At 69.4% G+C, this 55,746-nt stretch carries 54 protein-coding genes, 2 tRNA genes and 1 pseudogene (2 of these 57 running past the window's edge); 26 read left to right on the forward strand and 31 right to left on the reverse strand.

What is annotated here, in order from left to right:
* From MKK75_RS16220 to MKK75_RS16255, 8 genes are all read right to left on the reverse strand, one after another.
* Positions 1–964, reverse strand: the 5' portion of a protein-coding gene (locus tag MKK75_RS16220) for an acyl-CoA dehydrogenase family protein (RefSeq protein WP_244043580.1). 242 nt of this gene lie to the left of the window's left edge; the window shows 964 of its 1,206 coding nt (coding positions 1–964); its start codon is at positions 962–964; its stop codon lies off the left edge, out of view.
* 166 nt (positions 965–1,130) lie between these two features.
* Positions 1,131–3,089, reverse strand: coding sequence for a DNA mismatch repair endonuclease MutL (gene mutL / locus MKK75_RS16225; RefSeq protein WP_244043581.1), 1,959 nt, complete (start codon positions 3,087–3,089; stop codon positions 1,131–1,133).
* A 61-nt stretch (positions 3,090–3,150) separates the two neighbouring features.
* Positions 3,151–3,504: a hypothetical protein gene (locus tag MKK75_RS16230; protein ID WP_244043582.1), complete on the reverse strand. Its 354-nt coding sequence runs from the start codon at positions 3,502–3,504 to the stop codon at positions 3,151–3,153.
* A 91-nt stretch (positions 3,505–3,595) separates the two neighbouring features.
* Positions 3,596–4,582, reverse strand: coding sequence for a branched-chain amino acid ABC transporter permease (locus MKK75_RS16235; RefSeq protein WP_244043583.1), 987 nt, complete (start codon positions 4,580–4,582; stop codon positions 3,596–3,598).
* A 21-nt stretch (positions 4,583–4,603) separates the two neighbouring features.
* The gene (locus MKK75_RS16240) at positions 4,604–5,491 is read right to left on the reverse strand and encodes a branched-chain amino acid ABC transporter permease (protein ID WP_244043584.1); all 888 of its coding nucleotides are present in this window, start codon (positions 5,489–5,491) and stop codon (positions 4,604–4,606) included.
* A gap of 28 nt (positions 5,492–5,519) precedes the next feature.
* A complete protein-coding gene (locus MKK75_RS16245; protein WP_244043585.1) occupies positions 5,520–6,737 on the reverse strand; it encodes an ABC transporter substrate-binding protein in 1,218 nt (405 codons plus the stop codon).
* A 92-nt stretch (positions 6,738–6,829) separates the two neighbouring features.
* The gene (locus MKK75_RS16250; RefSeq protein ID WP_244043586.1) at positions 6,830–7,573 is read right to left on the reverse strand and encodes an ABC transporter ATP-binding protein; all 744 of its coding nucleotides are present in this window, start codon (positions 7,571–7,573) and stop codon (positions 6,830–6,832) included.
* Positions 7,566–8,324 carry an ABC transporter ATP-binding protein gene (locus tag MKK75_RS16255; protein ID WP_244043587.1) on the reverse strand — a complete coding sequence of 253 codons (759 nt, stop codon included), beginning with the start codon at positions 8,322–8,324 and terminating at the stop codon, positions 7,566–7,568. The genes MKK75_RS16250 and MKK75_RS16255 overlap by 8 nt, the downstream gene beginning before the upstream one ends.
* A 202-nt stretch (positions 8,325–8,526) precedes the next feature.
* Here MKK75_RS16255 and MKK75_RS16260 point away from each other — a divergent pair, with 202 nt between their 5' ends.
* From MKK75_RS16260 to MKK75_RS16270, 3 genes are all read left to right on the forward strand, one after another.
* A complete protein-coding gene (locus MKK75_RS16260; RefSeq protein ID WP_244043588.1) occupies positions 8,527–9,405 on the forward strand; it encodes a 2-dehydro-3-deoxygalactonokinase in 879 nt (292 codons plus the stop codon).
* Entirely contained in the window at positions 9,402–10,037 is a 636-nt protein-coding gene (locus MKK75_RS16265) for a 2-dehydro-3-deoxy-6-phosphogalactonate aldolase (RefSeq protein ID WP_244043589.1), read from the forward strand. The genes MKK75_RS16260 and MKK75_RS16265 overlap by 4 nt, the downstream gene beginning before the upstream one ends.
* Before the next feature lie 100 nt (positions 10,038–10,137).
* Positions 10,138–11,304 (forward strand): alanine racemase, encoded by a 1,167-nt coding sequence (locus MKK75_RS16270; RefSeq protein ID WP_244043590.1) that lies wholly within the window; start codon positions 10,138–10,140, stop codon positions 11,302–11,304.
* Positions 11,305–11,345: 41 nt separating this feature from the next.
* On the opposite strand, the gene MKK75_RS16275 is transcribed toward MKK75_RS16270, so the two are convergent.
* The 4 genes from MKK75_RS16275 to MKK75_RS16290 all read right to left on the reverse strand — a co-directional run bounded on the left by MKK75_RS16275 (position 11,346) and on the right by MKK75_RS16290 (position 13,847).
* Positions 11,346–11,522 carry a hypothetical protein gene (locus MKK75_RS16275; RefSeq protein ID WP_244043591.1) on the reverse strand — a complete coding sequence of 59 codons (177 nt, stop codon included), beginning with the start codon at positions 11,520–11,522 and terminating at the stop codon, positions 11,346–11,348.
* A gap of 192 nt (positions 11,523–11,714) precedes the next feature.
* Positions 11,715–12,614, reverse strand: a complete 900-nt coding sequence (locus MKK75_RS16280) for a histone deacetylase (protein WP_244043592.1) — start codon at positions 12,612–12,614, stop codon at positions 11,715–11,717.
* The gene (locus MKK75_RS16285) at positions 12,611–13,552 is read right to left on the reverse strand and encodes an NAD(P)/FAD-dependent oxidoreductase (RefSeq protein WP_244043593.1); all 942 of its coding nucleotides are present in this window, start codon (positions 13,550–13,552) and stop codon (positions 12,611–12,613) included. Before MKK75_RS16285 ends, MKK75_RS16280 begins: the two co-directional genes overlap by 4 nt.
* A 210-nt stretch (positions 13,553–13,762) precedes the next feature.
* Positions 13,763–13,847: transfer RNA gene (locus tag MKK75_RS16290), tRNA-Leu, on the reverse strand.
* A 126-nt stretch (positions 13,848–13,973) separates the two neighbouring features.
* On the opposite strand from MKK75_RS16290, the gene MKK75_RS16295 reads away from it, so the two are divergent.
* Together MKK75_RS16295 and MKK75_RS16300 are read left to right on the forward strand one after the other, a co-directional pair.
* Positions 13,974–14,555, forward strand: a complete 582-nt coding sequence (locus MKK75_RS16295) for a YqaA family protein (protein ID WP_244043594.1) — start codon at positions 13,974–13,976, stop codon at positions 14,553–14,555.
* Between the two features lie 2 nt (positions 14,556–14,557).
* The gene (locus MKK75_RS16300) at positions 14,558–15,046 is read left to right on the forward strand and encodes a disulfide bond formation protein B (RefSeq protein WP_244043595.1); all 489 of its coding nucleotides are present in this window, start codon (positions 14,558–14,560) and stop codon (positions 15,044–15,046) included.
* A gap of 52 nt (positions 15,047–15,098) precedes the next feature.
* Here the strand turns inward: MKK75_RS16300 and MKK75_RS16305 are convergent, their stop codons facing one another.
* The 4 genes from MKK75_RS16305 to cpdR form a co-directional block, all read right to left on the reverse strand.
* Entirely contained in the window at positions 15,099–15,551 is a 453-nt protein-coding gene (locus MKK75_RS16305) for a DUF1178 family protein (protein ID WP_244043596.1), read from the reverse strand.
* A 17-nt stretch (positions 15,552–15,568) separates the two neighbouring features.
* A complete protein-coding gene (locus MKK75_RS16310) occupies positions 15,569–16,426 on the reverse strand; it encodes a carbon-nitrogen hydrolase family protein (RefSeq protein ID WP_244043597.1) in 858 nt (285 codons plus the stop codon).
* Positions 16,419–16,688, reverse strand: coding sequence for a glutaredoxin 3 (gene grxC / locus MKK75_RS16315; protein ID WP_244043598.1), 270 nt, complete (start codon positions 16,686–16,688; stop codon positions 16,419–16,421). Before grxC ends, MKK75_RS16310 begins: the two co-directional genes overlap by 8 nt.
* A gap of 121 nt (positions 16,689–16,809) precedes the next feature.
* Complete coding sequence (cpdR, locus tag MKK75_RS16320; protein ID WP_003603128.1) at positions 16,810–17,166, reverse strand: cell cycle two-component system response regulator CpdR; 357 nt, start codon at positions 17,164–17,166, stop codon at positions 16,810–16,812.
* Positions 17,167–17,372: 206 nt separating this feature from the next.
* On the opposite strand from cpdR, the gene MKK75_RS16325 reads away from it, so the two are divergent.
* On the forward strand, positions 17,373–18,275 hold the full coding sequence (locus MKK75_RS16325; RefSeq protein WP_244043599.1) for an N-formylglutamate amidohydrolase: 903 nt from the start codon (positions 17,373–17,375) through the stop codon (positions 18,273–18,275).
* A gap of 235 nt (positions 18,276–18,510) precedes the next feature.
* Here the strand turns inward: MKK75_RS16325 and MKK75_RS16330 are convergent, their stop codons facing one another.
* Positions 18,511–19,380: a UTP--glucose-1-phosphate uridylyltransferase gene (locus tag MKK75_RS16330; protein WP_244043600.1), complete on the reverse strand. Its 870-nt coding sequence runs from the start codon at positions 19,378–19,380 to the stop codon at positions 18,511–18,513.
* 330 nt (positions 19,381–19,710) lie between these two features.
* On the opposite strand from MKK75_RS16330, the gene galE reads away from it, so the two are divergent.
* From galE to MKK75_RS16345, 3 genes are all read left to right on the forward strand, one after another.
* The gene (gene galE, locus MKK75_RS16335; protein WP_244043601.1) at positions 19,711–20,703 is read left to right on the forward strand and encodes a UDP-glucose 4-epimerase GalE; all 993 of its coding nucleotides are present in this window, start codon (positions 19,711–19,713) and stop codon (positions 20,701–20,703) included.
* 4 nt (positions 20,704–20,707) lie between these two features.
* A complete protein-coding gene (locus tag MKK75_RS16340; protein WP_409567573.1) occupies positions 20,708–21,910 on the forward strand; it encodes a lytic murein transglycosylase in 1,203 nt (400 codons plus the stop codon).
* 85 nt (positions 21,911–21,995) lie between these two features.
* Positions 21,996–23,423 (forward strand): DUF459 domain-containing protein, encoded by a 1,428-nt coding sequence (locus tag MKK75_RS16345; RefSeq protein ID WP_244043602.1) that lies wholly within the window; start codon positions 21,996–21,998, stop codon positions 23,421–23,423.
* A 28-nt stretch (positions 23,424–23,451) separates the two neighbouring features.
* Here the strand turns inward: MKK75_RS16345 and MKK75_RS16350 are convergent, their stop codons facing one another.
* The 5 genes from MKK75_RS16350 to gltB all read right to left on the reverse strand — a co-directional run bounded on the left by MKK75_RS16350 (position 23,452) and on the right by gltB (position 30,317).
* Positions 23,452–24,885: a glutamate synthase subunit beta gene (locus tag MKK75_RS16350; RefSeq protein WP_244043603.1), complete on the reverse strand. Its 1,434-nt coding sequence runs from the start codon at positions 24,883–24,885 to the stop codon at positions 23,452–23,454.
* Positions 24,886–24,949: 64 nt separating this feature from the next.
* A complete protein-coding gene (locus MKK75_RS36105) occupies positions 24,950–25,168 on the reverse strand; it encodes a hypothetical protein (protein ID WP_313901866.1) in 219 nt (72 codons plus the stop codon).
* A 48-nt stretch (positions 25,169–25,216) separates the two neighbouring features.
* Positions 25,217–25,351 carry a PIN domain-containing protein gene (locus MKK75_RS36110; RefSeq protein ID WP_313901867.1) on the reverse strand — a complete coding sequence of 45 codons (135 nt, stop codon included), beginning with the start codon at positions 25,349–25,351 and terminating at the stop codon, positions 25,217–25,219.
* A complete protein-coding gene (locus tag MKK75_RS16360) occupies positions 25,352–25,594 on the reverse strand; it encodes an AbrB/MazE/SpoVT family DNA-binding domain-containing protein (protein ID WP_244043604.1) in 243 nt (80 codons plus the stop codon).
* A gap of 7 nt (positions 25,595–25,601) precedes the next feature.
* A complete protein-coding gene (gltB, locus tag MKK75_RS16365) occupies positions 25,602–30,317 on the reverse strand; it encodes a glutamate synthase large subunit (RefSeq protein WP_244043605.1) in 4,716 nt (1,571 codons plus the stop codon).
* Positions 30,318–30,863: 546 nt separating this feature from the next.
* On the opposite strand from gltB, the gene MKK75_RS16370 reads away from it, so the two are divergent.
* On the forward strand, positions 30,864–31,751 hold the full coding sequence (locus MKK75_RS16370; protein ID WP_244043606.1) for a hypothetical protein: 888 nt from the start codon (positions 30,864–30,866) through the stop codon (positions 31,749–31,751).
* A gap of 4 nt (positions 31,752–31,755) precedes the next feature.
* On the opposite strand, the gene fdhD is transcribed toward MKK75_RS16370, so the two are convergent.
* Positions 31,756–32,568, reverse strand: coding sequence for a formate dehydrogenase accessory sulfurtransferase FdhD (gene fdhD / locus MKK75_RS16375; protein WP_409567574.1), 813 nt, complete (start codon positions 32,566–32,568; stop codon positions 31,756–31,758).
* Between the two features lie 311 nt (positions 32,569–32,879).
* Between fdhD and coxB the strand changes: the two genes are divergently transcribed.
* The 10 genes and pseudogenes from coxB (at position 32,880) to MKK75_RS16425 (ending at position 42,270) form a co-directional block, all read left to right on the forward strand.
* Positions 32,880–33,719 carry a cytochrome c oxidase subunit II gene (gene coxB / locus MKK75_RS16380; protein WP_244043607.1) on the forward strand — a complete coding sequence of 280 codons (840 nt, stop codon included), beginning with the start codon at positions 32,880–32,882 and terminating at the stop codon, positions 33,717–33,719.
* 47 nt (positions 33,720–33,766) lie between these two features.
* On the forward strand, positions 33,767–35,395 hold the full coding sequence (gene ctaD, locus MKK75_RS16385) for a cytochrome c oxidase subunit I (protein WP_244043608.1): 1,629 nt from the start codon (positions 33,767–33,769) through the stop codon (positions 35,393–35,395).
* A gap of 228 nt (positions 35,396–35,623) precedes the next feature.
* The gene (locus MKK75_RS16390) at positions 35,624–36,574 is read left to right on the forward strand and encodes a heme o synthase (RefSeq protein WP_244043609.1); all 951 of its coding nucleotides are present in this window, start codon (positions 35,624–35,626) and stop codon (positions 36,572–36,574) included.
* A 5-nt stretch (positions 36,575–36,579) separates the two neighbouring features.
* The gene (locus MKK75_RS16395) at positions 36,580–36,744 is read left to right on the forward strand and encodes a hypothetical protein (protein WP_244043610.1); all 165 of its coding nucleotides are present in this window, start codon (positions 36,580–36,582) and stop codon (positions 36,742–36,744) included.
* Between the two features lie 10 nt (positions 36,745–36,754).
* Positions 36,755–37,366: a cytochrome c oxidase assembly protein gene (locus tag MKK75_RS16400; protein ID WP_244043611.1), complete on the forward strand. Its 612-nt coding sequence runs from the start codon at positions 36,755–36,757 to the stop codon at positions 37,364–37,366.
* A gap of 146 nt (positions 37,367–37,512) precedes the next feature.
* A complete protein-coding gene (locus MKK75_RS16405) occupies positions 37,513–38,373 on the forward strand; it encodes a cytochrome c oxidase subunit 3 (protein ID WP_244043612.1) in 861 nt (286 codons plus the stop codon).
* A 146-nt stretch (positions 38,374–38,519) separates the two neighbouring features.
* Positions 38,520–38,894 (forward strand): DUF983 domain-containing protein, encoded by a 375-nt coding sequence (locus MKK75_RS16410; protein ID WP_244043613.1) that lies wholly within the window; start codon positions 38,520–38,522, stop codon positions 38,892–38,894.
* Positions 38,891–39,652, forward strand: a complete 762-nt coding sequence (locus MKK75_RS16415) for an SURF1 family protein (RefSeq protein ID WP_244043614.1) — start codon at positions 38,891–38,893, stop codon at positions 39,650–39,652. The genes MKK75_RS16410 and MKK75_RS16415 overlap by 4 nt, the downstream gene beginning before the upstream one ends.
* A gap of 211 nt (positions 39,653–39,863) precedes the next feature.
* A complete protein-coding gene (gene sfnG / locus MKK75_RS16420; protein WP_244043615.1) occupies positions 39,864–40,979 on the forward strand; it encodes a dimethylsulfone monooxygenase SfnG in 1,116 nt (371 codons plus the stop codon).
* A 33-nt stretch (positions 40,980–41,012) separates the two neighbouring features.
* A pseudogene (locus MKK75_RS16425) lies at positions 41,013–42,270 on the forward strand (SfnB family sulfur acquisition oxidoreductase).
* Here the strand turns inward: MKK75_RS16425 and MKK75_RS16430 are convergent.
* The 3 genes from MKK75_RS16430 to MKK75_RS16440 form a co-directional block, all read right to left on the reverse strand.
* Complete coding sequence (locus MKK75_RS16430) at positions 42,271–43,158, reverse strand: cation diffusion facilitator family transporter (protein ID WP_244043616.1); 888 nt, start codon at positions 43,156–43,158, stop codon at positions 42,271–42,273.
* 97 nt (positions 43,159–43,255) lie between these two features.
* Entirely contained in the window at positions 43,256–43,450 is a 195-nt protein-coding gene (locus MKK75_RS16435; RefSeq protein ID WP_409567576.1) for a hypothetical protein, read from the reverse strand.
* A 32-nt stretch (positions 43,451–43,482) separates the two neighbouring features.
* On the reverse strand, positions 43,483–43,731 hold the full coding sequence (locus MKK75_RS16440) for a hypothetical protein (RefSeq protein ID WP_244043618.1): 249 nt from the start codon (positions 43,729–43,731) through the stop codon (positions 43,483–43,485).
* A 98-nt stretch (positions 43,732–43,829) separates the two neighbouring features.
* On the opposite strand from MKK75_RS16440, the gene queA reads away from it, so the two are divergent.
* The gene (queA, locus tag MKK75_RS16445; RefSeq protein WP_244043619.1) at positions 43,830–44,894 is read left to right on the forward strand and encodes a tRNA preQ1(34) S-adenosylmethionine ribosyltransferase-isomerase QueA; all 1,065 of its coding nucleotides are present in this window, start codon (positions 43,830–43,832) and stop codon (positions 44,892–44,894) included.
* A complete protein-coding gene (gene tgt / locus MKK75_RS16450) occupies positions 44,891–46,027 on the forward strand; it encodes a tRNA guanosine(34) transglycosylase Tgt (protein WP_244043620.1) in 1,137 nt (378 codons plus the stop codon). Before queA ends, tgt begins: the two co-directional genes overlap by 4 nt.
* 7 nt (positions 46,028–46,034) lie before the next feature.
* On the opposite strand, the gene MKK75_RS16455 is transcribed toward tgt, so the two are convergent.
* The 3 genes from MKK75_RS16455 to MKK75_RS16465 all read right to left on the reverse strand — a co-directional run bounded on the left by MKK75_RS16455 (position 46,035) and on the right by MKK75_RS16465 (position 48,058).
* Positions 46,035–47,090 carry a hypothetical protein gene (locus tag MKK75_RS16455; RefSeq protein WP_244043621.1) on the reverse strand — a complete coding sequence of 352 codons (1,056 nt, stop codon included), beginning with the start codon at positions 47,088–47,090 and terminating at the stop codon, positions 46,035–46,037.
* Positions 47,091–47,213: 123 nt separating this feature from the next.
* Positions 47,214–47,290, reverse strand: a tRNA-Pro gene (locus tag MKK75_RS16460).
* Positions 47,291–47,329: 39 nt separating this feature from the next.
* Complete coding sequence (locus MKK75_RS16465) at positions 47,330–48,058, reverse strand: 4'-phosphopantetheinyl transferase family protein (protein WP_244043692.1); 729 nt, start codon at positions 48,056–48,058, stop codon at positions 47,330–47,332.
* A gap of 136 nt (positions 48,059–48,194) precedes the next feature.
* Here MKK75_RS16465 and MKK75_RS16470 point away from each other — a divergent pair, with 136 nt between their 5' ends.
* From MKK75_RS16470 to MKK75_RS16480, 3 genes are all read left to right on the forward strand, one after another.
* Positions 48,195–49,490 carry an MFS transporter gene (locus MKK75_RS16470; RefSeq protein WP_244043622.1) on the forward strand — a complete coding sequence of 432 codons (1,296 nt, stop codon included), beginning with the start codon at positions 48,195–48,197 and terminating at the stop codon, positions 49,488–49,490.
* A 48-nt stretch (positions 49,491–49,538) separates the two neighbouring features.
* Positions 49,539–51,974 carry an NAD-dependent DNA ligase LigA gene (ligA, locus tag MKK75_RS16475; RefSeq protein WP_244043623.1) on the forward strand — a complete coding sequence of 812 codons (2,436 nt, stop codon included), beginning with the start codon at positions 49,539–49,541 and terminating at the stop codon, positions 51,972–51,974.
* A 71-nt stretch (positions 51,975–52,045) separates the two neighbouring features.
* On the forward strand, positions 52,046–52,915 hold the full coding sequence (locus MKK75_RS16480; protein WP_244043624.1) for a 3'-5' exonuclease: 870 nt from the start codon (positions 52,046–52,048) through the stop codon (positions 52,913–52,915).
* Positions 52,916–52,921: 6 nt separating this feature from the next.
* Here the strand turns inward: MKK75_RS16480 and MKK75_RS16485 are convergent, their stop codons facing one another.
* Both MKK75_RS16485 and MKK75_RS16490 read right to left on the reverse strand, forming a co-directional pair.
* Positions 52,922–53,971 carry a threonine aldolase family protein gene (locus MKK75_RS16485; RefSeq protein WP_244043625.1) on the reverse strand — a complete coding sequence of 350 codons (1,050 nt, stop codon included), beginning with the start codon at positions 53,969–53,971 and terminating at the stop codon, positions 52,922–52,924.
* 31 nt (positions 53,972–54,002) lie between these two features.
* The gene (locus MKK75_RS16490) at positions 54,003–54,911 is read right to left on the reverse strand and encodes an amino acid ABC transporter substrate-binding protein (protein WP_244043626.1); all 909 of its coding nucleotides are present in this window, start codon (positions 54,909–54,911) and stop codon (positions 54,003–54,005) included.
* Positions 54,912–55,026: 115 nt separating this feature from the next.
* On the opposite strand from MKK75_RS16490, the gene MKK75_RS16495 reads away from it, so the two are divergent.
* Positions 55,027–55,746 carry the 5' portion of a LysR substrate-binding domain-containing protein gene (locus MKK75_RS16495; RefSeq protein ID WP_244043627.1) on the forward strand. The gene runs 222 nt beyond the window's last position, so only the first 720 of its 942 coding nucleotides appear in the window; the start codon lies at positions 55,027–55,029; its stop codon lies beyond the right edge, outside the window.

Below are 55,746 nucleotides of genomic sequence, written 5' to 3' on the forward strand. Positions count from 1 at the left end.
CGAAGCTCCCCTGGTCGAGCGCCCAGGCCGCCTTCATCACCAGCAGGCGGCCGATCTCGATCTTCATGGCGAGATCGCCGAGCATGAGCTGGATGCTTTCGCGGTCGGCCAGGCGGATGCCGAAGCCGTGGCGCTCGGTCGCGTAGGCCCGGGCGATCTCGACACAGCGTTTCGACAGGCCGAGCCAGCGCATGCAGTGGGTGAGCCGCGCCGGGCCGAGGCGGATCTGCGTGAGCTTCAGGCCATCGCCCTCGTTCATCAGGACGTTCTCGGCCGGGATCTCCAGCCCGTCGAACAGCAATTCGCAATGGCCGCCATGCTCCTCCGGCCCCATGATCGGGATGCGCCGCAGGATCTCCCAGCCGGGCTGGTCCCGGTGGAACAGGAAGGCGGTCAGGCCCTTTCGCGCATCGTCGGAGGTGCGGGCCATCAGGATGAAGTGGGCGGCCTCCTCGGCGCCGGTGATGTACCATTTGCGGCCGGTCACCACGTAGGTGTCGCCCCGCCGCTCGGCCCGGGTCTGGATCATCCCGGGATCGGAGCCGCCGCCGGGATGCGGCTCGGTCATGGCGAAGGCCGAGCGGACCTGACCGGCCACGATCGGCGCCAGCCAGCGCGCCTTCTGGGCCGGGGTGGCGACCTTCTCCAGCACCATCATGTTGCCGTCGTCCGGGGCGGCGGAGTTGAACACGACCGGCCCGAAGATCGAGCGGTTCATCGCCTCGTAGCAGACCGCCATGCCGACCTTGTCGAGGCCGGCGCCCCCGGTCTCGGGCTTGAGCTGGAGGCACCAGAGCCCCTGCTCCCGCGCGAGACCGCGCAGCCGGGCGAGTTCCGGCAGGGCGATGTTGCCGTGGCCGTCATAGGCGGACGGATCGGATTCGAGCGGCACCACATGCGCCTCGACGAAGGCCGCGATCCCCGCCCGGTAATCCTCGACGCGGGGCGAGATGGTGAAATCCATGGGTCGCGGGCTCCGGCGAAGGCCTATGCGCGGTCTCGAGCAACGCCTGTCGATTGGGACTGGCGCCCCAACTGACTCTCTTCACGGTCTATGCGGTTGCAGGCAACCGCAAGGCGAAACGAAGTGCGGCAGCTGTTCGGTGCTGCCAACAGCGAAGGGTGGCAGGTCACCGCCGTCCGAACAGCCGCTCGATGTCGGAGAGCTTCAGCTCGATCGAGGTCGGGCGGCCGTGGTTGCATTGGCCGGAATTCGGCGTCGCCTCCATCTCGCGCAGGAGCGCGTTCATCTCCTCGGGCCGCAGGCGCCGGCCGGCGCGGACCGAGCCGTGGCAGCTCATGCGCGAGAGCACCGCGTCGAGGCGACGGCCCAGCGGACCACCCTCCGTGGCCGCATCCCCGCCCTCCTCGTCGCCGCTCGATTCGAGGGCGTCGACGATGTCGGTCACGAGGTCGCGCACCGAGGCGCCGAGCAGCGCGGCCGGCACCTCGCGGACCAGCACGGCTCCCGGCCCGAAGGCCTCGATGGTCAGGCCGAGCCGGTCGAGGTCCGGCGCTGCGGCGGCGAGGCGGTCGGCCTCCTCGGGGTTCATCTCGACCACGTCGGGGATCAGCAGCCCCTGCCGCGCGATGCCGCCGGCCGCGCGCTCCGCCTTCATCCGCTCGTAAACCAGACGCTCGTGCGCGGCGTGCTGATCGACGATCACGAGGCCGTCGCGGGTCTGGGCGAGGATGTAGGTCTCGTGGATCTGCGCCCGGGCCGCGCCGAGGGGATGATCCAACGCCTCCGGGGCCTCGGCGTGCGGCCGGACATCCGCCTGGGGCGGGGCCACGACCTCCCCGGCGAAGGCCGCCTGTGGTGCCTCCGCGAAGCCGGCCTCCCCGATCAGGGCGTAAGCCGGCTCCGCGGAGCGCGGCATCGGGGCGGGCCGCCATGCCTGTGGTGTCCGGTAGCCCGCAGGCGCCGCCACCGAGGGTGCGCCGGCCGGGAACGGGCTCGGCCGCGCAGGCTGAAACAGGCTCGGCGCGGCCGCTCCGGTATGGATCGCGAGCGCCGGCCCGGCCGGGCGCAGGGCGTCGAGGGTCCGGGCGGCGCCGGTGGTGGCCGAGCGGGCGCCGCCGCGCCGCAGGGCCTCGTGGATGGCGCTGACGATCAGGGCGCGCACCAGCCCCGGCTCGCGGAAGCGCACCTCGGTCTTGGCCGGGTGGACGTTCACGTCGACCCGTTCGGGATCGCAGGCGATCGTCAGCCCCAGCACCGGGTGGCGGTCCGCGGCCAGGGTGTCGGCATAGGCGCCGCGCACCGCCCCGAGGAGCAGCCGATCGCGCACCGGACGGCCGTTGACCGCGAGGTGGATGTGGGTCGCCGCACCCCGGTGATAGGTCGGCAGGCCGACATGGCCCGTCACCGCGAACCCCTCCCGGGCGAGGGAGACCGGCAGGGCATTGGCGGCAAAATCCGGCCCGAGCACTGCGGTGAGCCGGCGCAGATCGGCCTCCGGGCCTGTTTCCATCGGCAGGACCAGGGGCTGGCCGCTCTCGGTCCGGAGGGTGAAACGGATTCCGGGCTGAGTCATCGCGAGTCGGCGCAGCGTTTCGGCGATGGCGGCGTTCTCGGCCCGGTCGGATTTCAGAAACTTGAGCCGGGCCGGCGTCGCGGCAAATAGCTCGGTCACCTCGATCCGCGTGCCGCGCTGCGCTGGCGCCGGTCGGACCGGACCCTTGAGGCCCGCCTCGATGGTCAGGCTCGCCCCGGCCTCGGCCTCCGGCGTGCGGGTGACGATGGAAAGCCGCGACACCGCCCCGATCGAGGGCAGAGCCTCGCCGCGGAAGCCCAGCGTATCGATCGCCGTCAGATCGCCCCCGGGGAGCTTGGAGGTGGCGTGGCGCTCGACGGCGAGGTCGAGGTCCTCGGGCGTCATCCCGCGCCCGTCATCGACCACGCGGATCAGCCGACGGCCGCCCGCCTCGACGGTGACCTCGATGGACCGGGCCCCGGCATCGATCGCGTTCTCGACGAGTTCCTTCACGGCCGAGGCCGGGCGCTCCACGACCTCGCCCGCGGCGATGCGGTCGACGAGGATGGGATCGAGGCGGCGGACGGACGGCGCTGACGGGAGGGCGGGCATTCCCCGGACGATAGCCCCTCCCCGGCGACGTTCCAATCGCCGGCGTGGAAGGGCGCGACGCTCAGGCGCGCCGCTTCGACCCGCCAAGGGAGATCCGGTTCGCGCCGGCCCGTGTCCCGTGGCTCGGCGCCGCGTAGGGGCGGCGCGACAGGTCGTACAGCACGTTGCCGACGATCCCGGCGGCCCGGCGCAGGGTGGTGCCGTCGCAGGTCGCCGCCACGCGGACGCCGATCTCGTGCGTATGGCTGCGTCCGTAGAGCCAGACCGCAAGACGCGCCCGGGTCGCCTCCGGGATCCCGTCCAGGAGGTAGGCGGCGCCCTCCGGATCGGCCTTGATCAGGCGGCCGACGGTCTCCGGTGGGACCGGGCAGTCGACCGCGGGGTCGTCGATGCTGAGCGAACCGGCGTTCATCATGGCGGGCCTGAGGTCTGTGGAACTCCAGGTTGATGCCGTTTGGTTAATGGCGCCTTACCGTCAATTGTTCGCGATCAAATAGGGACGCGGTTCACAGCGGCCGGCGCACCACCCGGGCGATGAGCCCGACGATCCCCTCCCGGAACAGCAGCACGCACAGCACGAAGACGCAGCCCTGGATGATCGTCACCCAGGCGCCGAACTGGGCGAGGTAGGTCTCCATGGTGACGATGACCAGCGCGCCGACGATCGGCCCGAACACCGTGCCCATGCCGCCGACCAGCGTCATCAGCACGACCTCACCCGACATCGACCAATGGACGTCGGTGAGCGAGGCGAGCTGGAACACGATCGCCTTGGTCGAGCCGGCGAGACCGGCGAGCGTCGCCGAGAGCACGAACACCGCGAGCTTGTACTGGCTCGCCCGGTAGCCGAGCGAGATCGCCCTGGGCTCGTTGTCGCGGATCGCCTTCAACACTTGCCCGAAGGGCGAGTGGATGATGCGGTAGATCAGCAGCATCCCGGCCATGAAGATCACGCAGACGAGGCCGTACATCGCCCGGTCGTCGGCGAGGCTGATCGTGCCGAACAGGGCGCCGCGCGGCACCGCCTGGATGCCGTCCTCGCCGCCGGTGAACTTCGCCTGGAGCGAGAAGAAGAACGCCATCTGGGCGAGCGCCAGGGTGATCATCGAAAAGTAGATGCCCTGCCGGCGGATCGCCAGCGCGCCGAAGACCAGCCCGAGCAAAGCCGCCGTGGCGGTCCCGCTGAGGATTGCGAGTTCGGGCGTGAAGCCGAGCTGCTTGGCCGTGTAGGCGCAGAGATAGCTCGCCATGCCGAAATAGGCGGCGTGGCCGAAGGAGAGCAGGCCGCCGTAGCCGAGGAGCAGGTTGAAGGCGAGGGCGAACAGCGCGAAGCACAGCACCTTCATCAGGTAGACGGGATAGAGCACCAGCGGCGCCACGATCAGCAGCACGGCGATGCCGACGAAGATCAGGCGGTGGAGCGCCTTGTCGTCCCGGCTCGTCGCGGGCGCGGCGGCGATCGGGGCGGCGTCGATGGCGGCGGTGTCGGCCATGGGTGTCGAGCCTCTTCGCGGTCAGGCCGTGCGCCCGAACAGGCCGGCGGGTTTGACGAGCAGCACCAGTACCATGATCACGAAGATCACGGTCGCGGACGCCTCCGGATAGAACACCTTGGTCAGCCCCTCGACGAGGCCCAGGGCGAAGCCCGTGATCACCGAGCCGATGATCGAGCCCATGCCGCCGATCACCACCACGGCGAACACCACGATGATGATGTCGGCGCCCATGTTCGGGTTCACCGAGTAGATCGGCGCGGCGAGCACCCCGGCGAAGCCCGCGAGCGCGACGCCGAATCCGTAGGTCAGCGTCAGGAACAGGGGCACGTTCACGCCGAAGGCCTGGACGAGCGTCGGATTCTCGGTGGCGGCGCGGAGATACGCGCCGAGCTTGGTCTTCTCGATCACCAGCCAGGTGGCGATGCACACGACCAGCGAGGCGACCACCACCCAGGCCCGGTAGTTCGGCAGGAACATGAACGGCAGGCGCTGGCCGCCAGACAGCTCGGCCGGGATCGCGTAGGGGAGCCCCGAGACGCCGTACTGGTTGCGAAACAGGCCCTGGATGATCAGCGCCAGCCCGAAGGTCAGGAGCAGGCCGTAGAGGTGATCGAGCTTGTAGAGCCGGGCGATCAGCACCCGCTCCAGCACGATGCCGAAGGCGCCGACCACGAGGGGCGCCAGCCCCAGCGCCCACCAGTAGCCGAGGCCCACGTAGGTCAGCAGCATCCAGGCCACGAAGGCACCCATCATGTAGAGCGCGCCGTGGGCGAAGTTGATGATGTTCAGGAGCCCGAAGATGATCGCGAGCCCGAGCGACAGGATCGCGTAGAACGAGCCGTTGATCAGGCCGAGCAGCAACTGCCCGAACAGGGCCTGCATCGGCACTCCGAAGATCGTCGTCATGGCCGGTCTCCGTGCCCCCCTACCATGCTCAGCCCTTCACGAGGGGGCAATTGCCCGCGTTGAGCGGGCGGAAGACCTGATCGCCGGGAATGGTCTCGAGCTTCTTGTAGAGGTCCCACTCGCCCTTCGACTCGGAAGGCTTCTTGACCTCGAACAGGTACATGTCGTGGATCTTGCGCCCGTCCGCGCGGATCACGCCCTTGCCGAACAGCGGATCGTCGGTCGGCATCGCCTTCATCTTGGCGACGGTCGCGGCGCCGTCGGCGGTCGATTTCAGCTCGGCCACCGCCTTCAGGTAGTGCAGCACGTCGGAGTAGACGCCCGCGTGGTTGGCGGTGGGCTTGGAGCCGCCCTTCATCTGCTTGGCGAACCGGTCCGAGAAGGCGCGGGTCTGGTCGTTCAGGTCCCAGTAGAACGGCTCGGTCAGCACCAGCCCCTGGGCGACCTTTGTGCCGAGCGAGTGCACGTCGGAGGAGAAGACCAGGAGGCCGGCCAGCGCCTGCCCGCCCTCGGTGATGCCGAACTCGCCGGCCTGCTTGATCGAGTTGATCGTGTCGGTGCCGGCATTGGCGAGCCCGATCACCTTGGCGCCCGACCCTTGAGCCTGGAGCAGGAAGGACGAAAAGTCCGAGGTCGGGAACGGGGTCTTGACCGAGCCCACGACCGTGCCGCCGTTCTTGGTGATGACCGCGCTGGTATCGCGCTGCAGGGTCTGGCCGAAGACGTAATCGGCGGTGAGGAAGAACCATGTGGTGCCGCCGCGCTTCACCATCGCGCCGCCGGTGCCGTTGGCGAGCGCCACCGTGTCGTAGACCCAGTGGATCGTGTTGGGCGTGCATTGCGGGCCGGTGAGGTCGGCCGTGCCGGCGCCGGTGTCGATGAAGACCTTGTTCTTCTCCTTGGTGACCTGGCTGATCGCCAGCGCCACCGAGGAGGTCACCCCATCGGTGATCATGTCGACGGCGTCGCGGTCGTACCATTGCCGCGCGATGGCCGCGCCGACATCCGGCTTGTTCTGGTGGTCGGCCGAGACGATCTCGACCTTCAGCCCGTGCTGCTCCGGCTTGAAATCCTCGACCGCAAGCTTGGCGGCCACCACCGAGCCCTCGCCGCTGATGTCGGAATAGGCGCCTGAGCGGTCGCCGAGGATGCCGATCTTCACAGTGGTCTGCGCCGCCGCACTGCCCATCATCATGGCGCCCGCGAGGGCGGAGAGGGTCACGGGCCGGGCGATACGTCCGAACATTTCGTTTCCATCCACTATCGGCCAGACGGTCTTTCGCCGGCCAAGACTCGGGGCACCGATCCTGGCGCTTCAGCAGTATTTTTGGACCGACTTCAGACGCCGAGATAGGCGTGAAGCTTGTCGATATTGGCATCAAGCTCGGTGTTGGGGATCATGTCGACCACCCGGCCCTGCTCGATCACGAAATGCCGGTCCGCCAGGGTCTGGGCGAAGCGGAAGTTCTGTTCCACCAGGATGATGGTGTAGCCCTGTGACTTCAATTGCTGGATGGTCCGGCCGATCTGCTGGACGATCACCGGCGCGAGACCTTCGGTGGGCTCGTCGAGCAGGATCAGCTTGGCGCCGGTGCGCAGAATGCGGCCGATGGCCAGCATCTGCTGCTCGCCGCCCGAGAGCTTGGTACCCTGGCTGCCGGCGCGCTCCTTCAGGTTCGGGAACAGCGTGTGGATCTCGGCGACCGACATGCCGCCCGGCTTCACCCGCGGCGGCAGCATCAGGTTCTCGTGGACCGTGAGGCTCGCGAAGATGCCGCGCTCCTCCGGGACGTAGCCGATGCCGAGCCGGGCGATGTTGCGCGAGGCCATCCGCACCGTCTCGACGCCGTCATAGAAGATCGAGCCGGCGCGCTTGCCGAGGATGCCGATGATCGCCCGGAGCGTCGTGGTCTTGCCGGCGCCGTTGCGGCCGAGCAGCGTGATCACCTCACCGGTCCTGACGTCGATGTCGATGCCGTGCAGCACGTGGCTCTCGCCGTACCAGCCCTCCAGGCCGCGGACGGTGAGGAGCGCGCCGGTTGCCGCGGCGGGCGTGAAGGTCTTCCGCACGGCCTCAGGCATGTCCCGCCCCGATATAAGCCTCGACCACGCGGGGATCCTTGGACACCGTGGCGTAATCGCCCTCGGCGAGCACCTGTCCGCGGGCCAGCACGGTGATGCGGTCCGACAGGGAGGCCACGACGGAGAGGTTGTGCTCCACCATCAGGATCGTCCGGTCCTTCGAAACGCGCCGGATCAGGGCGGCGGTGCGGTCGACATCCTCGTGGCCCATGCCGGCCATCGGCTCATCGAGGAGCAGCATCTCGGGATCGAGGGCGAGGGTGGTGGCGATCTCCAGCGCGCGCTTGCGGCCGTAGGACAGCTCGACCGCCTGCACGTCGGCGAACTCGGAGAGGCCCACGGCCTCGACGAGTTCCAACGCCTCGCCGTTCAGCGCCCGCAGCACCCGCTCGGGGCGCCAGAAGTCGAAGGAATCGCCGCGCCGCCGCCGCTGCAGGGCGATGCGGACGTTCTCCATGACGGTGAGGTGCGGAAACACCGCCGAGATCTGGAACGAGCGCACGAGGCCGAGCCGGGCGACGTCGGCGGCCTTTAGGCCGGTGATGTCGCGGTCCTTGTAGCGGATCGTGCCCGCGGTCGGGATCAGGAACTTGGTCAGCAGGTTGAAGCAGGTGGTCTTGCCGGCCCCGTTCGGCCCGATCAGCGCGTGGATCGTCCCGCGCTCGACCTGCAGCGCCACGCCGTTCACGGCGCGGAATCCGCGAAATTCCATCGTCAGGCCGTCGGTCGCCAGGATCACGTCCCGTGCCAAGCACTGTCCTCCCGCATTTCGCTTCTTGCCGCCATATCGCCGAACCGCGCCGGATCCGTCCATCGCAAACGCGCGGTGCGGTGCGACAATCCCCGGCTGGTATATCTACATCGCGCATCCGGTGCAGATCGGCCGCAGCTTGACCACGTATCGGAGCCCTTATAACTCAGACAAGTTCGCGGCGGGCGCCGAAGGAGCAGGCATGGCCGGTCGCGCGGCTTACATCGCGGTCGACTGGGGCACGACCAATCGGCGCGCCTACGCGATGGCCTCCGACGGGACGGTGCTCGAATCGATGCGGGACGACCGCGGCGTGCTGAGCCTGGCTAAGGACGCGTATCCGGCCGAGATCTCCGCCCTGCGCGCGCGCTTCGGCACGGAGCCGGTCATCGCGGTCGGCATGGTGGGGTCGAGCCGGGGCTGGTGCGAGGCGCCGTACGTCGATGCGCCCGCGACCCTGAAGCAACTCGCCGAATCCTGCCGGGAGGCCGCGCGGAACGTGCGCATCGTCCCCGGGATCGCCCTACGGGACGGCCGGCGGCCCGACGTGATGCGCGGCGAGGAAATCCAGATCCTGGGCGCGATCCATGCCGGCTCGGCGCCCGCGACCGCCCTGTTCTGCCAGCCCGGCACGCACAACAAGTGGGTCGAGACGGTCGATGGGGCGATCACGAATTTCACCACCGTGATGACGGGCGAATTGTTTGCCCTGCTTCGCGCCCACGGGATTCTGGCGGGCATGCTCGACGGGCCGGTCGCGGACGGGGCGCCGTTCCGGCGCGGGCTTCGCCGGGGGATCGCGTCCGGCAACCTCGCCGCGACCCTGTTCGAGATCCGGGCCGGACTGCTGCTCGATCGGCTCGAACCGTCCGAGGCGGCGGCTTATGCCAGCGGCGTGCTGATCGGCGCCGATGCGGCGACCCGGGACGATCTGAGATGCCGACCGGTTCATCTGCTCGGCGGCGGGGCGCTGAGCGAGCTCTACGCCGCCGCGGTGACGGAACTCGGCGGGAGCCCCGTCATCGTGCCGGACGGCGCGACGACCACCGGCATCCATGCCCTCTGGAGCCTGAACGCATGACGATCCTCGATCGGTTCGAAGCCGCCTTCGCCGCCTGCCCGCTGGTGGCGATCCTGCGCGGCCTGACGCCCGAGGAGGCGCCCGCGGTGGGCGACGCCCTCGCGGATGCCGGGTTCACGCTGATCGAAGTGCCGCTCAATTCCCCCGATCCGCTGCACAGCATCGCGCTCCTCGGCGAGCGCCTGGCCGGTCGGGCGCTCGTCGGGGCCGGCACGGTTCTCGAACCCGCGCAGGTCGAGGCAATCAGGGCGGCGGGCGGCAGCCTGATCGTCTCGCCCAACGTGGATGCGGCGGTGATCCGTGCAACCCGTTCGCTCGGCCTCGTCTCCCTGCCGGGCTACCAGACGCCGACCGAGGCGTTCGCGGCGCTCGCGGCCGGCGCGACCGCGCTCAAGCTGTTCCCGGCGGATGTCGCCGGGCCGGCGGCCCTGCGCGCCCACCGGGCCGTTCTGCCGCCCGGCACGCGGGTACTGGCCGTGGGCGGCGTGACGCCGGAAGGCATCACCGCGTGGCGCGCGGCGAGCGCCGACGGGTTTGGTCTCGGCTCGAACCTCTATCGCCCCGGCAAGGCGGCGGCCGATGTCGCGCGCGACGCGGCGGCCTTCGTGGCGGCGGTGCGGCACGCGGTGTAGGCGCTCGCGGTCCGATCCCGGGTCCGCGGTCGGCGCGTCTTGGACCGGGACCGGCAAACGCCTATCAGAGGGCCGTCCCTCACGAGACGGGAGCGGCCTGATGGCGGATGAGATCACAGGGTCGGCCGAGGATGACGGGCTCGACCTCATCGAGACGCCTTGCCTCCTGCTCGACGCCGACCGGGTGACGGCCAACGTCGCCGCCATGCGGGCGCGGCTCGACGGGCTCGGTGTGGTCCTGCGTCCACATCTCAAGACCGCCAAGTCCCGCGACGTCGCCCGAATCGCCATGGCGGGCGAGGCCGGGCCTGCGACCGTCTCCACTCTGCGCGAGGCCGAGTACTTCGCCGAGGGCGGCGTCCGGGACATGGTCTACGCGGTCGGGATCGCGCCGCAGAAGCTCGAACGGGTCGGCTGGATCCGGCGGCACTGGCAGACCGATCTCGCGATCATCCTCGACTCGCCGGAGCAGGCCGAGGCCGTGGCCGCCTGGAGCCGCCGCCAGGGCGACCCTTTGCCGGTGCTGATCGAGATCGACGCGGACGGCCACCGCTCCGGCGTGCCTCCGCAGGATGCGGAACAACTGGTGGCGATCGGCCGCGTCCTCGACGGGGCAGCCAGCCTGCGCGGCGTCCTGCTGCATGCCGGCAACAGCTACGGGCTGAGTGAGCCGGACGCACTGCGCGCCGCCGCCGAGGCCGAGCGCGTCGCCGCGGTGGGCGCGGCCACGGCGCTCCGGGACGCCGGCCTGCCCTGCCCGGTGGTCAGCGTCGGCTCCACACCGACCGCGCGCTATGCGGAGACCCTCGACGGCATCACCGAGGTCCGGGCTGGCGTCTTCATGATCGGCGACCTGTTCCAGGCGGGCGTCGGCTCCTGCGCGGTGGGGGACATCGCGCTCACCGTCCTGGCCACCGTGATCGGCCACCAGCGGGCGAAGGGCTGGATCATCACCGATGCCGGCTGGATGGCGCTCTCGCGCGACCGGGGCACCGCCCGGCAGGCGGTCGACCAAGGCTACGGCCTCGCCTGCGACCGGGCCGGCCGGCCCTATCCGGACCTGATCGTCGCCGACGCCAATCAGGAGCACGGTATCCTGGCCTTGCGAAAAGGCTCCGCGGCTGCCCTGCCCGATCTTCCGGTCGGCGCACGCTTGCGCATCCTGCCGAACCACGCCTGCGCCACGGGGGCGCAGCACGACCGCTACCATGTGGTGGCGGACGGCCGTCTCAACGGCGCGGTGTGGCCGCGGATCAACGGCTGGTGAGATCAGGCGCCCGCACCGCCGTCAGGCGGACACGGCCCGCATCACTCGGGGCGCGCGGTCGGCGCGATGGCGCCCGTGATCACCGGCTCGCCGGCCACGACGCCGATCACCGGCTGCGCCCGCTGCCGGTCCAGCTTGTCGGCCGACACGAGCGCGGCGGCGATCAGGGCCGCCACCGCCAGGGTCGCCTTAAGCACGTCCCAGATCCGCGCGAGCATGGGCTCAACCTCACCAGCGACAGCGTGCGATATGCGAGGCCGCGCGACCGCGATCCGCAATCCTCGCAACCTGTGCCGTCAGGCTTGCTCAAACCTTACCAGGTGACAGGATCACCGCTCTCCATCCAACACTGATGCGGCAGTGCATCATCGTGTCCGCAGAATTCGGTTCGCGGTGGTTCCCGCCACCCCTCAAGCCTCGGCGGCCATCGCCTCGAAGACCAGGGCGTGGCGCCGCGCCAAGGCTTCCACATCCGCGGTGTAGCCGCCGCCGATCACTGCCACGAGGGGAATGCCCCGGGCGCGAGCCTGGGCCACGACGAAACGGTCCCGAGCCAGCAGCCCATCATCGGTGAGGCAGAGCCGGCCGAGGCGGTCGTCCCGGTGCGGGTCGACGCCGGCATTGTAGAACACCAGATCCGGCGCGAGCGCGTCGAGCAGTTGCGGCAGGCGGGCGCGCAGCACGGCGAGGTAATCCTCATCGCCGAGCCGGTCCGGCAGGCCGATATCCAAGTCGCCGGCGATCTTCTGGGACGGGTAGTTGTTCTCGCAGTGGATCGAGAGCGTGAACAGCTCAGGACACAGGGCGAGGCAATCGGCGGTCCCGTCGCCCTGGTGGACATCGAGGTCGACCACGAGGGCGCACCGTATCAGGCCCTCGGCCTGGAGGGTGCGCGCCGCCACCGCCACGTCGTTGAGCACGCAGAAGCCCGCCCCCTGTTGTCGGCGGGCGTGATGGCTGCCGCCGGCGGCGCTGCCCGCGAGGCCCTCGGCGAGCGCCAGCCGCGCTGCCAGCAGGGTCCCGCCGACGGAACTGCGCGAGCGTCGGACCACCGCGGCATCGACCGGCAGGCCGATCGCCCGCTCGACCTCCCGGGACACGGTGCAGGCAAGGACCGCCTCCACGTAGGCGGGATCGTGCGCACGGACGAGGATGTCGGCAGTTGCCAAGTCCGGCGTGACGAAGCCCAACGGCGCCAGGCCCTTCGCGATCAACGTCTCGGCGAGCAGCCCGTATTTCCGCATCGGGAAGCGGTGACCGGCGGGCAGGCTCGCTTCGTAGGCGGGGTGGAAGGCGATCGGCGGGATCATACCGGCCCGCCGAAATCGGCCAGGATGGCCGTGGCCAGCACCGAGCCGCTGTCGTAGGCGGCCTCGATCCGCGCGCCGAGGCACCAGTCACCGGCGGCACCGAGCCGGAGGGTCGGATCGTAGAGGTTGGCCCTGCCCAGGGGGTGTTCAACCTGGGCATAGCGCCAGCGATGGGCTTCCACGTAGGACGGGCGCAGGGCGAGACCGAGATGGTACTCTGCGGCGGGGAGAAGCGCGGCGGCGACCGCGTCTTGCGCGTCTTCGAGGTGGTTGCGCGACCAATCCGCCGTCGCGTGGATCGTCAGCCGGCTGCCCGGAGGGCGGCCAGGCTTCGACGCATCCGCGGCGATGAGCGCGATCGGATCCGCCCGCGGTTCGATCAGGGCCTGGGTCACGCCGTTCTCGGCCGCGACCATCAGGGACCAGCACGGCGCGTAGGCGGCGCGCTCGATGCCGGGGAGCGCGTATCCGGATCGATCGAGCAGCGCTCGGCCCTGCGGCGCGGGGAAGGTGATGGCCACGGCGTCGAACGGTCCGTGGACCGCATTCGAAGCAGTCTCGACATACCACGCTGATCCGGTCCGCGCGATCCGCGCGATCGTGATCCTGCTCGCGACGGAAAGCCCGGTGAGGAGATCGCGCACAGGCGCAGTCATGTCGGGTATCCCGATCCGACGCCCGGCCCCCGCCCAGGGGGCCGCGATGCCGCGCCCCGCCCAATCCTCCAGCCGTTTTTCGAAGGCGGGTCCGTGCGCCCGCATGAACTGGGCTCCGTGGTCGAACTGCAGGGTGCCATCCCGCCTGGTCGCCATCCGTCCACCGACGGTCCGGCCCTTATCGAACACCTGAACGGCCAGACCGGCATCGGCGAGCCTGCGGGCCACCGCAGCGCCCGCCATGCCGGCCCCCAGGATCGCCACGCTCCGACAGTCGCTCACCGACCCCACCCGATTCGAGGCGCGACCCGGCGAGCCGCGTATCGGCCAAGATAGGGCATGCCCTGCGGGGAACAGCGCGACGCTCTGCCATCCACCGACAGCCACTTTCCCGTCGCGTTCCGAGCGGCGGACGAAGCTGCACCGAACATTGTCGCGAAGCGCCCGCATAGCCGCGAGCCGCGCCCGTCGAGATCGTCGTGGGGGGACCATTGGTGCGGGTAGAGGGAATCGAACCCCCACGCCTTGCGGCTGGCGATTTTGAGTCGCCCGCGTCTACCAGTTCCGCCATACCCGCCCGCAGGGCGCTCTTCGCACAGGTCGCTGGCGCCGGCCAAGCGTAATTTTCGGCGGCCTGAGCGATCTGGCCAAGGCACGGCGCCTATGCTCAAAGGGCGGCCCGTCATCCAGTTCGGGAGATCGAATGCTCCGCCGGCTCTACGCGTGGATCCTGGCCCTCAGCGGCAGGCCCTCAGCGCCCTATGCGCTCGGCGCCTTGGCATTCGCCGAAAGTTCATTCTTCCCGGTTCCGCCGGACGCGATGCTGGTGCCGATGGCGGTCAGCCGTCCCGACCGGGTCTGGCTCTACGCCACCATCGCGACCGTCGCGTCGGTCCTCGGCGGCCTCGTCGGCTATGCCATCGGCGCCCTGCTGTTTGATTCCGTCGGCGAGTGGCTGATCCGTCTCTACGGCCTGCAGAACTCAGCCGCGACCTTCCAGGATTCCTATGCCCGGTACGGGCACTGGGTGATCCTGCTGAAGGGGCTGACGCCGATCCCCTACAAGCTCGTGACCATCACGTCGGGCTTCGCCCATTACAGCCTGTTCTGGTTCACAATCCTATCCATCGTCACCCGCGGCGCCCGGTTCTTCATCCTGGCCGGGCTGCTCGGGCGGTACGGGGTCCAGATCCGCGGCGTGCTCGACCGCCATCTCAATGCGGTTGTGGCGATCTCGGTGGCGGTGATCGTCCTCGGCTTCCTGCTGTTCAAGGTGATCCTGTAGTGATGAATACGGCGGCCACGCTTCGTCTCAAGACCGCCGGCCTCTGGCTGGCTATCTTTTCCGCCGTGGCCCTCGGGGCCGTGCTGGTGATGCAGTACGGATACGGCTACGCGCCCTGCAAGCTGTGCCTCACGGAGCGCCTGCCCTACTACGCAGCCCTGCCGCTGGGGCTGATCGCGCTGTTCGCCCCGGAGCGCCTCGCCCGGCTCGTCCTCGGTCTCGCGGCCCTCGGTCTGCTCTACGGGGCCGGCGTCGGCGTCTATCACGCGGGCGCGGAGTGGGGGTTCTGGCCCGGGCCGACCGATTGCGGCGGGGGAACCGGCGCAAACCCCGGCCAGATCGGCGACTTCCTCAATGCGTTGCAATCCACCACGGTGGTGGATTGCTCGGTGGCGGCGCTGCGGGTGTTCGGCGTCTCGCTGGCGGGCTGGAATGCCCTCCTTGCACTCGCGCTGGCCTCCTTCGCAGGCACCGCCGCAGTGCGGCGCTGAGCGCCGGAACCGCGCATCCGCTGGTCATCCGCTCACCGCGTGGACCGAGGTTCTAGTTGCGGTCGTCCGGCAGCACGGGGATCGCGGCGACGTCGATCCCCTCCTCGATCAGCGCCCGCGCCTCTGCGGGGCTAGCCTCACCGTAGATCGAGCGGCCCTCCGTCTCCCCATAGTGAATCTTGCGCGCTTCCTCGGGGAAACGAGGGCCGACATGCTCGGCGCTCGCCACGACGTGCTCCCGTACGGCCTTCAGCATGGCCCGGAGTTGCCGCTCGGGCTCGGCGATCAGGGTCATCGGCGCCTCGGCTTGCGGCGTCGGCGCGGGCGCTCGGTCGCGATCGGTGCGCGCGATGCTCGGCACCATCAGCGCTTTGCCGACCGCGGTGCTGTCGCAGATCGGGCACGCGACGAGCCCCCGGGCAGCCTGGGTGTCGAAGGAATCGGAGGACGGGAACCAGCTCTCGAAGCCGTGTCCGGCCTCGCAGACGAGACTGTACCGGATCATTGTTCTGCTTTGGGTGTCTACTGTGCCGGCTCGACCTGCTGGCCGACCCGCTCGACGGTGAAGGCGCGCCCGTGCTTCAGCGACGGGATCCGCGCCCGGGCATCGGCAACCTGCGCGAGATCGATCTCCGCCAGCACGACCCCCGGCTCGTCCCCGCCCGCATCCGCGAGGATCCGCCCCCAGGGATCGACGATTATCGAATGGCCGAACGTCTCGCGCCCGTCCTCGTGGACGCCGCCCTGCGCCGCCGAAATCACGAAGGCCCCGGTCTCGATCGCCCGCGCTCGCTGGAGAACGTGCCAGTGCGCCGCCCCGGTCTGGCGGGTGAAGCAGGCCGGCGCGGTCAGCACCTCGGCGCCCGCCTCCGCAAGGGCGCGGTACAGGCCGGGGAAGCGGATGTCGTAGCAGATCGTCAGCCCGATCGCGGCGAGGGGCGTCGCGGCGACGATCGCGCAGGCGCCGCCGGTATAGGTCGCCGATTCGCGCCAGCGTTCGCCGCTCGGTAGGTCGACGTCGAACAGATGCATCTTGTCGTAGGCCGCTACGACCGTACCGTCGGCGTCGATCAGGAAGGCCCGATTGGCGATCTTGTCGCCAGCGCGCACCGCGATCGAGCCAATCTGCACCACCGTGCCGGTTTCCCGCGCGGCCTCGCGCAGGGCCGCGAGGGTTGGATCCCGGTCTTCGGTGGTGACGTGCGCGAACAGGCGCTCCCGGTTGCGCTCGACCAGGGAGGTCATCTCCGGCGTCTGCACGTAGGCCGCGCCCCGGGACGCCGCCTCGCGCACCCCCGCCACGGCCGCATCGCTATTTGCGCTCGGGTCTCGGCCCGAGCGCATCTGCACGCAGGCGGCCGTGAAGCGGGCCTCAGGCATCAGCGGTATCTTTCAGGAGCGGATCGAACTTGCCGGCGCGGTCGAGGGCATAGAGGTCGTCGCAGCCGCCGACATGCCTGCCGCCCACGAAGATTTGCGGCACGCTTGTGCGGCCCCCAGCCTTCTCGATCATGGTGGCGCGGGCACCTTGGACCCGCTCGACGTCGATCTCCTGAAAGACGACGCCCTTCTCCTTCAGCAGGCTCTTGGCCGCCGAGCAGTAGGGGCACCACGCCGTGGTGTAGATGGTAACCGGCTGCATGGCGTTCGATGTCCCGCGCGTGACAACCCGTCATATAGGGGCGCACCGGGCGGGTTGCCTATGTCCGTGTGGTCACACGCTTAACACCTGTCGATCCACCAGTGGGCCGGCGCCGGTGCCGTCAGGCGGCCAGCAGCTTCTCGACCTCGTTGACGAGGTCGCGCAGGTGGAACGGCTTCGACAGAACCTTCGCGTCCTTAGGGGCCTTGGAATCGGGGTTCAGCGCCACGGCCGCGAAGCCGGTGATGAACATGACCTTGATGTCGGGATCCAGCTCGGTGGCGCGGCGCGCCAGCTCGATGCCGTCCATCTCGGGCATCACGATATCGGTCAGCAGCAGCTCGAACGGTTCCTCGCGCAGCCGGTTGTACGCCGAGAGACCGTTGTCGAAGGACAGGACGTCGTAGCCGGCGTTCTGCAGCGCCTTGGCCAGAAACCGGCGCATGTCGTTGTCGTCTTCCGCCAGCAGGATTTTCATCGGCCGGATCCGAGCCTTCGTATCGTGGTGTTGATCCCATAAAGGGAGGCGATGGTAAACAAGGTGTTAGGATCCCGGGCGCACCGCATGCCGCATGTGTCGCCGATAGCACGATCAGCCCGCGGCGCGGAGTGGACAGGCGGGCGTCCGCGCACCACAGTGCGAGCCTGCCGTGCTCCTTCCATCGCCGGATTGTCCACGCATCGATGAGCGCTCCCGAATTGGTCAAGCCAGACGTCTTCGGATTCGCCCCGCCCTATGCCGTGGATGAACCCGTAGCGCATACCCTGCCCTTCGTCTTCAATACCGGTCATTCCGGAGCCGTCTACCCCCCGCATTTCATCGCCGCGTCGCGGCTCGATGCCCTGGCCCTGCGCCGGTCGGAGGACGCCCATGTCGAGCGCCTGTTCGCGCCCGTGGTCGAGCTCGGCGCGCCCCTGCTGCGGGCGAATTTTCCCCGTGCCTTCCTGGATGTGAACCGCGAGCCCTTCGAGCTCGACCCGCGCATGTTCGACGGGAGGCTGCCGCCCTTTGCCAACACGCGCTCGATGCGGGTGGCCGGGGGGCTCGGGACGGTGCCGCGCGTCGTGGCCGACGGACAGGAGATCTACGCCCGGCGCCTGCCCGTCGAGGAGGCGACCGCGCGGATCGAGGGGCTCTACAAGCCGTATCACCGGATCCTGCGGAGCCTGATCCAGCGAACCGCCAAGCTCCACGGGCATTGCGTGCTGATCGACTGCCACTCGATGCCGTCCTCAAGCCTGGGGCGCGACGCGGAGGTCAAGGCCGATGTCGTGCTCGGCGACCGATTCGGGACAGCCTGCGCGCCGACGCTCATCGAGGCGTTCGAGGCGGCGTTCCGCGCCAGGGGCTTTCGCGTGGTGCGCAATAAGCCCTACGCGGGCGGCTTCATCACCGAGCATTACGGCGAGCCCAACCTCGGACGGCACGCGCTGCAGATTGAGGTCAACCGCGCGCTCTACATGAACGAGACGAGCCTCGCGACGCATGCCGGGTTTCCCGGGCTGGTGGATGTCCTGCGTGCCGTCATCGGCGAGGTCGCGTCCGACCTCGCCACTCTGTCGCCGCGCCGTATGGCCGCCGAATAGGGCGCGCGTCGTGTCCGACCAAGAAAAAAGGCCACTCCCGAAGGAGCGGCCCGAAGTCGAGGGAGGAAACGCCCAAGAAGGGCTGCGGGACCACGACGCCATCGCGATCTCGCAACGCACAAAATAAAGTGCGCCGCACAAGACGCAAGTGCCAATTCGCCGACGGCGCCGCATCTGGCGCATACCTGCCTCGCGTCGCGCTCGGTCGCGTTGCCGTCCATCGAACGGCGCGCGATCAGCCGTGTTCCTTGAGGAGCCGGGCGATTTCCGCCTTCAGGGGATCCGCAAGATCCTTGCGCTCCAGGGCATAGGCTAGGTTCGCCACGAGGAAGCCGAGCTTGGACCCGGTATCGTAGGTCCGGCCCTCGTAGTGCATGCCGAAGAAGTCCTGCGTCTCCATCAGGTCGATCATGGCGTCCGTGAGCTGGATCTCGCCGCCCGCGCCCTTCTTGCCGTGCTCGAGGATCCCGAAGATCTCCGGCTGCAGGATATAGCGCCCCGAGATGATGAAGTTCGACGGAGCGGTACCCTGCTTGGGCTTCTCCACCATGCCGGTGATCTGGAACGATTGCCCGAAAGTCTCACCGACGCTGACGATCCCATACTGATGGGTCTCCTGCGGCGGCACTTCCTCGACCGCGATGACGTTGCCGCCGTGGCGCTCGTAGGTCGCCAGCATCTGCTGCATGCAGCCACGGCTCAGCATGTCCGGGAGCAGCACCGCAAAGGGTTCGTCGCCGATGATCTCGCGGGCGCACCACACCGCGTGGCCGAGCCCGAGGGGTGCCTGCTGGCGCGTGAAGCTCGTCTGCCCGGCCTTCGGGAGGTCCCTCTGCAGGTCCTCGAAGGCAGCCGTCTTGCCGCGCTCCTGGAGCGTGCGATCGAGTTCGTAGGCGATGTCGAAATGGTCCTCGATGACCGCCTTGCCGCGTCCGGTCACGAAGACGAAGTGCTCGATACCGGCCTCCCGGGCCTCGTCGACGACGTGCTGAACCACCGGCCGGTCGACGACCGTGAGCATTTCCTTCGGAACCGCCTTGGTGGCAGGCAGGAAGCGCGTACCCAGGCCCGCGACGGGCAGGACGGCCTTGCGGATCGGTTTCATCGATCGGTAACCCCAAGGACTGAATGAAATGGTGTGAGCAACAAATGTACAGACTGGCCCGACGCGCTCCGTGCGGGAGCGGGACCCGCGCGATCGGCGGGCACAGCAGTCAGACAGGCTCAGGCGGCGCCTCGCAAGAGCCGGATGTGGATAGTATGGGGCAGTGTGCCGTAAATATAGCGTTTGCAACCGCGTAAGTAGGCTTGATGGGCTCTCTGCCGAAGTGGGCGCCGTTCGGCGCAGGAGAGCGCGTAACGATGGATCGGAGCCGGGCGCGCTGGCAACGCGATCGGGCACGGTTCTCATGATGGCGGCATCGAGGGGGATGACATGGCGGTGCTCGTTACAGGCGGTGCCGGATACATCGGCAGCCACATGGTCCTGGCGTTGCTGGATGCCGGCCATGAGGAGGTCGTCGTCCTGGACGATCTGTCCACCGGCTTCGACTGGGCCGTGCCGGAGGGCGTCAAGCTCGTGGTCGGCGACGTGGCGGACCAAGCGCTCGTCACCCAGACGATCCTGCAGCATCGGATCGATGCGCTGGCCCATTTCGCGGCCAAGATCGTGGTTCCCGAATCCGTCTCGGACCCGCTCGGCTACTACCTCGCCAACACGGTGAAGACGCGCGCGCTGGTCGAAGCCGCGGTGCGGGCCGGCGTGCGGCACGTGATTTTTTCCTCCACGGCGGCCGTCTACGGCGAGCCGGAGGTGGTGCCGGTCCCCGAGGATCTGCCGCTGAACCCGATCAATCCCTACGGCCGCTCGAAGCTCATGAGCGAGTGGATGATCGCCGACGCGGCGGCGGCCCACGCCTTTACCTACGTGATCCTGCGCTACTTCAACGTCGCGGGCGCGGATCCGGACGGCCGGTCCGGCCAGTCGACGCCGAATGCCACCCACTTGATCAAGGTCGCCACGCAGGCGGCCCTTGGCCAGCGCGAGCGCCTCGACGTCTACGGCACCGACTACCCGACGCCGGACGGATCGTGCCTGCGCGACTACATCCAGGTCTCGGACCTCGCCGAGGCGCACCGGGTCGCCCTCGACCACCTGCGGGCTGGGGGCGAGAGCCTGACGCTGAATTGCGGCTACGGGCGCGGCTACTCCGTGCTCGACGTCATCGAGGTGGTGAAGCGGATTTCCGGCCGCGACTTCCCTGTGCGGCTGTGTCCCCGGCGGGCCGGCGACCCGGCCCAGATCGTGGCTGAGGCGGGGCTCATCCGCGACCGGCTGGGCTGGAAGCCCCGGCACGACGATCTCGACGCGATCGTTGCCCAGGCGCTCGCGTGGGAGGATCGTCTCGCCAAGCGCAACCGGATCTGATCGGGTGCTGTCGCGCCGGGCATTGCTGGCGGCTGGCCTGTGCTTCCCAGGCGTGGTGCACGCGACGGAGCCGGCGCGTGCCGACGTCACCTTTCAGGCCTTCATCGAGGCCCTGCGCCCCGACGCGATCGCCCGGGGCGTGACACCCGAGACGTTCGACCGTGCCTTCCGCGGACTCGTGGCGCCAGATGCCGCCGTCCTAACGCGGACGCGCCGCCAGAGCGAGTTCGTCCGGCCGGTCTGGGACTATCTGGTCGGCGCGGTCTCCAGCGGGCGGATCGCCCGGGGGCGTGCGCGCGGTGCTGCGCTGGCCTCGACGCTCCGGGCGATCGAGGGCCGGTATGGCGTGCCCGGTCCGGTAACGCTGGCGATCTGGGGCGTCGAGTCCGATTTTGGTGCCAGCGCGGGCGACGTACCGACCATCCGCGCCCTGGCGACCCTGGCGGCCGCCGGCCATCGGGGCACCCTGTTCCGCGACGAGTTGCTCGCGGCGTTGACCATCCTGCAACGGGGCGATGTCACGCCGGAACGGATGAGCGGGAGCTGGGCGGGGGCCATGGGCCAGGTCCAGTTCCTGCCCTCCACCTATCTGGCGCATGCGGTCGATTTCGACGACGACGGCCATCGCGACATCTGGATCAGCGCGCCCGATTCCCTCGCCTCGATCGCCGCCTATCTGAAGGATCTCGGCTGGGATCAGGCCCTGTCCTGGGGATACGAGGTGCGTCTGCCGGGAGGCTTCGATCTGGCGCGCGACACGGGCGATCTCGCGCACTTCACTGAGCAAGGCGTTCGGCGGGTGGATGGCCGTCCCCTGCCATCGCGCGGGCGCGCCAGCCTGTTTCTTCCGGGCGGGCTCGGCGCACCGGCCTTTCTGATCACCGACAATTTCGAGGTGATCCGAGGCTACAACACGTCCGATTCCTACGCGCTGGCAGTCGGTCATCTTGCCGACCGGCTGGGCGGCGGTCCGCCTCTCGCGGCGTCGTGGCCCAAGACGGCCGGGCTCGGCGGTCCGGGCCTTCGGCAGCTCCAGATCGGGCTCGCCGCGGCTGGCTTCTACGACGGGCCGACGGATGGTCGCGCCGGCCCCAAGCTGCGCGAGGCGGTGCGACGCTACCAGATCGGCGCAGGCCTGCCGGCCGACGGCTATGCGACGGCCGCTCTTCTCGCCCGTTTGACGAGCCGACCCGCATCACGGCCCTGAGGGCGGGCGCAATTTAGACCCGAGAACGACTTGGCCCTATAACACTGTGGTCTGAGATGGCTCCGTTCGACGTGAAGAGTGCGGGATGAGCATGAAAGTCGCTGGTCGGCGCGGCTCGGGACGGCCCGTGCATCTGGGGACGGCCATCGTGCTGTGGCTCGTCGGGCTCCCCGCGTTCGCTGGCGCCCCCGCTCTGGCTCAGTGGGGCGATGGCTACCAGCAACCAGGCAACGGCAGCTACTACGAGGCGCCGCCGCGGCGGCGGCCCCGGGATGCCTACTATCGCGACGACGGGAGCTACGGGCGCCAGCCCCGCTATGCGCCGCCTCAGGAGGCACCGCGTCAGTTCTACTGGCCCTGGGAGGACCGGCCGCAGCCCGTCGCGCCCCCACCGGAGCGCGCCTATCGGGCGCCGCGTCCCCGCAGCTACGCGCCAACCGAGGCACAACGGCCCGCGCCTGCGATCAAGCGTCGGGTGCGGCCCGCCCGGGCTCCGGCGCCGCCGAAGCCCGCCATCGCCAAGACCGAGCCGCACGTGCAGATCGCGGTGTTCGGCGACTCCCTGGCGGATCACCTCGCCAAGGGCCTCGACGACGTGTTCGAGGACAATGCCGACGTCGCCGTGATCGATCGCGCCAGGGGCGACAGCGGCCTCGTGCGCAAGGACGTGGTCGACTGGCCGAAGGCAGCACAGGACTACCTTCAGGCGAACCCGAAGGTCCGCTACGCCCTGGTCATGCTCGGCGCCAACGACCGGCAGCCGATCCGCGACGGCGAGGAGACCGTCGATCCCCTGACCGATCGCTGGCGCACCCTGTACCGGGCGCGGGTCGATGCGCTCATCAAGGTCTTCACCGACCGAAAGCTGCCGCTGGTCTGGGTCGGGCTGCCGCCCATGCAGAGTGAATCGCTGAGCCGGGACCTCGCCGCGATCAACGACATCGTCCGCGACAGCGTGACCAAGGCCGGAGCGACCTACGTCGACATTTGGCCGGGCTTCGTCGATGACCGTGATCGCTATGCCGCCTCGGGGCCGGATCCGGAGGGGCAAATCGCCAAGCTGCGCACGGCGGACGGCGTCCATTTCACCAAGGCCGGAGACCGGAAGCTCGCGCATTTCGTCGATGTCGAACTCAAGCGCCTGATGGGCACGACACCGGCACCGACCGATCAGCCTTCTGCCGCCGTGACCCCGAACGGCGCGCCCGCCGCCGCGGCGCCGAGCCTCGACGGGACCGGCCAGCCGACCGATACCGCGGCCATCGACCGGCAAATCACCGCCATGCTGCCGAGCCTGCCCGAGCCCCCCGGCGTCCCGGCGCTGCCCGTCAAGCCCACAGCCGGACCCGTCGTGCCTCTGAGCCGAATGGAAGTCTCGCCCGGCGGCGCGCTGCTGAACGGTAGGCCGCGGGACGTGGACAATCTCGGCACCGTCGAGCGGACGCTGCTGCGCGGGAATGCGCCGATGCCGCAGCCCGGACGGGCGGACGATTTCCGCTGGCCCCCCGGCTGACGCCAAGGGGCCGCACGGTATCGCGCCCCTACCGCGGCAGGACACTCGACCCCATCAGCGTCTCGTCGATGGCGCGGGCGGCCTGCCGACCCTCGCGGATCGCCCAGACGACGAGCGACTGACCCCGACGCATGTCGCCAGCCGCCCAGATCTTCCCGTCGGAGGTGCGGTAATCCTCCTCGTTCGCCTCGACGTTGCCGCGCTTGCTCACGCCGATCTTGGATTGTTCCAGGAGGCCCCGCTGGACCGAACCCGCGAAGCCGATCGCCATGAACACGAGATCGGCCGGCAGCACGAACTCGGAACCGGGGATCGGCTGGCGCTTGGCGTCGACCCGGGCACAGACGACGCCCGTGAGCTGACCCTTCCTGTTGCCTTCCAGTCGGAGGGTGGCGGCCTGGAACTCGCGCTCTGCGCCCTCTGCCTGGCTGGACGAGGTGCGCATCTTGGTCGGCCAGTAGGGCCACACGGTGAGCTTGTCCTCGCGCTCCGGCGGCCGCGGGCGGATGTCGAGCTGCGTCACCGACAGGGCGCCCTGCCGGAACGCGGTGCCGACGCAATCGGAGGCCGTGTCGCCGCCGCCGATCACCACCACGTTCTTGCCCGAGGCCAGGATCGGCTGTTCGCCGTTGCCGCGCATCGGTTCGTTGTTCACCCGGCGGTTCGACTGGATGAGGTAGGGCATTGCGTAGTGGACACCCTCCAGATCCTGGCCCGGAAGCTGCGGGTTGCGCGGATCCTCGGCACCGCCGCAGAACATCACCGCGTCGAACTCGGCCTTCAGCTCGTCCACCGATTTCGTCACGCCGATGTTCTGGTTGTAGTGGAAGACGACGCCCTCGGCTTCCATCTGGCGCACACGCCGGTCGATGTGGCGCTTCTCCATCTTGAAGTCCGGGATACCGTAGCGGAGCAGGCCGCCGGCCTTCGGCTCGCGCTCGAACACGTGGACGGCATGCCCGACCCGGGCGAGCTGCTGCGCCGCCGCCATGCCGGCCGGCCCCGAGCCGACGATCGCAATGCGCTTGCCGGTGCGGGTCTCGGCCGGCTCGGGCTTGACCCAGCCCATATTCCAGGCCCGGTCGGCGATCGCCTGCTCGATCGTCTTGATGGCGACCGGCTGGTTCTCGAGGTTCAGCGTGCAGGCCTCCTCGCAGGGTGCGGGGCAGATCCGGCCGGTGAATTCCGGAAAATTGTTGGTGGAGTGGAGGTTGCGCGACGCCTCCTCCCAATCCGACTGGAACACGAGGTCGTTCCAGTCCGGGATCTGATTGTGGACCGGGCAGCCGGTCGGCCCGTGGCAGAACGGGATGCCGCAATCCATGCAGCGGGCCGCCTGTTTCGTCAGGTCGTGTTCGTCGAGCGGCAGCGTGAACTCGCGGAAATGCCGGACCCGGTCGGCGGCGAGCTGATACTTCTGCTCCTGCCGGTCGAATTCGAGGAAGCCTGTGATCTTGCCCATCGATCAGTCCAATCGCGCCACTTATCCCGCGCCGGAGGCTTGCCGCATGATCGAGAACGCCGGGTCAGGACCGGAGCCAGTTCTCGATCGACAGCGCGCTGATCCGCGCGAACTCCCTCGTGTTGTCCGTCATCAGAACGCTCCCGTCCGCGAGCGCCTGCGTAGCGATGAGCAGATCGTTGGAGCCGATCGGCGTTCCGGCCTGCTCAAGCCCGAAGCGCAGCTCCGCGTAGATCCTGTCGTGAGGCGACCGCCAAAGCGCGATCTCAAGGGCGCTTAACACCGTCTCGATCTGCAGCGAAAGTCGTGCCGATCCTCTCCGTACCGCACCCTAGCGAAGCTCGGCCGCGACGATGACGCTCGTATAAACATCCCCCTCCCCGACCTGCCGGATCCGCTCGGCCACCGATCCCCGCGGCGATCGGATCAGCGCCGAGAGGATGTTGGTGTCGAGCAGGTAGCGCACTCAAGTCCGCTCCGGCTCCGGGGCCGGATCCGCGATGTCGGGCCAAGCCTCGTCGAGATCATCCAACCGGTCCAGGACGGACAGGAGGGATGGGCCGGCGACCGGCTCGAGGATGAGCCGGGAACCATCCTGGCGCAGCATCGCCTCTTCGCCGCCGAGGATGAAGCCGGGCGGCAGATCGATGCGCTGACCGGCGTCCGTCTTGATCAGACGAATGCGCGCCGCCCGTTCGCCCATCTCCATCGGCTCCCTACTCCGCCGCCACCGGCATCCGCGCCATCTCCATCTCGCGCAGCGCCCGGCGGTACTCCACCGGCATCACCTTGACGAACTTGGTGCGGAAGCTCGCCCAATCGTCGAGGATGCGCTTGGCCCGCGGGCTGCCCGTGTACTTCAGATGGTTGGTGATGAGCTGGCTAAGACGTTCCTCGTCGTGACCGGACATGTCGGCCAGGATGTCGACCCGGCCCTTCGTTTCCAGGTCGCCGTCCTGGTGGAAGCGGCGCATCAGGTCGTCCTCCTCCTCGACGGGTTCCAGATCGACCATCGACAGGTTGCAGCGCGCCGAGAACGACCCGTCCTCGTCGAGCACGTAGGCGATGCCGCCTGACATGCCGGCCGCGAAGTTGCGCCCGGTCTCGCCGATCGACACGACCACGCCGCCGGTCATGTACTCGCAGCCATGATCGCCCATGCCCTCGACCACCGTGATGGCACCGGAATTCCGCACCGCGAAGCGCTCGCCTGCGGACCCACGGATGTAGCACTCGCCCGCGATCGCCCCGTACAGCACCGTGTTGCCGACCATGATGGTCCGGTCCGGAGGCGACTTCAGCGCGTCGCTCGGGCGGATGATCAGCTTGCCGCCCGACAGGCCCTTGCCGACGTAATCGTTGCCGTGGCCGGTGAGTTCGAGCGTAACGCCGGCCGCCACCCAGGCGCCGAAGCTCTGGCCGGCGGTGCCGGCGAGCTTCACCACGATCGTGTCGTCGGGCAGTCCCTCATGGCCGTGCGCTTTCGCCACCATGCCGGACAGCATCGCCCCGGCGGCGCGATCCGAGTTCCGGATCGTCTCGCTGATCACCACCGGCTCGCCGGTCTCGATCGCGTGCTGCGCCTTCTCGATCAGCCACCGGTCGAGGACCGTGTCGATCGGGTGATGCTGCACGTCCACGTGGCGGATCGCCGTGCCCTCGGCCACCTTCGGCCGGTGGAACAGCTTGGTGAAGTCGAGCCCGCGCGCCTTCCAGTGGGCGATGGCCTCGACCTTGTCGAGCACGTCGGAGCGGCCGACCGCCTCCTCCAGCTTCGTGAAGCCCAGCGAGGCCAGGATCTCCCGCACCTCCTCGGCCACGAAGAAGAAGTAGTTCACCACGTGCTCGGGCGTGCCCTTGAAGCGCTTGCGCAGCACCGGGTCCTGCGTGGCGACGCCGACCGGGCAGGTGTTCAGGTGGCACTTGCGCATCATGATGCAGCCGGCCGCGATCAGCGGGGCCGTCGAGAAGCCCATCTGATCGGCGCCGAGCAGCGCCGCGATGATCACGTCCCGCCCCGTGCGGATGCCGCCATCCGCCTGGAGGGCGACGCGGCCGCGCAGGTTGTTGAGCACCAGCGTCTGCTGGGTCTCGGCCAGACCCGTCTCCCAGGGCCCGCCCGCGTGCTTGAGCGAGGTCAGCGGCGCTGCCCCGGTGCCGCCGTCATACCCGGAGATGGTGATGTGGTCGGCCCGCGCCTTGGCGACGCCCGCCGCCACCGTGCCGACGCCGACCTCGGAGACGAGCTTCACCGAGACGTCCGCCGCCGGGTTCACGTTCTTCAGGTCGAAGATCAGCTGAGCCAGATCCTCGATCGAGTAGATGTCGTGGTGCGGCGGCGGCGAGATCAAGCCGACGCCCGGTGTGGCGTAGCGGACCTTGGCGATCTTGGCATCGACCTTGTGGCCGGGCAGCTGGCCGCCCTCGCCGGGCTTGGCACCCTGCGCGACCTTGATCTGCATCATGTCGGAATTGACGAGGTATTCCGTCGTGACGCCGAACCGGCCGGAGGCGACCTGCTTGATCGCGGACCGGCGCGAGCGCCCGTCCGGCAGGGGCTTGAACCGCTCGACCTCCTCGCCGCCCTCGCCCGAGTTCGAGCGGCCGCCGAAGGAATTGAGCGCGATGGCGAGCGTCTCATGCGCCTCCTTGGAGATGGAGCCGTACGACATGGCGCCGGTGGCGAAGCGCTTGACGATCTCTGAGGCCGGCTCGACCGCCTCCAGCGGCACGGGCTCACGCCCGATCTCGGACGCCGACTTGAGGCGGAACAGCCCGCGCAGGGTCTTGAGCTGGTTCTCCTGCCGGTTCACGAGCTGCGCGTATTCCCGGTAGCGCTCGGGCACGTTGAGACGCACCGCGTGCTGGAGCGTCGCCACCGTGTCGGGCGTCCAGGTGTGGGTCTCGCCGCGCAACCGGTAGGCGTATTCGCCGCCGACATCGAGGGCGTTCCGGTAGACCGGGGCGTCGCCGAAGGCGTCGCGATGACGGCGCACCGTTTCCTCGGCGACCTCGGCCATGCCGACGCCCTCGATGGTGGTGGCCGTGCCGAAGAAGTCGCGGCCCACGAAGGTCGAGTTCAGGCCGACCGCGTCGAAGATCTGCGCGCCGCAATAGGACTGGTAGGTCGAGATGCCCATCTTGGACATCACCTTCAGCAGGCCCTTATCGATCGCCTTGATGTAGCGGAAGATGATCTCGTCGTCGGTGAGATCCGGCGGGAACTCGTCCTTCATCTCCAGAAGAGTTTCGAAGGCGAGGTACGGGTTGATCGCCTCGGCGCCGTAGCCCGCCAGGCACGCGAAGTGGTGTACCTCGCGCGGCTCGCCCGATTCGACCACGAGGCCGACCGAGGTCCGCAAGCCCTTGCGGATCAGGTAGTTGTGCACCGAGGCCGTCGCGAGCAAAGCCGGGATCGGAATCCGGTCCGGCCCGACAGCCCGGTCGGTCAGCACGATGATGTTGTAGCCGCCACGCACCGCCGCCTCGGCCCGGTCGCAGAGCCGGTCGAGCGCCCCGTCCATGGCCTGCGCGCCCATCTCGGCCGGGTAGGTCATGTCGAGGGTCTTGGTATCGAACCGGTCCTCGAAATGGCCGATCGAGCGGATCTTCTCCAGGTCGCCGTTGGTCAGGATCGGCTGGCGGACCTCCAGGCGCTTGCGCCGGGACGCGCCCTCCATGTCGAGCAGGTTCGGCCGCGGCCCGATGAACGAGACGAGGCTCATCACGGCCTCCTCGCGGATCGGGTCGATCGGCGGGTTCGTCACCTGCGCGAAGTTCTGCTTGAAGTAGGTGTAGAGCAGCTTCGACTTCTCGGAGAGGGCCGAGAGCGGGGTGTCCGTGCCCATGGAGCCGACGGCCTCCTGGCCGGTCACCGCCATGGGCGCCATCAGGAGCTTCAGATCCTCCTGGGTGTAGCCGAAGGCCTGCTGGCGATCGAGCAGGCCGACATCGCCGCGGGATTCGCGCGGCTGCACTGGGCGCAAATCCTCCAGCACGATTTGGGTGTTCTTGACCCAGTCGGCGTAGGGATGCGCGGCGGCGAGCTCGCCCTTGATCTCCTCGTCCGAGACGATGCGGCCCTTTTGCAGATCGATCAGCAGCATCCGGCCCGGCTGGAGGCGCCAGGATTGGACGATCTTCTCGTCCGGGATCGGCAGGGTGCCCATCTCGGAGGCGAGCACCACGAGGCCGTCATCGGTGACGATGTAGCGGGCCGGACGCAGGCCGTTGCGATCCAGGGTCGCGCCGATCTGGCGGCCGTCGGTGAAGGCTACGGCGGCGGGCCCGTCCCACGGCTCCATCAGGGCGGCGTGGTACTCATAGAAGGCGCGCCGCTCCTCGCTCATGAGCGGGTTGCCGGCCCAGGCCTCCGGGATGAGCATCATCATCGCGTGGGCGAGCGGGTAGCCGCCCTGCACGAGGAATTCGAGCGCGTTGTCGAAGCAGGCGGTGTCGGACTGCCCCTCGTACGAGATCGGCCAGAGCTTTGAGATGTCGTTGCCGAACAGATCCGAATCGACGCTCGCCTGACGCGCCGCCATCCAGTTCACGTTGCCGCGCAGCGTGTTGATCTCGCCGTTATGGGCGACCATCCGGTACGGGTGCGACAGGCGCCAGGTCGGGAAGGTATTGGTGGCGAAGCGCTGGTGCACGAGGGCGATCGCCGAGACGAAGCGCTCGTCCTTCAGGTCGAGGAAGTAGTTTCCGAGCTGGGTGACCAGCACCATGCCCTTGTAGACGATGGTCCGGCTCGACACCGAGACGGGATAGAACGCCTTCACCCGCGGGTCGTCGAGGGCGTAGACCTTGTTCGAGATTCCCTTGCGGGCGACGTAGACGCGGCGCTCGAAGGTGTCCTGATCGGTCACCGAGGCGGGGCGGCCGATGAAGACCTGCCGATGGTGCGGCTCGGTCGCCTTCACGGCCAGCCCGAGATCCTCCGGATCGACCGGCACGTCGCGCCAGCCGAGCAGGGGCAAGCCCTCGGCGGCGAGGACCGATTCGACGATCTCCTGGATGATCGCCCGGGGCTCCTCAGCCTTGGGCATGAACAGCTGGGCGATCGCGTAGGCGCCGGCCGGCGGCAGTTCGAAGCCCAGCCGCGAGCATTCCTCGGCGAAGAAGCCGTGCGGGATCTGCGTGAGGATGCCGCAGCCGTCGCCCATCTTGGGATCGGCCCCGACGGCGCCCCGGTGGTCGAGATTCTCGAGGATCTTCAGACCCTGCTGGACGATGGCATGGGTGCGGCGATCGTGCATGTCGGCGATGAAGCCGACACCGCAGGCATCCCGTTCACGGGCCGGATCATAGGCACCCTGCTGGTTCGGCAGAGCCGGATCACGGACGACGAGCGGCATAGCGCCACCGCGGGGCGCGGCAGCCTGGAGCGTGGAAGCGGCAAACGCGTCGGCGGGTCTGCGCTGTGACATGCTTCGATTCGTCCTTCCCTCGACACCGTCCGCTCATGAGCGCCCCGCTCATGAGCTTCGCGAGCATGTTTCGTGCCCGCAGACCGTCGGCGCCAGTGACTCCGACCTCATGTCGCAGGCCATCCGGCCGGTCCTGAGGGACACGTCCACCGGCTTGCGTTCATCGAGGACCCGGACCGCTCGGGGAGCGGCGCACTGGCGCGCCCGTATCCGTCTGCCGAATGCCGCGCCCGCGCGCGAGACGGCGACGGCCGGTGCACGGCCGATGGGACAGTTGTGCTGTCCTATGTCGCGAAATTGCCAGATTGAAATGCTTTCAGCAAGTGACGGGTGCCGAGCGCCGAAGCGTGCCTTCGGTCGCCCGTCGATTTATCGCGGTGAGCCTCCGCAATCTTGCCAGATTCGGGCGGTCTACCCCAGGGGCCGAGCACAAGCGGCATGCGGGGCAACGACCCTGCCGGCATGGTCGAGGTCCGGGTTTCACCGGCCCGGACCATGCTGGAACCGGATACTCTGCCGGGTCTCCAATGGGAACGGACAAGAGTGATGATCACCATCAGGACGGCTGCGCGCCTTCGGACGACGACGACCCGGACCCTCTGCGCCGCGCTCCTGTCCGGCGGCGCCCTGATGGGGCTTTGCCGGGGCGCAAGCGCGCAATTCGCCTTCGAGGAAGAGGTCGTGCCACCGCGCGTCGTGGCATGGCGCCTCGCCGACCAGGGCTTCACCGGCCTGAGCCGTCCGCGCTTCAACGGGCGTGTCTACGTGGTCGAGGCCGTGAGCCCGGCGGGCATGCCGATGCGGCTTTTCGTCGATCCGGGATCCGGTGGGATCGTGGGTCGCCAGCGGCTCGGCGGACCCGATACCTATGCCCGGCTGGAGCGGCCCGCCCCCGGCTTCGGCTGGACCGAGGAGGATGCCGGACCGCGGCGCATCGTTCGGCCCGTCCCCACCGAGGAGGCTCCGGCCTTGCGGCTCGATCGGCGTCCGGCCAGCACGTCCGCGCGGCCTGAGACCAATCCTGACGCCGTCAATCCCGATCATGTCGGCAGGAGCACCCCGCCGCGGAAGGTTGCGCGCACCGCTCCGGTGCGAAACCCGGACTTGCGCGCGTCGCATCGGACCTCTCCTGAGGCACCCGCCCCGAAGATCGTTCCGGCCGAGACCGCCACGACCGAGTCGAAGACCGGTCCGGCGCCTGAAACCAAGTCGGCTGCGATCGACAAGTCCGCGGCGATCGAGAAGGCTCCCTCCGCCAGCCCTGCCCAGCGTCCGGACGAGGCGGCCAAGCCGTCAGTCCCCGCCGTCGCCGATGCGGCCAAGTCCACGGCCAAGGAGTGGAAGGATCCGCCGGCCGACAGGAAGCCCGTTCGGGTGATCGGCGGCGCGACCATCGTTCCCGGCCCCTCGGAGAAGGAGCCGGCGGCGCAGTAATACGCTACGCCGCCACGAGCCGTTCCGCGCCGGTGAACACCGTGACCGAATCGGCGCGGGCGATGGCGCAGAGCGTGATCCCGTGCACCCGGGCGCGGTCGAGCGCCAGGGAAGTCGGCGCCGAGATCGCCACGATCACGGCGGCGCCGAGTCGTGCGGCCTTCTCCACCATCTCGAACGAGCAGCGGCTGGTGATCACCAGAAAACCCTGATCGGCCGCAGTTCCGGCGCGCATCAAACCACCGATCAGCTTGTCGAGGGCGTTGTGGCGGCCGACATCCTCTCGCACGGCCACGAGCGCACCGTCGAGCGCAGCCCAGGCCGCGGCATGGACCGCTCGGGTCTCGGCCCCGAGGCGCTGCGCGGCGTCGAGACCGGCGAGCGAACGGGCGATCGCCGGCAGCGACACCCGCAGATCCGAAACCGCGCCCATCTCGGCCCGCGGCAGTTCCGCCAGATCCTCGATACCGCAGACGCCGCATCCGGTGCGCCCGCTGATTGCGCGCTTGCGGGCCAGATGCTCGCGCAGCCGCCCCGGGGCGAGCTCGACATGGAGCCGCACGCCGTCCGGCCCAGCCTCGACCCGCGTCTCGCGGATCTCTTCGGCCCCCTCGACGATCCCCTCGGTGAGGCTGAAGCCGTACGCGAAATCTTCCAAATCGGCCGGCGTCGCCATCATCACCGCGTGCGGCACGCTGCCGTAGACGAGATTGATCGGAGTCTCGACCGCGAGCGCGCGTTCACCGAACCGCGCCGCGTCGCCCGTATAGGTCACGATCCGCATCGGCGCGCTCACCGAGCAGGGTGGCAGCGCCATGATATGAGGCCTGGCCTCCGTCGACATGCAGCCCTCCGATCGCGAGGCCCCTACGTATCGATTGCCGCGCGCGAGGCAAAGCTGCGGCGGCAAACCAGCGAAAGACCACGTTTGGGCAACGCACAAACTGCCGGAAAGCGCGCGATGCGACGCTTGTGCGGTTGCACCCTGGCGGTCCTTGTGGTCTGAAGCCCCGGTCGGATAATGCCGGGTGACACAACCGGTACTCCGTCAAGTCGGTATAATCTCGCCCTTCGCGTGAGTGAGGCGGTCCGGCGGGAGCCACAGATCAGGGGAGCCACGAGAGGCAGATGCGGACGGTGCGGACGATCAACCGGTCACTCTGGAGCCTCGCCACCTTCGGCGCCCTGCTCTTCCCGACAGTGAACGCCCAGGCAGCCGGCTTCGGCCAGCCTGTGCCGTGGGAGATGAGCCGCCAGATCCCGGTCACCGAGAACGCCCGGGACATCCTGAGCTTCGAGATCGGCCTGCACTGGTTGTCGGTGGCCATCTCGGTCTTCGTGCTCGGCCTGATCCTGTGGTGCATTTTCCGCTTCGGCGAGAAGCGAAACCCCACGCCGTCGCGCACCACCCACAACACCGCCATCGAGATCGCCTGGACGATCGTACCGGTTCTGATCCTGGTCGCGGTGGCGATCCCGTCGTTCCGCCTGCTGCGCACGCAGCTCTCGGATCCGAAGGCCGACATGATCGTGAAGGTCATCGGCCACGCGTGGTACTGGTCCTACGAGTACCCGCAGACCGAGGCCGGCGGCGGCTTCACGTTCGATGCCAATATCGACGAAGATAAGCAGCCCCGCCTGCTCCAGACCGACAACGAGATGGTCGTTCCGGTCGGCAAGATCGTGAAGATCCAGGTCACCGCCGCGGACGTGCTGCATTCCTGGGCGATGCCGTCCTTCGGCTTCAAGATCGACGCCGTGCCGGGCCGCCTGAACCAGATGTGGTTCAAGGCCGACAAGGAGGGCACCTTCCACGGCCAGTGTTCCGAGCTGTGCGGCCAGCGGCACGCCTACATGCCGATCGTGGTCCGCGTGGTCAGCGAGCAGGCCTACGCCGACTGGCTGAAGGAGGCGAAGACCAAGTACGCCCGCATCGATAACGGCACGAGCTTCGCCGAGGCGCGCTGAGCCCCGGTCGACCCCGAACCCATCCGATTCACAAGGCACCCGTATCCATGGCTACAGCCGCAGCCCATGCCGACGCCCACGAGGTCCACGACCACAAGCCCTCGTTCTTCGCCCGGTGGTTCCTCTCGACGAACCACAAGGACATCGGCACCCTCTATCTGCTCTTCGCGTTCTGCGCCGGCATGATCGGCGCGTTCCTCTCCTTCGGCATCCGGATGGAGATGGAGCAGCCTGGCCTGCAGTACTTCTCGAACCCCGCGACCTACAACGTGTTCGTCACGGGCCACGGCCTCATCATGGTGTTCTTCATGGTGATGCCGGCGCTGATCGGCGGCTTCGGCAACTGGTTCGTGCCCCTCATGATCGGCGCGCCCGACATGGCGTTCCCGCGCATGAACAACATCTCGTTCTGGCTGACGGTGGCGGGCTTCTGCTCCCTCCTGTGCTCGCTGTTCGTCGAGGGCGCGCCCGGCGCGTCCGGCGCCGGCACCGGCTGGACCGTCTACCCGCCGCTCTCGACCGCCGGCCATCCCGGCCCCGCCGTCGATTTCGCGATCTTCGCCCTGCACCTCTCGGGCGCCGGCTCGATCCTCGGCGCGATCAACTTCATCACCACCATCCTGAACATGCGCGCCCCGGGCATGACGCTGCACAAGATGCCGCTGTTCGCCTGGGCCGAGCTGGTGACCGCGTTCCTGCTGCTGCTCTCGCTGCCGGTTCTGGCGGGCGCCATCACGATGCTGCTGACCGACCGCAACTTCGGCACGACCTTCTTCGATCCGGCCGGCGGCGGTGATCCGATCCTGTACCAGCACCTGTTCTGGTTCTTCGGTCACCCCGAAGTCTACATCATGATCCTGCCGGCCTTCGGCATCGTGTCGCACATCATCTCGACGTTCTCGCGCAAGCCCGTGTTCGGCTACCTTGCGATGGCCTACGCCATGGTGGCGATCGGCGTGGTCGGCTTCGTCGTGTGGGCGCACCACATGTACACGGTCGGCCTGTCGCTCCAGACGCAGTCCTACTTCGTGTTCGCCACGATGGTGATCGCGGTCCCGACCGGCGTGAAGATCTTCTCGTGGATCGCCACAATGTGGGGCGGCTCCATCCGCTTCACCGCGGCGATGCACTGGGCGGTGGGCTTCATCTTCCTGTTCACCGTCGGCGGCGTGACCGGCGTCGTGCTGGCGAACTCCGCGGTCGATAAGTATCTGCACGATACCTACTACGTCGTCGCGCACTTCCACTACGTGCTGTCGCTCGGCGCAGTGTTCGTCATCTTCGCCGGCGTCTACTACTGGTTCCCGAAGATGACCGGTCACGTCATCCCGGAATGGGCCGGCAAGCTGCACTTCTGGCTGGCCTTCATCGGCGCGAACGTCCTGTTCTTCCCGATGCACTTCCTCGGGCTCGCCGGGATGCCGCGACGCTACGCCGACTATCCGGACGCCTTCGCGGGCTGGCACAAGGTCTCGACTTATGGCGGCCACATCTTCGGCCTGGGGATGTTCGTGTTCGTGATCGGCGTGGTCCTGGCCTTCCGCTCGAAGGAGCGGGCTGCCGACAACCCGTGGGGCGAAGGCGCCACCACCCTCGAGTGGACGCTCCCCTCCCCGCCGCCGTTCCACCAGTTCGAGACGCTGCCCCACATCGTCGACGAGCCGGGCGCGCACTGATAGACACCCGGCGAGGGCCGCATCAGCGGCCCTCGCCCTTCCCCGGAGGCCGGTTTTCCGACCTCCCGGCAAGGGCGAGGCTCGAGGTCGAGCGTCGAGGGCGATCCGCACGGGCCGAGGGATGCATCCTGGGCCCCGCTCACGCCGTCCCTTTGAACACGTCGAATTCGAGACACGACTCGGCCGTGACGTGCGCGGCCGGGCGCCGGCACAGCAGCGGCAGACGCGATGACGAGCCTGACGACCAGCATCGGACACAACGCCCCGGCCCCCGCCCTCTCGGCGGCCGGTGGGGACGTCCCGGACTATTTCGCGCTCCTCAAGCCGCGGGTGATGGTCCTCGTGATCTTCACCGCTCTTGTTGGGATGGTGGTCTCGCAGGGCCACGTTCAGCCCATGATCGGCGCCATCTCGCTGCTCGCCATCGCGGTGGGTGCCGGGGCCTCCGGCTGCCTCAACATGTGGTGGGATGCCGACATCGACGCCGTGATGAGCCGCACGGCGACGCGGCCGATCCCGTCCGGCCGGATCACCTCCGAGGAAGCGCTGGGCTTCGGCCTGTTCCTCTCGGTGGCCTCCGTGGTCGTGTTGGGCCTCGCCGCCAACCTGCTGGCCGCGGCGCTGCTCGCCTTCACCATCGTGTTCTACGCGGTGGTCTACTCGATGTGGCTGAAGCGGGCGACCGCCCAGAACATCGTGATCGGCGGCGCCGCCGGCGCCCTGCCACCGGTGATCGGCCAGGCCGTGGTCACCGGCTCGGTCGGGATCGAGTCGCTGATCCTGTTCGCCATCATCTTCATCTGGACCCCGCCGCATTTCTGGGCGCTGGCCCTGATCAAGGCCGACGAATATGCCCGCGCCGGCATCCCGATGATGCCGAACGTCGCCGGCCCCGCGTCCACCCGCCGCCAGATCGTCTGGTACTCCCTGCTGCTCGCGCCCCTCGGGCTCGCGCCCGTCGCGCTGGGCTTCGGCGGCCTGGTCTACGCGGTGATCGGCCTGGTCGGTGGCGTCGGGATGGTGGCCTTCAGCATCCGCGTCCTGCGCAACCGCGAGGGCGAGGCCGAGCGGCGCGCCGCGCTCGGCATGTTCGGCTTCTCGATCCTCTACCTGTTCGCTCTGTTCTCCGCGCTGCTGGCCGAGCAGAGTTTTGGCCTGTTCAGGCCGGTCCTGGGCTGAGCGCCATGCAGGATCCCGAGATCCAGTACCGTCCGCTGACGCCCGAGGAGGAGAGGCGTCGCCGGAAGCGCTCGATCGCCATTGCCCTGGCGCTCGGGGCCTGGGTCCTGCTGTTCTTCGTGCTGACGATCGTCAAGCTCGGACCGCAGATCCTCAGCCGGCCGTTGTAAGGAGACCCTCATGGCCGCACCGCAACCGAATCCGGGCCGCGGCGCCAACCGCACGGCGCTGGCCTGCGCCGGCCTTGCGGTCGGCATGGTGGGCCTCGCCTTCGCCTCGGTCCCGCTCTACGACGCCTTCTGCAAGGCGACGGGCTACGACGGCACGCCGCGCCAGGGCCCGGCGCTCGCCGCCTCCGCGGCCCGGGCCGACGACAGCATGGTGGTCCATTTCGACACCAACGTCGCGCCGGGCCTGTCCTGGAAGTTCGCTCCCGAGACGAACAGCGTCGAGGCCAAGCTCGGCGAGACCAAGACCGTCTTTTTCCGGATACAGAACACCGGGACGAAGCCGTCCTCGGCTGTCGCGACGTTTAACGTCCAGCCCGGCCTGATGGGCGGCTACTTCGTGAAGATCGCCTGCTTCTGCTTCAACGAGCAGACGCTCCAGCCCGGCGAGACCCTCGACGTGCCGGTGGTGTTCTACGTCGATCCGGCCGTGCGCGACGATTCGAACACGGCGCATTTCACCGAGATGACGCTGTCCTACACCTACTTCGCGGCCAAGAACGGCCAGCCGGTTACCGCCGCGGTAGCCAATTCGGCCGCCACCGGGGCGAAGCGGGATTTCTGATCGCGGGCGCGTGACAACACGGGGCCGCAGCGACTAAACGTGCAGACAAGCTTGGGCGTGGTTCGTGCCGCGCCCGGCCAAGAGCGAGCAGCGTCAGGCCGGATGCCGGGAACGGCACAGGGCGGCGGGTGAGGAGCGACGGGACGATGGCCGAGGCGCACGCCAAGAATCACGACTTTCACATCCTGAACCCGAGTCCGTGGCCGCTGATCGGCGCCTTCTCGGGCTTCCTGATGGCGTTCGGCGCCGTCTTCTGGATGAAGAGCTTGCAGATCGGCACCCTGACGCCGGGCCCCTACATCTTCGGCACCGGGGCGATCGGCGTCCTCTACACCATGTTCTCGTGGTGGAAGGACGTGGCGCACGAGGCCAATTCCGGCGATCACACCCGGGTCGTCCAGCTCCATCACCGCTACGGCATGATGATGTTCATCGCCTCCGAGGTGATGTTCTTCGTCGCGTGGTTCTGGGCTTATTTCGAGGCTGCGCTCTACACCGCCGACCCGATCCAGGTGTCGCGCGTGGAGTTCACCGGCGGCGTCTGGCCGCCGAAGGGGATCGAGGCCTTCGACCCCTGGCACCTGCCGCTCCTCAACACCCTGATCCTGCTGACCTCGGGCACCACCGTCACCTGGGCGCATCACGCGCTGCTGGAGGGTGACCGCAAGGGCCTGAAGTACGGGCTGTGGCTGACCATCGTCCTCGGCGTTCTGTTCACCGCCTGCCAAGCCTACGAGTACAGCCACGCCGAGTTCGGCTTCGCGGGCAGCATCTACTCGTCGACCTTCTTCATGGCGACGGGCTTCCACGGCGCCCACGTGATCATCGGCACGATCTTCCTGGCCGTGTGCCTGTTCCGCGCCTATGCCGGTCAGTTCACCGTGAAACAACACCTCGGCTTCGAGTTCGCCGCCTGGTACTGGCACTTCGTCGACGTCGTGTGGCTGTTCCTGTTCGCCGCCATCTACGTGTGGGGCTCGGGCGTCTTCCACAGCGCCGCGCACTGAGGCTCATCCCGCCGTTGCATGGCGGACCTGCGAAGGGCGGCTCTGGCCGCCCTTTTTCGTCTCGGGACCTGGCGAATCCCCATATCGCGGTGGACGATCCAGGCGCGGCACCGTCGCCGTCCTCCGGATCGGACTGGAGTCTGCCCGTGGATCAACGCACCTACTCGCCGCCGCCGCCGATCCCCACGGGGCTGCGCGGTCGCTGCCCGCGCTGCGGCGAGGGCCACCTGTTCAAGGGGTATCTGGCCCTGCGCCCGTCCTGCGAGGCCTGCCAGCTCGATTACACACATTTCGATGCGGCCGATGGGCCGGCCTTCTTCGTCATGTCGATTGTCGGCCTGATCGTCGTCGGCATCGCCCTGTGGCTCGAGGTCACCTACGAGCCGCCGATCTGGGTCCACGCCCTCGTGGCCATCTCGCTCTCGGTCGGCCTGAGCCTGATCCTCGTCCGGCCGCTGAAGGGCCTGCTGATCGCCTTGCAGTACAGCAACAAGGCCGAGGAAGGGCGCCTCAAGCTGTGAGCACGGCGGCGGCCAGGGGCGCATGGCGCGATCTCGTCGCGCCGGGACTCGCCGCGCTGATCGCGTTGGCGATCCTGCTCGGTCTCGGAACCTGGCAGATCGAGCGCCGGGCCTGGAAGGAGGATCTGATCGCCCGCCTCCTCCGCCAGACCAAGGCGGAGCCGGTAGCGCCGCCGAAGGCCGCGGATTGGGTTCCCGACCGGGACGAGTTCCGGCACGTGCGCGTCTCCGGCCGCTTCCTCAATGACAAGGAAACCCTCGTGCACGGGCTCGCCCCGGGCGAGACGCCGGGCCGGGCGCTGCAGGGCTACTACGTGCTGACGCCCCTGGTGCGCGACGACGGCGGGATCGTTCTGATCAACCGCGGCTTCGTTCCCACCGAACTCAAGGCCCAGGCCGACAGGCGCGACGGTCTGATCGAGGGGCCCACCACGGTCACCGGCATCCTGCGCGCCAGCGAGGCCCGCGGCCTGTTCGTGCCGGAGCCGGATCCGGCGCGCGGCGAGTGGTTCAACCGGGACATCGCCGGCATCGCCAGCGCCCGTGGCGTCTCGGACGTCGCGCCTTATCTCATCGAGGCCGACGCGGTCCCCGGCCAGACCTCGTGGCCCCGGGGCGGTCAATTGCGGATCGACCTGCCCAACAACCACCTGCAATACGCATTCACGTGGTTTGGCCTCGCCGGCTGCCTCATCGCGGTCTTCTCCGTGTTCGCGTGGCGCCGCCTGCACGAAACGGACACGGCCCACGCGGCATAGCACAAATCCGCTCCGATGAGGCCTGCGCGAAGAATGTCCTCGCCGGAGCGTCGTTAAAAAAAGTAACGCGTTCCTTTGACCCGCGACGTGTCCCTGAGAATACTTTCGGACGTCTTAAGCGATCGGCCGCTATCTGAATCACGTATTCAGTTTGCGGCGATCGACCGAAGAGGATGCGGCGCAGGGCGCCGCACGGTCCGGGGAACGCCATATGTCTAGCCATCACGTCGCACAAATCGAGCAAGAGCCGATCCGCTTCGCCTACTGGGTCCCTAACGTCTCGGGCGGCCTGGTGATCAGCAAGATCCCGCAGAGGACGAGTTGGGATGCCGCGTACAATCGCACGCTGGCGCAGATCGCCGAGGCGGCGGGTTTCGACTACGCGCTGACGCAAATTCGTTTCACGGCCGGCTACGGCGCCGAATATCAGCACGAATCGGTGGCGTTCAGCCATGCCCTGCTGGCCGCCACCACCAGGCTCAAGGTCATCGCCGCGATCCTGCCCGGCCCCTGGAACCCGACACTCGCCGCGAAGCAGATCGCCACGATCGCGCAGCTCACGGAGAACCGCGTTGCGGTCAATATCGTGTCGGGCTGGTTCTCGGGCGAGTTCCGGGCCATCGGCGAGCCGTGGCTCGACCACGACGAGCGCTACCGCCGCTCGGAGGAATTCATCCGCAGCCTGCGGGGAATCTGGACCCAGGACAATTTCACCTTCCGCGGCGATTTCTATCGCTACACCGATTACACGTTGAAGCCGAAGCCGGGTCAGCCGCTGCCGGAGATCTTCCAGGGCGGCTCGTCCCGAGCGGCGCGCGACATGGCGGCCCGGGTGTCCGACTGGTACTTCACCAACGGCAACACGCCCGACAACATCCGCGCCCAGGTCAACGATATCCGTGCCAAGGCGGCGCAGAGCGGCAACGCTCCGCGGATCGGCGTGAACGCCTTCGTCATCGCCCGCGATACCGAGGCGGAGGCCCGCGCCGTCCTTCAGGAGATCGTCGATCACGCCGACGCGGAGGCCGTGAAGGCCTTCGGCCACGAGGTGAAAAACGCCGGCAAGGCCTCACCGGAGGGCGAAGGCAACTGGGCGAAATCCACCTTCGAGGATCTCGTCCAGTACAATGACGGCTTCAGAAGCAACCTGATCGGCACGCCCGATCAGATCGCTGAGCGGATCCTGGATCTGAAAGATGCCGGCGCGGATCTGGCGCTGCTCGGCTTCCTGCACTTTCAGGAGGAGGTCGCGTATTTCGGCGCGCACGTGATCCCGCGGGTGCGTGCCCTGGAGGCCGCCCGCGCCCGCCGCGCCGAGGCAGCCTGACCGTCCCGTTCCCCTGTCCATCCGGAGTGCGCCATGAACATCGCCGTCAATGCACGGACTCTCGAACCGCAGGGCGACCGGGGCGTGCCCGGTCCGGAACGCCCACCGACCCAGGCCCATGTCATCGGAAGCGATACGGAGGCGCTCGACATCGCCCTCAGGCTCGCGGCGGAGTTCCGCGTCGGCGCCTCGGAGCGTGACCGCGACGCCGTGCGGCCGCTGGCCGAACTCGACACCTTTTCGCAGAGCGGCCTGTGGTCGATCAACGTCCCGCGGGCCTTCGGCGGGCCCGAAGTGTCCTACCGGACCCTGGCGCAAGTCGTCGCCATCATTGCGGCGGCCGACCCAGCCATCGCGCAGATCGCGCTAGAATCACCTCGGGATCGTCGCGGCGATCCGGACCGTGTCGGATGACGCGCAGAAGCGGCTGCTGTTCGGGGAGATCCTGCGCGGCACCCGATTCGGCAACGCCTTCTCGGAGCGCGGCACCAAGCAGGCCGCCGATTTCGAAACCCGCTTCACCGATGAGGGCGACCATGTCGTGGTGCGCGGGCAAAAATTCTACGCGACCGGTGCGCTCCTCGCCCACCTCGTACCGATCGTCGCCCTCGATGCCGAGGGGCGGCCTTGGTACGCCATCGCCGAGCGGGACGCGCCGGGCCTGACCGTCATCGACGACTGGTCGAGCTTCGGCCAGCGCGGCACCGCGAGCGGCACCGTGCTGATCGCGGATGTTCGGGTGCCCAGGTCGCATCTGGTCCCGGCCTGGAAGGGCTACGACGCGCCGACCGCCAATGGCGCCGTGTTCCAGATCATTCAGGCGGCTGTTGATGCCGGGATCGGCCGGGAGGCCCTGGACGATACGATCCGGTTCGTCCGCGAGAAGGCCCGGCCCTGGATCGACAGCGGGCTGGAGCGCGCCGCCGACGATCCCTACACGATCCAGGCGATCGGCGACCTGACCATCCGCCAGCACGCCGCGGAGGCGTTGCTCGACCGGGCGGGCCTTCTCGTCGACGAAGCCGTGGCTCGGCCGGACCCGGGGCGTGTCGCGGCTGCGCAACTCGCCGTGGCCGAGGCGAAGGTGCTGACCACCGAGGCCGCCCTGGCGGCGTCCAACAAGCTGTTCGAGCTGTCGGGGACGCGCTCCACCCTGGCGGCCGAGAATCTCGACCGGCACTGGCGCAACGCCCGAACCCACACGCTCCACGACCCGGTCCGTTGGAAATACGCCGTCATCGGCAACCACGCGCTGAACGGCGTCGACCCGCCGCTCCACGCCTGGAGCTGATCAGAGCACCGGTACGCCGCGGCCCTTGGCCAGTTCGCCGGGCTCGACATGGATCGTCACCACCGCCCCGGGAATGGTCGTCTCTAGGGCGCTTTCCAGCCGGTCGCAGATCGCGTGCGAATCCTCGACGCTCATGGCGCCGGGGACCACGAGGTGGAAATCGATGAAGGTGGCCTGCCCGGCCGCCCGGGTGCGCACGTCGTGGGCCTCCAGCGCCCCCTCGCCGTGCTCCGAGATCAGCAGCCGGATCTGGGCGACCATCTCGTGCGGCGCGGCACGGTCCATCAGTCCGTCGACGGATTCGCGCACCATCCGGAATCCGGACCAGAGGATGTTGAGCGCCACCAGCCCGGCCACGATCGGGTCGAGGACGGGATAGCCTGTCGCCAGCACGGCCCCGACCCCGACGAGGACGCCGCAGGACGTGACCACATCGGCGAAGACGTGCCGCGCATCGGCGATCAGGGCGGGCGAACGCCAACGCTGCCCCCAGCGCATCAGGGCCGCGGCCCAGGCCGCGTTGATGATGCCGGCCCCGGCGTTGATCGCTACGCCGATGGCCGGAGCGTCGAGGGACTTGGGCGCGAGCACCCCGTAAAACGATTCGCGCAGGATCATCAGCGCCGCCACGACGATCAGCGCGCCCTCGATCACCGCGGAGAAGAACTCGGCCTTGTGGTGTCCGTAGGGGTGGTCCTCGTCCGCGGGGCGCGCCGCCACGCGCAGGGCGACGAAGGCGCCGATGGCCGCCACCACGTTGATGATGCTCTCCAGGGCATCCGAATAGAGCGCAAGGCTGCCGGTGAGCCAAGCGGCGTAGAACTTCAGGGCCGTGACGGCGAGGCCGATGCCCGCGCTGAAAAGGGCGGCTTTCTGGGTGCGGTCCATGGTCGGCGCCGAAGGAGGGTCGGCGCGGCCATACGGCATGACCCTCGGCCCAGGCCACGGCAAAGGTTCGACGCTTCCGAAAAGGTCTTAGCCTCGGCTAAGTCTCGACCGATCCGGACTCGGTCCCGCGGGCTGCCTCACGCTGGCGGCTCGTGGCAGCCCTGGCGCGGGCCGCCTCGGCCTTGCGAAGAAGCCGCCGCCGCTGCCACGCGAAGGATGTCGCCGAAGCTAGGGCTTCCAGGCGCGCGGCCTCGCGCTCCCAGTAGCCGAGCAGTTGACCGTCCAGGGTCACGCGACGGGGGCGGCCGGGCGTCGCCACGGTGCCTACGCCCGGGGGGCGGACGGCTCGCCCGTCTCGCTGACGACCAACGCGTCCGGATCCCCGCGAAAGCTGCCCGGGCCCGCATTCGGCACCGGCACGGCCGGGCTGCCGAAGGGCTGGCTCGGATAGGCGTCCTCGAACTTCGCGCGCGCCTCGGTGGGATCCTCGGCCTTCAGGACGATCTCGGGCTTCCCCGGCAGAGGCCACCGCGGATCGGCTTCATCGCGGGGGCGGACGGCGTACCAGGGCATCGTTGCGGGATCTCGCGTCTCGGTGACGCGGAAAACGGCCGCGATCGGCATGGGTTCCGCGGTTGAAACCGCCTGCGGTTCGGTGCACGCAGCCCGCGATGCGCGTGGACCTCTTCGATTTCGACCTGCCCGAGACCAGCATCGCCCTGCGCCCGGCCGAGCCGCGGGATGCCGGACGGCTGCTCGTGGTGCAGCCGGGCGCGGCGCTGTCCGACAGGACCGTGCGCGACCTGCCCGGCGCCCTGCGGGCCGGCGACGCCCTGGTGCTCAACGACACACGGGTGATCCCGGCGCGGCTTCACGGCGTTCGGACGCGGCCCGGCGCAGCCGGACAGCGCACCGAGGCGATGCTGCACCTGCGCGAGGGGCCGGCGCGCTGGCGTGCCTTCGGCCGGCCGGCCAAGCGGCTCGCCCCCGGCGACACGCTGCGCTTCGGCGACCTGACCGCCACGGTGATCGAGAGGGCCGAGGCCGGCGAGATCGTACTCGACTTCGACCGGGCCGGGCCCGCGCTCGACGCCGCCATCGCGGCCGAAGGTGTCCTGCCTCTGCCCCCGTACATCGCCGGCAAGCGCGCCGCCGACGCGCGGGACGCCACGGACTATCAGACGATCTATGCCCGCACCCCCGGCGCCGTCGCGGCCCCCACCGCGGGCCTGCATTTTTCCGAGGCGCTGCTCGCGGACCTCGATGCCGCCGGGCTGCGGCGCCACCACGTCACGCTGCATGTCGGGGCCGGTACCTTCCTCCCGGTGAAGGCCGAGGATACCGAGGGCCACCGGATGCATGCGGAGATCGGCATCCTGGATGCGGCGACGGCCGACGCGCTCAACGCGACGCGCGCCGCGGGCGGCCGGATCGTCGCGGTGGGCACGACCGCCCTGCGCCTGCTGGAGAGCGCCGCGAGCCCGGACGGGATGCTCTCGGCCTTCTCGGGGCCGACCGACATCTTCATCACCCCGGGCTACCGTTTCCGGGTCGTCGATGCCCTGGTGACGAATTTTCACCTGCCCCGGTCGACGCTGTTCATGCTGGTCTCGGCCTTCTCGGGACTCGAGACGATGCGCGCCGCCTATGCGCACGCGATCCGGGCCGGCTACCGGTTCTACTCCTACGGCGACGCCAGCCTGCTCTTCCCGGGGCCGCGCGCGGACCTGACATGACCGATCCCCTTCCCTTCGGCTTCAGCCTGCTGGCGCAGGACGGCACGGCCCGCACCGGCGCGATCGCGACACAGCGCGGCACGATCCGGACGCCGGCCTTCATGCCGGTCGGGACGGCCGCGACCGTCAAGGCGATGTATCCCGGGCAGGTCCGCGACCTTGGCGCCGACGTGGTGCTCGGCAACACCTACCACCTGATGCTGCGCCCCGGCCCCGAGCGGATGGCCCGCCTCGGCGGCCTGCACCGCTTCATGAACTGGGACCGGCCGATCCTGACCGATTCCGGCGGCTTCCAGGTGATGTCGCTCTCCGCTCTGCGGAAGATCGACGAGCAGGGCGTCACCTTCCGCTCGCATATCGACGGGACGGCGCACCACATGAGCCCGGAACGGTCCATCGAGATCCAGGGGCTGCTGGGCTCCGACATCCAGATGCAGCTCGACGAGTGCGTGCGCCTGCCGGCCGACCACGCGGCGATCGAGAAGGCGATGCACCTGTCCCTGCGCTGGGCCGAGCGCTGCAGGGTCGCCTTCGGAGAGCAGCCGGAACGGGCGCTGTTCGGGATCGTGCAGGGGGGCGACGTCCCGGCTTTGCGGATCGAGAGCGCGCGCGCGTTGGCCGAGTTGGATCTCAAGGGCTACGCGGTCGGCGGCCTCGCGGTGGGCGAGCCGCAGGCGGTGATGTTCGCGATGATCGAGACCGTGGAGCCGCACCTGCCCGCCGCCAAGCCCCGCTACCTGATGGGCGTCGGCACGCCGGATGACATCCTGGGCGCGGTGGCCCGCGGCATCGACATGTTCGACTGCGTGATGCCGACCCGCGCCGGCCGTCACGGCCTCGCCTACACCCGCCACGGCCGCGTCAACCTGCGCAACGCCCGCCATGCCGAGGACACGGCACCGCTGGACGAGGCCTCGACCTGCCCGGCGACGCGGGATTATGCGCGCGCCTACCTGCATCACCTCGTCCGTTCGAACGAGATCCTGGGGATGATGCTGCTGACGTGGAACAACCTCGCCTACTATCAGGACCTGATGGCCGGCGCCCGGGCGGCGATCCGAGAGGGACGTTACGCCGATTACTGCAGCGAGACCCGCGCAGGCTGGGCGCGGGCCGAGCGCGCCGTCGCATGAGGCTGCCTCACGGGTGTGCCAGCACCCGGTAGGTGCCGGCCGGATCGTCCGCGCCGGCCGCCACCGCGTCCTTCAGGTCCGCGACGATCCGGGCGGCCACCGGCAGGCGGTAGTGCAGCGCGTCCCAGTAATGCGCGTCCCGCGTGGTGAGCGGCGAGGCGATGCGGAAATCCACCACGGTGGCACCGCGGCGGGCACCGATCGCGGCGACCCGGCGCTTGCAGGCCGCCTCGCGCCGCCCCCGTGCCGTGCCGGGTGCACCCTGCGCAGCCGCATGCACCGGTGTGAAGACCAGGAGCTTCACCGCTCTGGCGGGTACGCGGCTGAGGAGATCGTCGAGGCGCGCGAGCGCCGGCATGGGCGCATCCTCCGGGTCGGAGGCGGCCGCCGGATCTGCGGCGCCCGCGCGGATATGGGCGCGCGCGCGTTCCGGGTCGTAGCGATCCTCCGGCGGCGTGAAGACGGCGTAGCCGTCCCGCCGGATCCGGGGCCGGGCCAGACCGATCCACGCAAGCCCGACCCGCGCCGCCACGGTGACTGCGCGCAGGTTCACCTGCCGCAGCACGCCCCAGGGCGCACCTTCGGCGTAGAGCCAATCCGGAAAGGCGTTGGCCGTGCGCGCGGGCGGATCGGCGGCGCACCAAGTCCCGTCGAGGCCGAACAGGACCGCGCGCACGGGATGGCGTGCGAGGAAGAGCTCGGCCAGGCGGATCTGCTCGTCCGGCGTCGCGGCGTTCACGGCGAGATTCGCGAACCGGACGCCGAAGGCCGCGTCGAGCGCCTCCGGATCGAGCAGCCGCGCGGTCGAGGTCCCGAAGATCGCCGCGTCGAACGACCCGCCCCGGGCAATCTGGGGATAGGAGAGCCGCTGGTTGGCGTCCATGATCGGGCCCGGCGGATGCCCGGGGGCGGCGCGCAGGCCGTAGGGATCGAGCAGGGCCACGAAGGCGATGACCGCGAGGCCGAGGACGGTCACGGCGGCGATGAAGCTGCGCGCGAAGCCGGACCAATGCCGGGCGTTGCCTGTCTTGCCAGCGGAGCGCCCCGGCGATCGCGATGCCATGGATGGCGCTCCCATCCGCTGCGGCCTACCCGTCCCGAGGGACCGACGCAACGGCACGCGACAGCGTCCAATCGTTCCGAACCGGCCCTGATGGCCCGGGAATGACGGGGTCTCGGGAATTCTTGGTCGGAGTGGCAGGATTTGAACCTGCGACCCCCACGTCCCGAACGTGGTGCGCTACCAGACTGCGCTACACTCCGAAGGCCGGCCCGCATCGCTGCCAGGGCCGGCGAGCGGGCTTATAGCCGTGCCTTAGCCGGGCTGCAAGCGCGGTCTCGTCGCTTTAAGCCGAGCCGGTCGGGCCAGTCCGGCGAAAGCGTATGATGCCGGATCGTCGTGTCGTCCGCCCGAACCGCCACGGTGGCGGCATAGCCGGCACCGGCCTCGACCGCAGCGAGGGTCCATCCGGCCGAATCCCGCAGCAGGCGCGGGGCCGCGGGGGGCACAGTCACGCTGAAGCGGTCGAGGGGCAGGCTCAGGCCGGTGCCCTGCGCCTTCACCACCGCCTCCTTGCGGGTCCAAAGCCCGAAGAAGGCGGCCTCGATCGCGTCGGGCGGCAGACTCGCCAGGGCGGCGGCCTCGTCGGGCGCGAAATGCGTCCGCGCAATCCGCACCGCGTCCGGGATCGGCCTGATCAGCTCGATATCGACGCCGATGGCTGTCGGGCCCGCGAGACCGATGAGGGCGCGGGCTCCCGAATGCGACAGGTTGAACGCCGCGGGGCTTCCGAAGGCGCGCGCGAGTTCCGGCTTGCCGGTGGCATTCGCGGTCAGGCGGATCTCGGACGGCGCGCAGGCGCACGCTTCCGCCAGAACCAGCCGGAGCGCCGCATGGCTTGCTATGTAGCGCGCGCGATCCACGGGCCGCAGGAACCGGTCGCCGCGTTCACGCTCCGATCGGTCGAGCACCGGCGCGCATCGATCGAGCCCGTCCGCCGAAACGGCGAGATCGACCAGCCACACGTCCACCGCGCTCAAGCGCCGCCTCGCGGCCGCCTGACGCAGGGAATAAGGTCGCGCGATGATGGGGGCACGGGGGCGCATCCGGTGACGACGGCATGAGGAGCATCGCGCCACGGCGCGCAACGGGCAAGGTCCGCCGCAGGTGAGCGGTCCGGCCGCGCTTCCCGTCGAGGCATCCCTGCGCGAGCCGCCGAGCCTCGCCGGCCGCCGCACCCGCTACGGCGTGTTCTTCGCGACCTACCTCTATCAGGGCGTGATCGCCGGCTTCTCGCTCACGGCGCTGGCCAACCATCTGACCGCCCGGGGCGTGTCGGCGGCTGAGATCGGCTTCCACTTCGCCCTTGCGGGCCTCCCCTGGACCCTCCAGCCGATCCTCTGGGGTCCGGTCGTCGATCGGGCCGGCGATTTCCGGATGGGGCGGCGCCGGGCCTTCGCGGTCGCGGCGGTCCTAGGCTGCCACGCCGCCCTGGCGCTTCTGCTGTGGGGCGCCGAGGATCGCATCGGCTGGCTCGGCCTGATCTTCCTGGGGCACAGCCTGTGCGCGTCCCTGCTCGACACGGCCTGCGACCGAATGATCATGGACCACGTGCCCGCCGCCGAACTCGGCCGGGTGAGCGGCTGCACGCGGGCGGGTTTCGTCGCCGGGAGCAGCCTCAGCGCGGCCGCCTTCGGGTGGATGCTCACGGCCTACGGCTTCGCGGTCAGCGCGCGCTGGCTCCTCGCGGCCGCCGTGCTGGCGAGCGTGCCGATCCTGCTGGTCAGAGAGGCGCCGGCGGATGCGCTCGTCACGCTGGCGCGACGCGGATCGGCGCCGCGGCGCCTGCCCTTTCGCCGCTTCCTGCGCCGCCTGATCGCGAGCCTCCGCCGACCACGGGCGCTGCGTCTCCTCGCCCTTTGCTTCAGCCTCGATGGCGCGCTCGGCCTGTTCGAGCTGCCCTTCTCGGTGGATCTGCTGCAGCGTCAGGCGTGGGATCCGGCCGCCTTGTCCCGCCTCCAGGCCGGCCTTGCGTTGGCGAGCGGGACGGCCGGCGCGCTGGCGGTCGGGTTCTGGTCCGACCGGGCCGGACCCGTGAGGCCGCTGCGCGTGCTCCTGATCGCCAGCGCCGGCACCTTCCTGCTGGCGGGCGCGCTGATCGCGTCGGACCTCGTCGGCGCGGCCGGACCGGTGATCCTGGCCCTGACGAGTACGCTGCCCGGCCTGCTGATCGTCGCGCTGATGCCGGCCCTGCTCCAGGCCAGCCAGGGGCGCGCGGGCGCGGCGACGCAGTTCGAGGTCTACATGGCGGCGATGAATCTCGGCTCCGTCGCCGGCACCGCCCTGGCCGGGTGGCTGGCGCCGATCCTGCCGCTGGCGGGGGTGGCGCTGTTCGTCGCGGCGGTCTTCCTGGGGGCATTCCGGCTAGCCGGCCGCGGCGATCTGCTGAGCCCCCGTGGGTGAGGGAAAACGGCGACTCCCGGCGGGCCGCCGATGCGCTAGAACCCCGCCATGGCCGCCGTGAAACCCGATACGCCCGATCTCGACCTGACCGCCGAGGAGGCCCGCGCCGAGCACGCGCGCGTCTCAGAGGCGATCCTTGAGGCCGATCGGCTTTACTATCAGGAGGATGCGCCCGAGATCTCGGACGCGGAGTACGACCGCCTGCGCCGATCCCTGGAGACCCTCGAGACCCGTTTCCCGAACCTCGCCGGGACGGGCGCGGCCAGCACGTCGGTGGGCGCCAAGCCTTCGGAGAAATTCGCCAAGGTGCGGCACGCCGTGCCGATGCTCTCGCTGGGCAACGCCTTCGACGACGCGGAGGTGGCCGAGTTCGTGGCCCGGGTGCGGCGTTTCCTCGGCTGGCCGGCGGACACGCCGCTGGCCTTCACCGCCGAGCCGAAGATCGACGGTCTGTCTCTGTCGCTCCGTTACGTGAACGGTCGCCTCGACACGGCGGCCACCCGCGGCGACGGCGAGGTCGGCGAGAACGTCACCGCCAACGCCCGGACCGTGCAGGACATCCCCGGGACGCTGGCGGGCTCCGGATGGCCGGAGATCTGCGAGGTGCGCGGCGAGATCTACCTGTCGCACGCCGATTTCGCCGCCATCAACGCGCGGCAGGACGCGGCGGCCAAGCCGCTCTTCGCCAACCCACGCAACGCGGCCGCCGGCAGCTTGCGCCAGCTCGATCCCGGGATCACCGCGTCCCGGCCGCTGCGGTTCTTCGCCTATGCCTGGGGCGAGCTCTCGGCGCCCGTCGCCGAGACGCAGACCGGCGTCCTGCGGCGCTTCGGGGAGTGGGGCCTGCCGGTGAATCCGCTGACCCGGACCTTCACGGATGTGGAGGCGATGCTCGAGCATTATCGCCGGATCGAGGCGGATCGGGCCGGGCTCGGCTACGACATCGACGGCGTGGTCTACAAGGTCGATGACCTCGGCTTACAGAAGCGGCTCGGCTTCGTCTCGCGCTCGCCCCGTTGGGCGCTCGCCCACAAGTTCGCCGCCCAGGAGGCGACGACTTTGGTGGAAGACATCGTCATCAATGTCGGTCGTACCGGGTCTCTGAACCCGCTCGCGAAGCTGCGGCCGGTGACGGTGGGCGGCGTGGTGGTATCCAACGCCACGCTCCACAACGAGGGCTACGTGAAGGGCGTCGGCGCCGATGGCGAGCCGATCCGCGACGGCCGCGACATCCGCATCGGCGATACGGTGACGGTGGTCCGGGCCGGCGACGTCATCCCGAAGGTGATGGATGTCGATCTCACCAAGCGCCCCGCAGATTCGCAGCCGTACGTCTTCCCGGAGACCTGCCCGGCCTGCGGCAGCCGTGCGGTCCGCGCCGTCAATCCGCGCACCGGCCGCCCCGACGCGGTGCGCCGCTGCACCGGCGGCCTGATCTGCCCGGCGCAGGGGGTGGAGCGGCTGAAGCACTTCGTGTCGCGCAACGGCTTCGACATCGAGGGGTTTGGCGAGACCTACATCGAGGTGCTGTTCGAGGCGGGCCTCGTGCGCCAGCCCGCTGACCTGTTCCGGCTCGACTTCGACAGGCTGAAGGCCGCCATCGTGGCCCGGCGCGAGGCGCTGTCGGCCGAGCGGCGCGCCGAAGCCGGGGCTGCCGAGCCACCGAAGAAAGCCGCCAAGAAGAAGGGCGAGGAGGACGACAAGGCGATCAAGAACCTGCTCGCCGGCGTCGAGGCCCGGCGCCGGGTGCCGATGAACCGGCTGCTCTTCGCGCTGGGCATCCCGCAGATCGGCGAGGCGACCGCCAAGGCGCTGGCCAAGCGGTTTGCCGACATGCCGACGCTGATCGCGGCGATCTGCGAGGCCGCCGCGGTGCCTCCGGGAGACGACTGGGTCGAGCTGACCGCCGTACCAAGGGTCGGTGGGACGACCCGGGACCGCCTGCTGGATCTCGGCTTCCCAGATGACGGCGAGGCACCGTCCGATCGACCACGCCCTCGCCTCAGCGCGCCGCAGCGGGACAATCTCCTCCAGCATTACGGCGATGCCGACCGTGTGCGGGCCGCCCTCGCCCGGGCTGCGGCGCAGCGCCCCGGGGATGCCTACCGCCTGTTCGCCGACGACGGCGAGATCGGGCCGGTGGCGACCGACGCGCTGATCCTGTTCTTCTCCGAACCCCACAACGCCGATGCCATCGCCGCCCTCCTCGAAGAGGTCGACGTCGAGCCGATGGAGCGGCCGGCTTCGGCCTCGGCCTTCGCGGGCAAGACCGTCGTGTTCACCGGCACCCTGGAGAAGATGACCCGCAACGAGGCCAAGGCCGTCGCCGAACGCCTGGGTGCCAAGGTCTCGGGCTCGGTCTCGGCGAAGACCGATCTGGTGGTGGCCGGCCCCGGGGCGGGCTCCAAGCTGAAGGACGCGCAGAAGCACGGCGTCCGGGTCGTCTCGGAAGACGACTGGCTCGGAATGGTGGCGCAGGGTTGATGCCCGAGTCCGGTCGGCCTAGACCGCTCGGCGAACACCCCGAGAACTCCCGCCCGGTAGGTCGCCCCCAGATGACGGTCCTGGCCCTCGACTTCGAGACGGCCAACGAGCGGCGCGACAGCGCCTGCGCGGTAGGTCTCGCCTGGATCGCGGATGGCCGTGTGATCCGCCGAAAGAGCCACCTGATCCGGCCGCCCGAGATGCGCTTCTCGCCCGGCAACATCCGGGTTCACGGCATCCAGCCGGCCGATGTCGCCGATGCGCCGGATTTCGCCACCGCGATGGCGCCGTATCTGGCGGATCTGCGGCGCGGTCTGATCCTGGCGCACAATGCGAGCTTCGATATCGGCGTGTTGCGCGCCGGGCTGGTGCGGGCCGGCCTGCCGGTGCCGGATTTCTCCTATCTTTGCACCGTCCAGGTCGCGCGCCGGGTGTTTCCGGCGCCGGAGGGCTGCGGGCTCGGAAAGGTCGCCCGGCGGCTGGGCATCCAGTTCGAGCACCACGATGCCGGCGAGGACGCCTATGCCTGCGCCGCGATCGCGCTGGCTGCGATGCGCGAGCGGGAGGCCGCCGACGTCCACGCGCTGGCCGCCGCGATCGGCCTGCCGATCATGCGGGCGGTCGGCGGCCCCGCCGTACCGCGACGGGCCCCGGGGGCAATCAGCGGGCGGGCGATGGCAGTCGTCCCGCAGACACCGGCGGCCCTGCACTTTGCCATGCGGGGATCCACCGGCAACCGGTACGACGTGAGCCTCGAGGAGCGGCCCGGCGGCCCGCAGCTGCGCTGTACCTGCACGGCTGGCCGCTGCGGCGTGCGCTGCCGCCACGTGAAGGCGCTGGAGGTCGGCGACATCACCGACCTGCTCTCCGACAACGCCGCCGATGTCGTGCTGCTTGCCCGCATGCTCGGCATGAAGGCGCGGGTCGCCGGAGCGGCCTGAGGCAGATCAGGCCGCGTCGAGGCAGGTCCGGAAGGCGGCAACGGCGCGGTCGATAGCGGCGGCCGCGATGTGCCGGTGCGTCACGAGCCGCAGCCGCATCGGGCCCAGCGGCCGGGTGCGGATCCCCGCGGCGTCGAGATCCGACACCCAGCGGGCGCTGTCGCGGCCGGTCCGCGCCAGATCGACCTGCACGATGTTGGTCTGCGGCACCTTCGCCGACAGGCGCGGCCCGAGGGCATTCAGCCCATCGCTGAGCTGCCGGGCGCGCGCGTGGTCCTCCCCCAGCCGCGCGCCCATGGCGGTGATCGCCTCCAGGCCCGCCGCCGCGACGACGCCCACCTGCCGCTGGGTTCCGCCGATCATCTTGCGCAGGCGCCGGGCCGCCGCGATGGCTGGCCCGTCGCCGACGAGCACTGCGCCCATCGGAGCGCTCAGCCCCTTCGACAGGCAGAGCGACACCGTGTCGACATGCGCGGCGAGGGCGGCCGGCGGGACGCCGAGATGCGTCGCGGCGTTGAACAGGCGGGCTCCGTCGAGATGGACCGGGATGCCACGTGCCCGGGCGATCTCGGCCACCGCCGCCATGTGGGCGGGCGGCAGCACCGTGCCCCCGGCGGCGTTGTGCGAGGTCTCCAGAGCGATCAGGGCGGTCCGGAGCGGGCTCGCGGACGGGTGCAGCGCCGCCTCCAGGCGATCGAGATCCATGGCGCCGTCCACGCCCGGGATCCCGAGCAGGAACGCCCCCGTGAGCGTGGCGGCCCCGCGCTCGGTGTTGAGCATGTGGGCCTGGGCTTCGAGCAGCACCTGCTCGCTGCGCTGGACTTGCACCAGGATCGTCAGGAGGTTGCCCATCGTGCAGCTCGGCACGAACAGGCCGGCGGCCTTGCCGAGCATCGCGGCCGCCGTGTCCTCCAGCGCAACCGCGGTCGGATCGGCGTCGAGCCCGTCATCACCCAAAGGCGCGGACCGCATCCGTTCGAACATCGCCTCGGTCGGCCGCGTCACCGTATCGCTGCGCAGATCCACGACGGCTGGGGATTCGGCGACCTGAGTCATGTCACTTTGCATCTCGAACGCGCCGGCCGTCCTAACGATAGGCGGCCTCATCGCCGGAATCGGTCGGGTTGGCCAGGGCGCGCTTGAGCACGTCGCTCATCGGCAGTTCGAGGTTGATACCCTTCGGGGGGATCGGCTGCTCGAAGTAGCGGCTGTAGAGCTGCGCCACGGTGCCGTCCTCGATCAGCTCGACCACCGCCTTGTCGACCGCCGCCTTGAAGGCCGGATCGTCCTTCGGCTCCAGGATGCCGTAGGGCGCGAATTCGAGTCCCGTGGTGCCGATCTTGTAGTCCGCAGGTCGCTTCGCCCCCGCAACTGTGGCGTGCGCTAGCGCATCGTCGTTGATCGCTCCGGCGGCGCGGCCCGTCTCGACCAGCAGAAACACCTCGGCGGTGTCCTTGGCGGGCATCACCTGGATGTCGAGCTTGTCGCGCACGTTGATTCGCGTGGCGACGCGCTGGGTCTCGCCACCGGCCTGCGCCGAGATCGCCTTGCCGCGGAACGAGGCGATGTCGTTCACGTCCACCGGCGTGTCCTTCTTGGCCACCAGCACCACCTGCGCCACGAAGGTGGTCGGCGCGAAGGAGACCAGCTTGTGCCGCTCCGACAGGTTGCTGGCGGTGCCGCATTCGAGATCGATCGTGCCGTTGTTGATCAGCGGGATCCGGGTCGCCGACATCACCGGCACATGGCGGATGTCGAGCTTGGGCAGGCCGAGCGCCCCCTTCAGCTTCTGCGCGACGTGTTCGCATATCTCAAGCGAATAGCCGACCGGCTTGGCGTTCTGGTCCAGAAAGCCGAAAGGCGGCGACGCGTCGGGGAAACCGATACTGATCTGGCCCGTCGTTCGGATCTTGTCGAGGCGCCCCTCCGCGGCCGACGGCGCGGCGAGCCCGGCCCAGCACAACGAAGCCACGACGAGCGAAAGCGTCCTCGACACGATCCGAACCCCCCGGTTATGCCCGACTCGGCATCCCAGCTTTGCCGGATGATCCTAGGGGCGGCGGCGCGCCGACGTCCAATGCCGATTCATGGCCCGAGCATACGGATCTGATATGGCCGCACGCCGCATGACCTTTCGGCACATCGAGGCCTTCCGGGCCGTGGTGGCCGCCGGCTCCATGACCGAGGCGAGCCGCCGGCTCCACACCTCGCAACCACAGGTGAGCCGCCTGATCGCGCAGCTCGAGGTGATCACCGGCCTGCCGCTGTTCGACCGCAGCGGCAGCCGGGTCGTGCCCTCCCTCGACGGCACGCGCTTCCATGCCGAGGTGGAGCGGGCCTTCGTCGGTCTCACCAGCCTGGAGGCGGCGGCCACGCGCATCCGCGCTTTCGGCGCCGAGCGGCTGCGGGTCGCCGCGATGCCCCGGCTGGCCGGGGGCCTCCTGGCGCGGGCGGTGGTGCGCTTCCGCGCCGCGCATCCCGACGTGATCGTGGCGATCCATTCGGGCGACGACGCGACCGTGAACCACTGGATCGCCACCGGCTTCTGCGACGCCGCGCTTACGATGCTCTACGGCGACATCCCGGATGCCAGCGATCACGTCGAGACGCGGGCCTGCGTGGCGGTGCTGCCGCGGAACCACCCGCTCGCCGCGCGCACGGCGCTCGGCCCGGAGGATTTCCGCGAGGTGCCCTTCGTCGCGGCCGCGCTCGGCAGCGCCCTGCGCGATCGGACCGAGGCCGTGTTCGCGGCGGCCGGCGTCGCGCTGACCATCACCGCCGAGGCGGGGCTCGGCGCCTCGATCTGCACCCTCGTCTCGGCCGGGCTCGGG

The organism is Methylobacterium sp. J-030, assembly GCF_022829545.1.
In the GTDB taxonomy this organism is placed as follows: Bacteria; Pseudomonadota; Alphaproteobacteria; order Rhizobiales; family Beijerinckiaceae; genus Methylobacterium.

What these genes read in the sequence shown, in the direction of transcription:
- mutL (WP_244043581.1), bottom strand. Translation starts at nt 3,089, where the DNA reads ATGCCCGCCCTCCCGTCAGCGCCGTCCGTCCGCCGCCTCGATCCCATC.
- MKK75_RS16230 (WP_244043582.1), bottom strand. Translation starts at nt 3,504, where the DNA reads ATGATGAACGCCGGTTCGCTCAGCATCGACGACCCCGCGGTCGACTGC.
- MKK75_RS16235 (WP_244043583.1), bottom strand. Translation starts at nt 4,582, where the DNA reads ATGGCCGACACCGCCGCCATCGACGCCGCCCCGATCGCCGCCGCGCCC.
- MKK75_RS16240 (WP_244043584.1), bottom strand. Translation starts at nt 5,491, where the DNA reads ATGACGACGATCTTCGGAGTGCCGATGCAGGCCCTGTTCGGGCAGTTG.
- MKK75_RS16245 (WP_244043585.1), bottom strand. Translation starts at nt 6,737, where the DNA reads ATGTTCGGACGTATCGCCCGGCCCGTGACCCTCTCCGCCCTCGCGGGC.
- MKK75_RS16250 (WP_244043586.1), bottom strand. Translation starts at nt 7,573, where the DNA reads ATGCCTGAGGCCGTGCGGAAGACCTTCACGCCCGCCGCGGCAACCGGC.
- MKK75_RS16260 (WP_244043588.1), top strand. Translation starts at nt 8,527, where the DNA reads ATGGCCGGTCGCGCGGCTTACATCGCGGTCGACTGGGGCACGACCAAT.
- MKK75_RS16265 (WP_244043589.1), top strand. Translation starts at nt 9,402, where the DNA reads ATGACGATCCTCGATCGGTTCGAAGCCGCCTTCGCCGCCTGCCCGCTG.
- MKK75_RS16270 (WP_244043590.1), top strand. Translation starts at nt 10,138, where the DNA reads ATGGCGGATGAGATCACAGGGTCGGCCGAGGATGACGGGCTCGACCTC.
- MKK75_RS16275 (WP_244043591.1), bottom strand. Translation starts at nt 11,522, where the DNA reads ATGCTCGCGCGGATCTGGGACGTGCTTAAGGCGACCCTGGCGGTGGCG.
- MKK75_RS16280 (WP_244043592.1), bottom strand. Translation starts at nt 12,614, where the DNA reads ATGATCCCGCCGATCGCCTTCCACCCCGCCTACGAAGCGAGCCTGCCC.
- MKK75_RS16295 (WP_244043594.1), top strand. Translation starts at nt 13,974, where the DNA reads ATGCTCCGCCGGCTCTACGCGTGGATCCTGGCCCTCAGCGGCAGGCCC.
- MKK75_RS16300 (WP_244043595.1), top strand. Translation starts at nt 14,558, where the DNA reads ATGAATACGGCGGCCACGCTTCGTCTCAAGACCGCCGGCCTCTGGCTG.
- MKK75_RS16305 (WP_244043596.1), bottom strand. Translation starts at nt 15,551, where the DNA reads ATGATCCGGTACAGTCTCGTCTGCGAGGCCGGACACGGCTTCGAGAGC.
- MKK75_RS16310 (WP_244043597.1), bottom strand. Translation starts at nt 16,426, where the DNA reads ATGCCTGAGGCCCGCTTCACGGCCGCCTGCGTGCAGATGCGCTCGGGC.
- grxC (WP_244043598.1), bottom strand. Translation starts at nt 16,688, where the DNA reads ATGCAGCCGGTTACCATCTACACCACGGCGTGGTGCCCCTACTGCTCG.
- cpdR (WP_003603128.1), bottom strand. Translation starts at nt 17,166, where the DNA reads ATGAAAATCCTGCTGGCGGAAGACGACAACGACATGCGCCGGTTTCTG.
- MKK75_RS16325 (WP_244043599.1), top strand. Translation starts at nt 17,373, where the DNA reads ATGAGCGCTCCCGAATTGGTCAAGCCAGACGTCTTCGGATTCGCCCCG.
- MKK75_RS16330 (WP_244043600.1), bottom strand. Translation starts at nt 19,380, where the DNA reads ATGAAACCGATCCGCAAGGCCGTCCTGCCCGTCGCGGGCCTGGGTACG.
- galE (WP_244043601.1), top strand. Translation starts at nt 19,711, where the DNA reads ATGGCGGTGCTCGTTACAGGCGGTGCCGGATACATCGGCAGCCACATG.
- MKK75_RS16345 (WP_244043602.1), top strand. Translation starts at nt 21,996, where the DNA reads ATGAGCATGAAAGTCGCTGGTCGGCGCGGCTCGGGACGGCCCGTGCAT.
- MKK75_RS16350 (WP_244043603.1), bottom strand. Translation starts at nt 24,885, where the DNA reads ATGGGCAAGATCACAGGCTTCCTCGAATTCGACCGGCAGGAGCAGAAG.
- MKK75_RS16360 (WP_244043604.1), bottom strand. Translation starts at nt 25,594, where the DNA reads ATGGAGATGGGCGAACGGGCGGCGCGCATTCGTCTGATCAAGACGGAC.
- gltB (WP_244043605.1), bottom strand. Translation starts at nt 30,317, where the DNA reads ATGTCACAGCGCAGACCCGCCGACGCGTTTGCCGCTTCCACGCTCCAG.
- MKK75_RS16370 (WP_244043606.1), top strand. Translation starts at nt 30,864, where the DNA reads ATGATCACCATCAGGACGGCTGCGCGCCTTCGGACGACGACGACCCGG.
- fdhD (WP_409567574.1), bottom strand. Translation starts at nt 32,568, where the DNA reads ATGGCGCTGCCACCCTGCTCGGTGAGCGCGCCGATGCGGATCGTGACC.
- coxB (WP_244043607.1), top strand. Translation starts at nt 32,880, where the DNA reads ATGCGGACGGTGCGGACGATCAACCGGTCACTCTGGAGCCTCGCCACC.
- ctaD (WP_244043608.1), top strand. Translation starts at nt 33,767, where the DNA reads ATGGCTACAGCCGCAGCCCATGCCGACGCCCACGAGGTCCACGACCAC.
- MKK75_RS16390 (WP_244043609.1), top strand. Translation starts at nt 35,624, where the DNA reads ATGACGAGCCTGACGACCAGCATCGGACACAACGCCCCGGCCCCCGCC.
- MKK75_RS16395 (WP_244043610.1), top strand. Translation starts at nt 36,580, where the DNA reads ATGCAGGATCCCGAGATCCAGTACCGTCCGCTGACGCCCGAGGAGGAG.
- MKK75_RS16400 (WP_244043611.1), top strand. Translation starts at nt 36,755, where the DNA reads ATGGCCGCACCGCAACCGAATCCGGGCCGCGGCGCCAACCGCACGGCG.
- MKK75_RS16405 (WP_244043612.1), top strand. Translation starts at nt 37,513, where the DNA reads ATGGCCGAGGCGCACGCCAAGAATCACGACTTTCACATCCTGAACCCG.
- sfnG (WP_244043615.1), top strand. Translation starts at nt 39,864, where the DNA reads ATGTCTAGCCATCACGTCGCACAAATCGAGCAAGAGCCGATCCGCTTC.
- MKK75_RS16430 (WP_244043616.1), bottom strand. Translation starts at nt 43,158, where the DNA reads ATGGACCGCACCCAGAAAGCCGCCCTTTTCAGCGCGGGCATCGGCCTC.
- MKK75_RS16440 (WP_244043618.1), bottom strand. Translation starts at nt 43,731, where the DNA reads ATGCCCTGGTACGCCGTCCGCCCCCGCGATGAAGCCGATCCGCGGTGG.
- queA (WP_244043619.1), top strand. Translation starts at nt 43,830, where the DNA reads ATGCGCGTGGACCTCTTCGATTTCGACCTGCCCGAGACCAGCATCGCC.
- tgt (WP_244043620.1), top strand. Translation starts at nt 44,891, where the DNA reads ATGACCGATCCCCTTCCCTTCGGCTTCAGCCTGCTGGCGCAGGACGGC.
- MKK75_RS16455 (WP_244043621.1), bottom strand. Translation starts at nt 47,090, where the DNA reads ATGGCATCGCGATCGCCGGGGCGCTCCGCTGGCAAGACAGGCAACGCC.
- ligA (WP_244043623.1), top strand. Translation starts at nt 49,539, where the DNA reads ATGGCCGCCGTGAAACCCGATACGCCCGATCTCGACCTGACCGCCGAG.
- MKK75_RS16480 (WP_244043624.1), top strand. Translation starts at nt 52,046, where the DNA reads ATGACGGTCCTGGCCCTCGACTTCGAGACGGCCAACGAGCGGCGCGAC.
- MKK75_RS16485 (WP_244043625.1), bottom strand. Translation starts at nt 53,971, where the DNA reads ATGACTCAGGTCGCCGAATCCCCAGCCGTCGTGGATCTGCGCAGCGAT.